Below are 56,263 nucleotides of genomic sequence, written 5' to 3' on the forward strand. Positions count from 1 at the left end.
CCACGCTGCCGGGCTCCATGGGCATGCCGGGCGCCGTCGCCGACGTCGACGGCCACGCCGTACGGCTGCAGCTCGTCCACCCCGAGCCGCCGCTGCCCCGTCAGGTGTCGCTGTGGCGGCGGGAACTGGGCCGGGTCCGGGACTTCGCCGCCGGGCAGCGCGGGCCGCTGGTCCTCGCCGGGGACTTCAACGCCTCCCAGGACCACGCCGCGTTCCGGCACATCCTGGACACCGGGCTGCGCGACGCCGCCCGCCTCGTCGGCAAGGACCGGGCGCCGAGCTGGCCGGCCCGCACCACGCCCGCCTTCGGCGCGCAGATCGACCACGTCCTCGTCTCCGCCGACTTCTCCGCCCGCACCGCCCGCTTCCTGACCCTGACCGGCACCGACCATCGCGCGCTGCTCGTCGACATCACCCTCCACCAGCGCGGATGAGCCGGCACGGCCCCGATAATGGGCGTATGTCCCGTGAGTTCGCCATCGGCCTGACCCCTCCCGACTGGCTGATGCGCAACCTGCGGCCCCAGCAGGCACCCGTCAACCGGCCCGCCGTCGCCCGCGCCGCCGTCGCGATGACGCTGCCCCTGGCCGTCGGCCTCGCCGTCGGCCGTCCCGCCTACGGCGCGCTCGCCTCGATGGGCGCCCTGTCCGGAGTCATCGGCGACACCGCCGACGCCTACCGGATGCGGCTGCTGAACATCGCGGTCCCGCAGTTCTTCGGCGCCGTCGGCATCACCGTCGGCTCCGCCGTCCACGGCCACGGCTGGTGGGCGGTGGCCGCGGTCACCGGAGTCGCCCTGGTCTCCGGGATGATGTCCACGATCGGCGCGGTGGCGTCCGTCTCCGGGCTGTTGCTCCTGCTCAACTCGGTCATCGGCGCCGGCCTGCCGTTGCCCGGCCCTTGGTGGCTGGCCCCGCTGCTGATGACCGGCGGCGGCGCGCTCGTCCTCGTACTCGCCCTGCTGGCATGGCCGCTGCGCGGCGGCGTCCCCGAACGGACGGCGGTCGCCGACACCTACCGCACGGTGGCCGAACTGCTCGCCGCCTGCGGCAGCGAGATCCCCGGCGAGTACGAGGACGCCCGCCGCGCCGTCACCCAGGCGCTGAACCAGTCGTACGACGTCGTCCTCGCCCGGCGCGCCCTGCACCACGGCCGCAGCCCCGACCTGACCCGGCTGCTCGCCCAGCTGAACGCGATCACCCCGGTCGTGGAGGCGGCTCCGGCCGCGCAGCTCGCCGGCGTCCGGCTGCCGCCGGAGGTCCCGCAGGCCGTGCGCCACCTCGCGCAGGCCGTGGAGACCGGCTACACCGGTCCGATAGGGCTCGCCCTGCCGGATCCGGCCGGTGAGACCGCCCGCGCCGTCGACCACGCCCTGCGCCACGCGGCGGACGTGGTCACCTCGCCCGACATCGACCTGCGGGGCGTCGACGACCGCCTCGGCCGCCCGGCCGCCCTGCCGGTGCGCGCCGCCCGCGCGGCCCGGGACGTCACCCTGTCCGCCGGTTCCTGGCGGTACGGGCTGCGGCTGGCGCTCTGCATCGGGCTGGCGCAGGTCCTGGTGTCGATCATCCCGGTCCCGCGCTCCTACTGGGTCGCCCTCACCGTCACCTTCGTCCTCAAGCCGGACTTCGGGTCGGTGTTCTCGCGGGCGCTGCTGCGGGCGCTGGGCACCGTGGCCGGACTGGTGGTGGCCGCCGCCGTGCTCGCGGAGGTGCCGCGCGGCTGGTGGGACGTACCGGTGATGCTGCTGCTGGCGCCCCTGATCCCGGTGCTGACCCCGCGCGGCTACGGCTACCAGACCGCCGCCATCACCCCGGTGATCCTGCTCCTCTCCGACTTCCTCAACCAGCAGGGCACGGCGCTGCTGCTGCCCCGCCTGGTCGACTCGCTGATCGGCTGCCTGATCGCGCTGGTCGTCGGCTACCTGCTGTGGCCGGAGAGCTGGCACACCCGGGTCGGCGCCCGTCTGGCCGACGCGGTGGCCGAGACGGCCCGCTACGTGGAAGCCGCCTTCGGCACGGGCACCGCAGCCGCCGGTGCCGGTGCCGGTGCCGGTCCGGGCACCGCCGTCGAGCCCGCCGCCCGCGCCCGCATGCGGCGCCGCCTCTACCGCGACCTGTCGGTCATCCGCACGGAGTTCCAGCGCGCCCTGACCGAACCGCCCCCCACCGGCCGTCGCGCGGCGGCCTGGTGGCCGCTGGTGGTCGCCGTGGAACGCATCGTCGACGCCACGACGGCGGCCCGGGTCCGCGTCCGGCACGGAGCCGAGCCGCCGTCCGCGGCCGAGGTCTCCCAAGTGGCGTTCCAGCTGCGGGAGCTGGCGGAGGGTCTGCGCGACACGGAGGTCCTGCACCCGGTCCGCACCGACCTCCCGGGCCCTGCGGGCAGCGTGCTGGAGCCGCTGCGCCAGGAGGTCGCGGCGGCCCGGGCGATCACGTCGCCGCGCTGAGAGCGCCGCCGGGGTCCCGGTCGCCGGCGAGTCCCCGGCCGTGCCCCGCCGTCAGGCCGAGTCGAAGCGGTGCCGGGCCGTCTCGATGGCGCCCAGATGGCGGTGGGTCCAGTCGCACATCGCGTCGACCGTCGACCGCAGGGCCCGGCCCGGCTCCGTGAGGGTGTACTCGACGCGCGGCGGCACGGTCGGGTGCACCATGCGTTCGACCAGGCCGTTGCGCTCCAGCATGCGCAGGTTCTGCGTGAGCATCTTGTGGCTGATGCCCTCGATCTCGCCCCGCAGCTCGGTGAAGCGCAGGGTGCGGTCGCCCACCGCCTCGATGATCAGCAGCGCCCATTTGTTGGCGATGTCCGTGAAGATCTCCCGGGCGAGGGAATCCGCCCGGGTCACATCTGCCTCGTCCGGCGCCGAGCCGTTGACCTGCTTGGTCACCATGAGGTTCCCCCGTCACCGAAAAGTGCGTTCTTCCACGTCAGCGCACACTCTCCTACGGTTTCCGAGTCACTGCAAGAGAGCACACGAGACAGCGCGAGGAGTCGGAGAGCCATGGCCGTCACACTGCTGAACCCCGAAGGACTGCCCGAGATCGACGTCTACCGGCAGGTGGCGGTCGCGTCCGGTACGAGGACGGTCTTCGTCGCCGGACAGGTCGCCTGGGGCGCCGACGGCGTCACGGTCGGCGAGGGCGACCTGGCCGCCCAGGTCGAGCGGTGCTACCTCAACGTCGGCACCGCCCTGGCCGGCGCGGGCGGTTCGTTCGACGACGCGGTCCGGCTGACCGTCTACGTCGTCGACTGGACGCCCGACAAGATGCCCCTGCTGCTGGACGGCATCTCCCGGGCGGCCGCGAAGCTCGGGGGCACCCCCATGCCACCGGCCACGCTGATCGGCGTGGCGGCGCTGGACGTGCCCGAGCATCTGGTCGAGATCGAGGCCACCGCGGTCCTCGACTGAACCGGCGCCACCGCGCCGGCGTCACGGCCTCCCGGGGGCGGGGGCCGTCAGCGCGTCCGCGGTCCAGGTGAGGTGCCGGGTCAGTAGGCGGACCGCGGTGTCGGCGTCACGGGCCAGCGCCGCCTCCTCCAGCCGACGGTGCTCGCCGGCGTGGTCCCGGCCGGGGTTGCGGTGCGCCGACCAGCGGCGGGCCAGCTCGCTCGCGGTCCACATCCGGTCGAAGGTCTCCAGCAGGACCGGGTTGCCGCAGCCCTCCAGCAGGGCGCGGTGGAAGCGGCGGTGCGCCTCGGACCAGGCGGCGCTGTAGTACTCGCCCTCCCGCGGCTCGTACGCCGGGGTGCGGGCCAGCCGGTGGTGGGCGGCTCGTACGCGGGCCTCCCAGTCGACGTCGCCGCGCTCGACGGACAGGCGCAGCACGACCGGTTCGATGGTCCGGCGGGCCTCCGCGGTCTCCTGCCAGCGGCGGTCGGAGAAGGACGGCACGGCGAAGCCGCGGTTGGGCAGCCGGTCGGCGAGGCCCTCGCCGACCACCCGGACCAGCGCCTCGCGCACGACGGCCAGGCTCACGCCCTGCTCCCTGGCGAGGTCCTGCGGCTTGAGGGCGTCACCGGGGGCGTAGTCACCGCGCATGATCGCGTCCCGCAGGAGCGCGTAGACCTGCTCGGAGAGCATCTGCTTTCCCGGGGCGGACGAGGAGCGGGCCGTCTGGGTCATGCCCTGCAGCATAGACGATCCCGAAGATAATCGATTATCGGTGCTACAGTCGATTGTGCGGTCGACGAGGTCGGCGGCGACACCTCCGCGTGCGCCGCCGTCCCTCCGTCGGCCGCGCCCCCACTCCCAGCACGGCGCGAAAGGAACGACACGATGAGCACCCACGACACGGTGAGCACCGAGGACCTGTTCGCCCGCCTCCCCGAGGCGGCCTCCTTCACCGTCACCAGCACCACCGTCGCCGACGGCGCCGCCTGGCCGGCCGAGCAGTTCTCCGGCCTCTTCGGCGTGCCCGGCGGCAAGGACGTCTCCCCGCAGCTGTCCTGGACCGGCGCCCCGGAAGGCACCAGGAGCTACGCCGTCACCGTCTACGACCCCGACGCCCCCACCGGCTCCGGGTTCTGGCACTGGGCGGTCGCCGACATCCCCGCCACCACCACCGGGCTGCCCGAGGGCGCCGGCGACGACACCGGTTCCGGCCTGCCCGAGGGCGCCTTCCAACTGCCCAACGACGCGCGCATGGCCCGCTTCGTCGGCGCCGCCCCGCCGGCCGGTCACGGCCCGCACCGCTACGTCGTCGTGGTGCACGCCCTCGACGTCGAGTCCACCGGCGTCGCGGCCGACGCCACCCCGGCCGTCCTCGGCTTCACCATGGCCGGGCACGTCCTCGGCCGCGCGGTCCTGACCGCCACCGCCGAAATCCCCGCCTGACGGGCAGCATGCCCCGCCTCTTCGACACCACGGAGATGTATCCGCGCACCGTCCTGGAGCTCGGCGAGGAAGGCGTGGTCCCGCTGCGCGCCCGCGTCGCCGAGCGGCTCGGCCGGAGCGGGCCGACGGTCAGCCGGACGGTGGCGCGCAGGGAACGGGACGGTCTGCCGCGCGTCGCCGGTGACCGCCGGCTGGAGCTGACGGAGACGGGCCGGCGGATCGCGAGAGCTTCCCGCGCGCAGCGCCGCGCACGTCTTCGTGACCACCGGCCCCTGAAACCACGGGGGTGTCCGGCCGCCGTGCGGCCGGACACCCGGGCGGTGTGCGGGTGGGGTCAGGCCCCGATGTGGCAGCCGTCGGTGCGCCAGACCGCCACCACCGACGGGCGGACGATCTTGCCCGGGCCGTCGGGCCAGGTGCTGGCCGGGTGGTCGACGTCGGCGCCGTCGACCTCGCCGGGGTGCTGGACGGCGACCAGGACCCGCCGGTCCTGCACGATCGGGCCGCAGGTCTCGGCACCGGTCGGCACGGTCAGGAACTGCTTGAGCTCACCCCGGCGCGAGCCGCGCGTGGCGACGGCGAAGAGGCCGTCGTGCGAGCCGAGCCGGTTGCCGTCGGTGGAGATCCACAGGTTGCCGTACGGGTCGAACGCCACGTTGTCCGGGCAGGAGATCGGGCTGACCCGGTCCTTCGGGAAACCGGCGAAGTAGGTCGCCGGGTCGTCGGGGTCACCGGCGACCAGGAACAGCGACCAGCAGAACCGGGTGCTGTCGGCGCGGTTCCAGCGCTCGGTCAGCTCCAGCACGTGGCCGTGCTTGTTGCCGATGCGCGGGTTGGCCTCGTCGGGGCCGGCGTAACCACTGGTACCGCGCCGGGAGTTGTTGGTGAGGGCCACGTACACCTTGCCGGTGACCGGGTTGGGCTCGATGTCCTCGGGCCGGTCCATCTTCGTCGCGCCGACCTTGTCACCGGCGAGGCGGGTGAAGACGAAGACCTCCTCGGCGGTCATGCCCTCGACGTGCGAGACGGCGCCGTCGGCGGTGGCGGTCGCCAGCGGGATCCACTGCCCGCTGCCGTCGAACTCGCCGTCACTCGGCAGCGTGCCGGTGCCGTCGATCTCCATGGCCGGGGAGTCGCCGGTCAGCTTGGCGACGTAGAGGGTGCCCTCGTCGAGGAGGGAGAGGTTGTGCTCGCGGACGGCGCGGGAGTGCCCGTGCCGCATCCGCTTGCTGCCGACGAACTTGTAGAAGTAGTCGAAGCGCTCGTCGTCGCCCGTGTACACGACCGGCCGGCCGTCGTGGGTGAGCCGCACGGTCGCCGCCTCGTGCTTGAAGCGGCCCAGCGCGGTGTGCTTGCGGGGCGTGGAGTGCGGGTCGTACGGGTCGAACTCCACCACGTACCCGAAGCGGTGCACCTCGTTGGGCTCCTGGGCGACGTCGAACCGCTTGTCGAACCGTTCCCACTTGCGCTCGGTGGCGCCGGTGCCGATGCCGTACCGCTTGTCGGTGGGCCGGGAGGAGTTGGCGAAGTACTGGTTGAAGTTCTCCTCGCCGTGCAGCGTGGTGCCCCACGGGGTGGTGCCACCGGAGCAGTTGTTGAGGGTGCCGAGCACCTTGGTGCCGGTCGGGTCGGCGGACGTCCGCAGCAGCTCGGAGCCGGCGGCCGGCCCGGTGAGGCGGAACTCGGTGGTGGCGGTGACCCGGCGGTTCAGGTGGTGCCGGGTCACGGGGGTGAGCTTGCCCGTCCGACGGTCCTCGGCCACGACGACGGCGCTCAGACCGTGCGCGGCCCAGGCGATCTCGACCTGCTCGCGGGTCGGGTTCTCGGGGTCGTAGCCCCGGAACATCAGGACCTCGTCGGTGTACTCGTGGTTGGCGACGAGGAGCTGGTGGCCGCGCTCACCGGGCAGCGGCAGCAGCGACAGGAAGTCGTTGTTGTAGCCGAACTGGCCGGCCTGCGCGGCGGCGCTCTGGTTCTCCGGGTCGAAGGCGGGGGCGCCGCGCAGGATGGGCTCACCCCAGCGGATGACGACGTTCTGGCCGTATCCCTCGGGGATCGTGACGGCGTCGGCGGTGTTGGGCGCGACCGGGCTGAACCGCAGGCCGCGCGCACCGTCGTGGGCCGGCCTGCCCCCGCCGTGCGTGTGCGCCTGCGGGGCGGCGGCGGCCGGTCGGGCGCCCGCGACTCCGGCAGCCGTGCCGGAGGCGGCCGCGACGGTCACCACGGCGGCGGCGCGCACCATGGAGCGGCGGCTGAGCGCACCGGCGATGACGTCACCGGCGTACTCGTTGTCGCTGGTGTTGGGCACCTCGTGGAAGCAGGCGTCACCACACCGGAAACGACAGGTCAGGGCGGACCGGCCGCCCGGGTGGGCCGCGGACGGCGTTCCGATGATCGGCAGCAGTTTGCGCACCTTGCTCTCCCCTTGTGTGCCCTTGGTGTCAGCGTGACGGTAGGGCGACGTCCGTGCGGATGCGCTGCGCCACGGTGAACGAGGGGTGAATCCGAGACAGCGGGGGGGGCGCGCGGCCGACCGGAGGCGCCCTTGACACAGCGGGGCTCCCGCCCCTCACCCCTCCCCAAGATCGCCCCGCGGGGCGGCTAACCTTACGTGTCCGTCCTGGCCAGGGATTGACGGGCATCAACTCACGCGAAGGGTTGCGCGCATGGGCATTCTCACTCTCCTGCGGAACGCGTTCGGCAGGTCTCGCAAGTCGCGGGCCGACTTGGCAGAGGGTGCGGACCAGATTCCTTCGCAGCAGACGGAGTCCTCCACACCCACCCCGACCTCCGACACCGCACCGGCCTCCACCACGGCCCCGGCCACCTCGTCGGACCCGACGGACTCCACGTCGGCGACCGACCCGGCACCGGCGGCAGCCGCCACGCCTACGGCAGCCTCCACGCCGACGGCAGACCTCGGCTCGACGAAGCCGGTCCCCAAGCCCCGCCACTCCACCGACCCGGCCCACGACCTGGTGGCAGCCGCCTTCGACAAGGTCACGAGCCCTGAGCCGAAGCCGACGGCTGAGGAGGAGCGGAGCGCTTCGGCCGATCGGGTGAATTCGGCCGAGCCGAAGCCCGAACCCGAGCCGAAGCCCGAACCCGAGCCGAAGGCCGAGCCCGCGCCGGAGGCCGAGCCCGCGCCGGAGGCCGAGTCGAAGCCGGGGGCCGAGTCAAAGCCCGAGCCGGAGGCCGAGCCCGAGCCGAAGCCCGCGCCGGAGGCCGAGTCGAAGCCGGAGGCCGAGTCAAAGCCCGAGCCCGAGCCCGAGCCGGAGGCCGAAACCGAGCCCGAGTCTGAGCCCGAGCCGGCGCCGGTGGCGGTGACCGAGCCTGAGGCCGACACCGAGCCGAAGCCCGAGCCGGTAGCGGAGACCGAACCGGACCCCGCTCCCGAACCCGAGCCTGCCGCGGAGCCCGAGCCGAAGCCCGAACCCGTGGCGGAGGACACCCCGGCAGCCGAAACCGAGCCCGAGCCCGAGGCGGAAGCCGCCGAGGAGGCACCGGAGCCCGCGCCCGCCCCGACCGCCCCGGCGGCCGCCGACGGCGAAGACGCCCCACTGGCGGCCCCCGCAGACGACGACGCATCCCGCACGGGTGGTGCGGGTGGGAACACGACGGACGAAGGCGAAGCCGAGTCCATCCCCGCACCGCCGGAGGCCCCCGTCGCGAACGCCCTCCTCAAGGCCGGCCTCACCGGCACCCACGCCCCCGTCTACCTGGTCCTCGACCGCTCCGCCTCCATGCGCCCGTACTACAAGGACGGCTCCGCACAGGCCCTCGCCGACCAGACCCTCGCCCTCGCCACCGAGCTCACTCCGCCGGGCACCGAGCCGAGCGTCCACGTCGTGTTCTTCTCCACGGAGGTGGACGGCACCGCCGACCTCACCCCCTCCGACCCCGACACCACCATCGACTCCCTGCACGCGGGCCTCGGCCGCATGGGCCGTACCAGCTACCACGCCGCCGTGGAAGCGGTCCTCGCCCACTACACGAAGCACCACAAGAAGCAGAGCAAGAAGTCGGCCCCTCCCGCCCTGGTGGTGTTCCAGACGGACGGCGCCCCGGACGCGAAGACCCCGGCGACGCAGTCCCTCACCGAGGCCGCGGAGAAGCACCCGTCGGTCTTCTTCTCCTTCGTCGCCTTCGGTGAGCACGACAACAAGGCCTTCGACTACCTCCGCAAGCTGAAGACCCCGAACACCGGCTTCTTCCACGCGGGCCCCACCCCGAAGGAGCTCACGGACGAGGAGCTCTACGCCGGCGTACTGGCCGACTGGCGCCCGTAACACCGCGTAACCCCCGTAACCGCACAACCCGCGTAATTCGCGGAACCGCAGCACCCGGCCCGGCCGCCCCTTCCCACCCCATAAAACGGGAAGCGGGCGGCCGCCCCCTGTCGGCTACGATTTCAAGACTCATCAAAACGACCGACTCGGGAGCAGCCACACCATGGCTCGACACCTCATCACCAGCGCCCTTCCCTACATCAACGGGATCAAGCACCTGGGCAACATGGTGGGGTCCATGCTCCCGGCGGACGTGTACGCCCGCTACCTCCGCCAGCGCGGCCACGACGTCCTCTACATCTGCGCGACGGACGAGCACGGCACCCCGGCCGAACTGGCCGCCAAGGAGCGCGGGCTCCCGGTCGACGAGTTCTGCGCCCAGGCGCACGACGCACAGAAGGCCGTCTACGACGGTTTCGCGCTGGCCTTCGACTACTTCGGCCGCAGCTCCAGCGCCCAGAACGTCGAGATCACCCAGCACTTCGCCCGCAAGCTCCACGAGAACGGCTTCATCGAAGAGCGCGCCATCCGCCAGGTCTACAGCCCGGCCGACGGCCGCTTCCTCCCGGACCGCTACGTCGAGGGCACCTGTCCGCACTGCGGCTACGACAAGGCGCGCGGCGACCAGTGCGAGAACTGCACGCGGGTCCTCGACCCCACCGACCTGATCGACCCGCGCTCGGCGATCTCCGGCTCCACCGACCTGGAGGTCCGCGAGACCAAGCACCTGTTCCTCCTCCAGTCGAAGCTGGAGAACCAGGTCCGCGAGTGGGTGGCCCGCCATGACGACGACTGGCCGCAGCTCGCCTCCTCCATCGCCCACAAGTGGCTGACGGAGGGCCTGCACGACCGCGCGATCACCCGCGACCTGGACTGGGGCGTCCCGGTCCCGGCGGACACCTGGCCGGAGCTGGCCGCCGAGGGCAAGGTGTTCTACGTCTGGTTCGACGCCCCGATCGAGTACATCGGCGCGACGAAGGAGTGGGCGGACGCCACCGGCGGCGACTGGCGCTCCTGGTGGTACGGCCCGGACGGCGCCGACGACGTCCGCTACACCGAGTTCATGGCGAAGGACAACGTCCCGTTCCACACGGTGATGTTCCCGGCCACCGAGCTGGGCGTGCGCGAGCCGTGGAAGATGGTCGACTACGTCAAGGCGTTCAACTGGCTGACGTACTACGGCGGCAAGTTCTCCACGTCCCAGAAGCGCGGCGTCTTCACCGACCAGGCGCTGGACATCCTCCCCGCCGACTACTGGCGCTACTTCCTGATCGCCAACGCCCCCGAGTCGGACGACGCGTCCTTCACCTGGGAGCACTTCACCGCCACGGTCAACAAGGACCTGGCCGACACCCTCGGCAACTTCGTCAACCGCGTCCTGTCCTTCTCCCGCAAGCGGTTCGGGGACGACGTGCCCGCGGGCGGCGAGCCCGGCGAGGCGGAGACGCGGCTCGGCGAGGAGATCGCGCGGCTGCTCACCGAGTACGAGCAGCACATGGAGTCCCTCCAGTTCCGCAAGGCCGCGGCCGCGCTGCGCGCGCTGTGGTCGGCAGGCAACTCCTACCTGGAGGAGAAGGCCCCGTGGCTCCAGATCAAGACGGACAAGGACGCCGCGGCCCTGACCCTGCGCACGGCCATGAACCTGATCCACCTGTACGCGGTCGTCTCCGAGCCGTTCATCCCGGCGTCCTCGAAGACCATGCGTGAGGCGTTCGCCCTGACCGACGACACCGCGACCTGGGTCACCGAGGCCGAGGCGAAGGCCCTGACCTCGGTACCGGCCGGCACCGCCTTCACGGTCCCGCCGGTCCTGTTCGCCAAGCTCACGGACGACGACCTGGCCACCTACAAGGAGCGCTTCGGCGGCCAGGAGGCATAGGCCCCGGACCGCGCATCAGCCCCCTGCCGCATACGCCACGAACTCGGCCCACGCCCGAGTCGGCAGCGCGAGCAGGGGGCTGTCGTCGCGGTACTTGGAGTCGCGGACGTGGATGGTGGCGGGGGTGGCGGCGACCTCGACGCAGGAGTCGCCCTCGGGGCCATCGCTGTAGCTGCTCTTGAACCACGCCAGTTCTGAGGCGTCCCCGGCGAAGGCCTTGCGGATCATGTTTCTCCCAGCAGTCGCTCGATGAAGGCCGATGACTCCCGTGGAGTAAGAGCCTGGGCCCGGATGGTGCTGTACCTCAGCTCAAGGATGCGGAGCTGTTTCGGGTCAGAGGTCGGGCGGCCGTTGTACGCGCCGTCGGAGCGCCCCATGGCCGTGCCGTCCTCGAACTTCAGCACCTCGATCTTGCCACTCAGCCCAGGGTGGGCCCCAGAGTCCGTCGGCATCACCTGAAGAGTGACGTTGCGCAACTGCGCGACTTCGAGCAGGTGCTCGAGCTGCTGACGCCACACCATTGTGCCTCCCACCTGTCGGCGCAGCGTCACCTCTTCTTGGACAAAGCTGAGAGCTGGGCGCGGAGACCGGTCGAAGATCGACTTACGCCCCATGCGCGCGGCCACCAGCCTTTCCAACTCCGCTTCCGTGTAAGCGGACTGGGACACCTCGAACAGAGCTCGCGCGTGCTCCGGCGTCTGCAACAGGCCATGGAGACTGAGCCCGACGTACACGCCCATCTCCACCGCCTTGGCCTCCATCTCCGCCAAGGCACGCACCTTCTTCGGGTATCGGACCTTGTTGACGTCCTCCTTCATCGCCGAGAGCAACCCACCCGCCCCCAACACCTCGTCCGCCCTGTCCAGGAACTCCGGCCGAGGAATCCGCTTCCCGCCCTCGATCTTGTAGACGAGGTCCTCGCCGTACCCCACCGCTTTGCCGAACTCGCCGGCCCGCATCCCCACCGCCTCCCGCCGCAGCTTCAACTGCCGCCCCACGGTGGCGACGACGGCCACACCCCACTCGTCGTCCGGGTCCACCTCCCACCCCGGCTCGTCAGCCTCGGTCCTGAGCTGCCGAACCTCGCCGTCCACCGACATGCGCGCCCCTCCGTCGTACCGCCTCGTGCCAGCCACGCCTTACCCGTGCGCACCGCCCTGACAAGCCCGGACACCACCGGACAAGCGACGGACAGTCACCGTACGCAACGATGGCGTCACTCCCCACGGTAGGCACATCCGGCCACGCTGAGTGACGTGAATCCGAAACTCCCCCAACCCGGCGGTCCCGTCCGTAACTTCAGCGTCCTGCTGTCCCCCACCCCCCGGGGCGCCCGGCTCGCCCGCCTGCTCGCCGTGGAACAACTCGGCACCTGGGGCATCCCGTTGGATCCGGCGCAGCTCCTGGTCGCCGAACTCGCGAACAACGCCGCAGCCCACGGCCGGGTCCCCGGCCGGAACTTCCAGCTCCTGCTCTACGTGGTCGGCCGGACCCTCCGTATCGAGGTGACGGACACGCGCGGTGACCGGCTCCCACAGCGCCACCCCGCCGACCCGGCCGCCGGTTCCGGCCGCGGCCTGACCCTCGTGGCCGCCCTGGCCGACCGCTGGGGAGTCACTCACGGCCTGCCACCCCGTAAGACGGTATGGGCCGAACTCATGCTCCCGTCAGGCGAGTCACCGGCACCCGACGGCCCACACCACGGTCCGCCCTGCGCTCCCTATGCACTACCCACCGGGGACAAAGAACCCCACCAAGCCCCACCCCTCCCTCCCGCCGGGCAAACTCACTCCCGCGAGTGAATATGCCCGACTGAGCTGGATTCGGGCCCGGTTGCCTGCCTTACGCTCAGCGGCAGCAGCACGCGAACAACCCCGAACCACCCCAGACATGCGACGGCCCTCGCCGGGACTGGCATCCCAGTGCGAGGGCCTGACCACCGAGGAAGTAGGGCTTCCCGATGGACACCGAAAACCCTAGCGCGCCCTCGCGCGCCCGGTCCCGTATCGCGGGCAAAAACCACCCCGACGGGCGCCGGACCGCCGGCGTCGTCCACGACCACGTCCGCCACACCGAGAACTTCACGGTGATCGGCAACGACCTGACGCAGCACCCGGAGCTGTCCCTGCTCGCCATCGGACTGGCCTGCCACATCCAGTCGGTCCGACCGGGCACCGCCGTGGACATCAAGACCCTCGCCGCCCGCTTCCCCGAGGGCCCCACCCGCATCGCCGCCGCCCTGCGGGAGCTGGAGAGCCACGGCTACCTGCGCCGCAGCCGCGAGCGCACCTCCACCGGCCGGATCATCACCCGCACGGTGTCCTGCAACCGGCCCGGCCACGGCGCCGCCCGCGAGACGGCCGCCCCCAGGTCCGCCACCCGGCGCACGACCCCCGACCGGCCCGCGCCGCGCAAGCGGCTCCCCGCCGTACCCCAGCCCGCGTTCCCCGCCCCCGCCCTCCTCCAGACCGCCTTGGACGTCCTCTCCGGCCTCCGCCGTCACGACCCCCGCCTCCTCCTCTCCGCCACCGACGCCGAACACCTCGCCCCGGGCGTCGCCGCCTGGCTGGAACGCGACCTGGCCCCCACCGCCGTACGCCACGCCCTGACCGACGGCCTGCCGGACGAACCCCTGATCCGCCCGGCCGCCTTCCTCGCCCACCGCCTGGCCGCCCAGCTACCGCCCCCGCCGCCGTTCCGGCCCCCGGCCCCACCGGCCCCCGAACCCCGCCACCCCCTCCAGAACTGCGACGGCTGCGACCACGCCTTCCGCGCGCCTCGACCGGGCAGGTGCCGGAACTGCCGGTCCGGCTCCTCGGGGGAGCGCCGCCTAGCATGAGAGCGACGATCCTTGCCCCTGGGCACGGCAGACGAGGAGCGAGCGCCATGACCATCGCACCGGACAGCGCGCGACAGGGTGCCTCTCACCGCTATCAGGCCATGCGGGACTTCGTTCAGTCCGCGGACGACACCCTTCCCGGCAAGTTCGAGATCACCAAGGAAGGGATCGTCCACGACATGATGTCGCCCGTCGGCCCGCACGAGCTGACCACTGTGCATCTGCGGAGGCGACTCGAGAAGGTGATGCCGGAGGAGATCGTGGCTCACACGGGCGAGCCGGACGTCGAGGACAAGGCCGAGGGGCTCCTGCGCCGCCCCGACGTCATGGTGATCACCATGGAGGACATGGACGTCCCGGACTCCTTCGATCCCCGCAGTCTCATCGCCGCCGTCGAGGTCGTCTCCCGCTCCAACCCGGACAACGACTGGGTCACGAAGATGCGCGATTACCCCCTGATGGGCATTCCCGTCTACGCCGTCTTCGACCCCCGCACCGGCACCGGCGCCATCCTCACCGACATCCACCCCACGCCCGACGGGCCGCGCTACGCCACCCGCAAGGACTTCGTCTACGGCGAGGACGTCACCATCGGCGACTGGACGATCTCGACGGAGAACCTGCCGCGCTACCGGAGCAAGGACGACGAACCGGACCGAAGCGCTACTTGAGGACGCCCGCTGCCGACCCGGCGGTTCTTCCGCCGGACCGGCGGCGTCGGCCCACCGGCCCGGTCAGCCGGTGCCGTCGTGGGTCTCGTCCGGGTCGACGCCCATGGTGATCAAGGCGACGACCCCCTTGGAGATCTTGTTCTTGTTGTACTTCAGCTTGAGCAGCCCGCCCGTGGTGCCGCTCTGGTCGTAGATGGTGTCCTCGGTGAGCTTGGTGCGTGTGGTGGTGCTGGTGGAGTAGGGGGCCACGTCCTCGGTGAGCAGCACGGCCTCCTCGGCGAAGAAGAACTGCCCGGTGTGGCAGGTGTGGCCGCCCTCGTACCCGGTGTCGGTCCACTCGCCGCCCACGTGGACCTTGGTGTGGATGTGGACGCAGCGGCCCTGGTACCAGCCCGGGAAGACGGTCGTGAAGGTGACCCGGCCCTGTTTGTCGGTCTTCCAGGTGCCGCGCAGGTAGCGGGTGTCGCTGGTGGGCTCCTCGTGCCCCCCGCCGCCCCCGCCCCCGCCCCCGGTCGGCGGCTCGCCGGTGGGAGGCGCGCCGGACGGCAGGTCGGTGGGGGTGCCGGTGGGGGCACCCGTGGGCGGGGTGCCACCGCCGCCGGCTCCTCCGCCGCCCTGCGAGAGGCTCTCGTAGCCCGAGTAGTCGCCCAGCGCGTCGCAGTGCCAGACGTCGACGGCCGCGTTCGCGACCGGTTCGCAGGTCTCCGCGTCGACGACCTTGAGCTGGAGGGTGAGGGGTATGCCCTCCTTGCCCTCCGTGATGTCCTGGCGGATCTTGTCCGCGTCGATGTAGTAGGGGCCCTCGGTGGTCTCCGAGGTGAGCCGGTAACAGGCCTCGGCACCCGTACCGGCCGCTGCCGCCGAGCCGGTGCCGGTCGACGACCCGGTGCCCGTCGCCGTGTCCGCCGTCTCGTCGGCCGACGCGCTCATCGCCAGCGCGCCGCCCACGCCCACCGCGGCCACGGCCGCGCCGCCCGCCACTACGACCTTGCGTCGCGTGACGCTCTTCTTGTGTGCAGGAGTTCCCGTCATGGACGAGGACGCTAGGCAGCCCCGCTGTCACGGCGATGGGCGCGAGCTGTGCTTTCCCGAGCACCGCGAAGGGGGCCGGAAACCGACGTCGGTTTCCGGCCCCCTTCGGCAGGTCCTGTTCAGTGCACCACCGCGGTGGACGTGGACTACTACTTCGGCTGCGGCTTGCGCACCGACAGGTGCAGCTCCTTCAGCCGCGCCTCGTCCAGCTCGGTCGGGGCGCCCATCATCAGGTCCTGGGCGTTGCCGTTGAGCGGGAAGGCGATGGTCTCGCGGATGTTGGGCTCGTCGGCCAGCAGCATGACGATGCGGTCGACACCGGGGGCGATGCCGCCGTGCGGCGGAGCGCCGAAGCGGAACGCGCGCAGCATGCCCGCGAACTTGTCCTCGACGGTCTCCCGGTCGTAGCCCGCGATCTCGAAGGCCTTCAGCATGATCTCGGGCTCGTGGTTCCGGATCGCTCCGGAGGACAGCTCGACGCCGTTGCAGACGATGTCGTACTGCCAGCCCAGGATGTCCAGCGGGTCCTGGGTCTCCAGGGCCTCCAGGCCGCCCTGCGGCATGGAGAAGGGGTTGTGCGAGAAGTCGATGGCGCCGGTGTCCTCGTCCTTCTCGTACATCGGGAAGTCGACGATCCAGCAGAAGCGGAAGACGTCCTCCTCGAAGTGGCCGGCCCGCTTGGCGGCCTCGACGCGGACCGCGCCCATGATCTTGGAGACCTCGTCGAACTCGCCCGCGCCGAAGAACACCGCGTGGCCGGCGGCCAGGGAGAGGCGCTTGGTCAGTTCGGCGACGTTCTCCTCGGTGAGGAACTTGGCGATCGGGCCGGTGAGCGAGCCGTCCTCGGCCACCCGCACCCAGGCCAGGCCCTTCGCGCCGAGCGAGATCGCGAACTCGCCGAGCTGGTCGAAGAACTTGCGCGGCTGGTCCTGGACGGCCGGTACGGGCAGCGCCCGGACGTGCTTGCCGGCGAACGCCTTGAACTCCGAGCCCTCGAAGACATCGGTGATGTCCACCAGCTCCAGCTGGGCGCGCAGGTCCGGCTTGTCGGAGCCGTACTTCAGCATCGCCTCGCGGAACGGGATCCGCGGGAAGGGGGACGTCACGTGACGGCCGCGCCCGAACTCCTCGAACAGCTCGGTCATCAGCTTCTCGACCGGCTGGAAGACGTCCTCCTGCTCGACGAAGGACATCTCGATGTCGAGCTGGTAGAACTCGCCCGGCGAGCGGTCCGCGCGGGCGTCCTCGTCGCGGAAGCAGGGGGCGATCTGGAAGTAACGGTCGAAGCCGGAGATCATCAGCAGCTGCTTGAACTGCTGCGGCGCCTGCGGGAGGGCGTAGAACTTGCCCGGGTTCAGACGGGACGGGACGACGAAGTCACGGGCGCCCTCGGGGGAGGTCGCGGACAGGATCGGCGTCGCCATTTCGTTGAAGCCGAGCGCGGTCATCTTGTGGCGGATGGCCGAGATGACGGCCGTACGCAGCATGATGTTCTTGTGCATGCGCTCGCGGCGCAGGTCCAGGAAGCGGTACTCCAGGCGCCGCTCCTCGTTGACCCCGTCCTCGGCGTTGATCGTGAACGGCAGCGGGGCGGCCGCGCCGAGCAGCTCGACCTCGCCCACCTCGACCTCGATCTCGCCGGTGGGCAGCTCGGGGTTGACGTTCTCGGCGCCTCGGGAGACGACCTTGCCGTCGACCCGGACGGTGGACTCCTTGGAGACCTTGTCCAGTGCCTCGTAGGCCGGCGTGCCGGGACGGGCGACGAGCTGCGTGATGCCGTAGTGGTCGCGCAGATCGATGAAGAGGATGCCGCCCAGGTCGCGCCGATTGTGCAGCCAGCCACTCAGCCGGACGTCGGTACCGACGTCAGAGGCGCGGAGCTCGCCGCAGGTGTGGGACCTGTACCGATGCATCGTCGTTCATCCAGCCTTCGCGGATCGGGGGCACGTTTCACGTGAAACAACCCCCAGCGTACCGGGCGGCCGGAGACCGCCTCCCCCCATTACCCGCCGACGATCGACGGCGGGTACGGCGGTGGCTTCGGTGGGTGCTTCGGTGGCGGCTCGGCGGTGGCTCCGGCGGTGGCCCCGGCGATGGCTTCGGTGGCGGCTTTCGAACGGGTCTTCTTAAAGTGGGGCAATGCGCACTGGTGAGCCCCTGCCCGCGGCGGGAAACCCCCTGCCCGCCGTGGGAGAGGTCCTCGCCTCCCTCGCGACCGGACTGTGGCACTGGTCCACGGCCACCGGCCTGGTCACCGTCGACGCCGAGGCGGCCCGCCTGCTCGGGCTGCCCGCCGAGGAGACCGTCCTGACCGAGGCACAGACCCGGGCCCGGCTGCACCCGGTCGACTGGAACGAGATCACCGGGGTGGTCCAGCTCGCCGTCGCCGAGGGCACGCTCGCCGAAGTGCGGATCCGGGTCATGGACGACCGAGGACGGGTGGTCCGGGTGGTCCGCAGCCGGTCCAAGCCGTCCTTCGACCCGGTGAAGAAGGCGTACGAGCTGATCGGGACCATCCAGGAGGTCACCGAACCCTCGCCGGGCACCCCGGCCGCCCGCAGCGCGGTCACCGGCGACTGGCGGCGCTCCCGGGAGGCGTTCCTGCTGGACGCGGGCCGGGCGCTGGCCGAGGCACGCTCCACCGAGGAGGTGCTGCGGGTCGCGGCCGGACTGTCGATGCCGGGGTTCTCGCCGGACGGGCTGGCGGTCTTCGGCGTGGAGGGCGACCGGCTGACGATCATCGGTCACCACGGGCAGCGGCCCGGCGACGACGGCCCGTTCTCCTACATGTCCCTGGACACGGACTATCCCGCGGCCGAGGTGGTGCGCTCGGGACGGGCGGTCTACCTGTCCTCCCCCGAGCAGTACCGCGAGCGCTACCCGCTGACCTGGCCGCTGGCCCAGCAGTTCGGCCGGCGCTCCTGGGCGTTCCTGCCGCTGACGGTGGCCGGGCGCACCATGGGCGCCTGGATGGCGGCCTTCACGTACCCGGTGGCGTTCACCCCGGACGAGCGCTCGGTGCTGACCACGGTCGCCCGGATGCTCGCACAGGCGCTGACCCGGGCGGGCGTGGCCGAGACCCAGCGCGAGCTGACGGACGGACTGCAGCGCTCGATGCTGCCGACGCTCGGCCCGGAGATACCGGGCATGACCCTGACCGCCCGCTACATACCCACCGGCGGCGGCTTGCAGGTGGGCGGCGACTGGTACGACATGATCCCGCTGCCCAGGGGGCGGTTCGCGCTGGTCATCGGGGACGTGCAGGGGCATGACGTGCGGGCGGCGGGTCTGATGGGGCAACTGCGGATCGCGCTGCGGGCGTACGCCTCGGAGGGCCACCGCCCCGACGCGGTCCTCTCCCGCGCCTCCCGCTTCTTCCACGACATCACCCATTCGGACGACGAACTGTCCGATCTGCGCTTCGCGACCTGTCTGTACATCGAGGTCGATCCGGCGACGGGGGTGCTGGAGGCCGCCCGGGCCGGGCACATGGACCCGACGATCCGCATGGTGGACGGCACGGTCATGGTGCGGGCCACCGCGGGCGGACTGCCCCTGGGGATCGACCCCGACTCCGACTACCCGACCACCCGGCTGCTGCTGGACACGGGCGAGGCCCTGATGCTGTGCACGGACGGGTTGCTGGAGACGGGCGGGCACGACCTGGACAGCGGCTGGCGGCGGATCCGGAAGATCATGGAGGAGCACCAGGGGGACCTGGAGGGTCTGGCCGACGCCCTCGTCCAGGGGGTGCACGGGCCCTCCTCGCACCACACGACCGGCAAGCTCACCGACCGCCGCGAGGACGACATCGCCGTCCTGCTGCTGTGCCGGCCGGGGCCGGGCGGCGGGCTGGACGCCGTGCCCGCGCGGCCGGCGACACGGCGGACGATGCTCACGATCGCGCAGGCGGAACCGGAGCGGATCGCCGAGGCCCGCCAGCATCTGCGCGAGCTGCTGCACGACTGGACGTCCGAGGACCAGCGCGACTCGGCGGTCCTGCTGGTCTCGGAGATGCTGACCAACGTCCTGGTGCACACGGACGCCGACGCGCTGCTGGTCGCCGAGGTGGGGAACGGGTCCGGCGGGCGCCGGCTGCGGGTGGAGGTCACCGACACCAGCGACGACCTGCCCCACAAACGGCGCCCCGGAGAGATGGCGTCGTCGGGCCGCGGCCTCGTCCTGATCGAACTGCTGGCGGACGCGTGGGGGGTCGCGCCGCGCGGCGAGGGCAAGAGCATCTGGTTCGAGATCCGCGAGGCCGTCCACGAGTCCGTCCGGGAGCCCGTGCGCGAACCCGTCCGCGAATCCGTCCGCGAATCCGGGTAGGCCGCTCACGAGGGCCCGCGCGCCGTCGGCGTCGGTCCATGAGACCGCCACGCAGGCCCCGCGGGTCCGGGTCAGCCGTCCTCACGGGTCCGAGCCAGCCTGCCGTCCCGTCCCCGCGGGTCCGCGCGTCTCAGCAGCGGTCGCCGCTGTTCACCGCGGGGTCGCGGGCCACGATCTGACCCTTCGGCGTGCGGGCTCCTGCGAGCCATGTGGTCAGGAAGCCGCCGGAAGACGGATGCGGAACCAGGCGCCACGGCCGTGCGGCTGCGGCTGGAGCGTCGCCGTGCCCCCGTGCGCGGCGGCGACGGCCCTGACGACACCGAGCCCCAGCCCGCTGCCGGCGACCGTGGTCCCCTCGCCCCGGACGAAGCGGTCGAAGATGCGCTCCCGTAGTTCCGCCGGCACGCCGGGGCCGTCGTCCACGACCTCGATGACCCGGTTTCCGTCCTCCGTGCCCAGCCCGAGCGTGGTGGTCGTACCGGGCGGGGTGTGCAGACGGGCGTTGGCCAGGAGATTCGCGACGGCCTGGCGCAGCCGCTCCGGATCGCCGTGGACGGTGTGCTCACCCGGGCCGATGAGCAGCCGAATCGGCTGCTCCGGGTGGCAGTCGCGCTCCGCGCCGCACACGTCCCGGCACAGCCGGGCCAGATCGATCCGCTGCCATTGCAGGGGCTGCCCCAGGTCGAGCCGGGACAGCAGGACCAGTTCGTCGATGAGGGAGGTCATCCGCCGGATCTCGGTCCCGGCCCGTCGCAGCGCACCGTCCCGCACCGGGAGCCGCCGCGTCCGTCCCCCCGCCCGGACCGGACCTCCGGCACCGTCGGCCTCGCCCACGGCCTCCGCTCCGGCACCGGCACCGGCCTGTGCTCCGGTTTCGGCCTGTGCTCCGGCCCCGGCCCGTGTTCCAGCCCCGCCCAGGGTCGCCGCTCCGGCCGCAGGTGCCCCGACTTCCACTCCGGCCCCACCTGCCCCCGCGCCCACTGCGGCCCCGGCTCCGGCTCCGGCCTGTGCGTCCTCTTCCGCTTCCTTCTCGCCCCCGGCTTCGGTGCCGCCCGCGGCGATCTGGGTGTATCCCGCGATGGTCGTGAGCTGGTTGCGCAGTTCGTGCCCGGCCGTGGCCAGGAACTCGCGCAGTTGCCGCTCGCGCTCCCGCCGGTCCCTCACCTCCCACCGGTGCACCCCCCAGGCCCCGGCCATGACCGCCGTGAGCAGGACGCCGCCGACCGCCAGCTGAAGGCGGACCAGCCGGTTCACGGTCCGCCGGGTGTCAGCCGTGGCGCGGGCGATGATGCGGTAGCCGCCCTGCCCGGGGTCGCGCACCACCAGCGCCCGGTACTCGCCCGACGACCCGACGGTCACCGGATGGACGCGGCCGGCGTAGGCGTCGAGCCGGTCGGCCGTGAGCCGGGGAAAGGGCGGCAGGTCCGGGGAGCCGGTGCGGCGCTGCACGACCCGGCCCCGCCGGTCGACGACCAGTGCCGTCCACGCCGGGTCCAGGGGCACGGCGCTCGCGTACGGCGCGGCGGTCAGCGGCACTCCGCGCAGCCGCTCGATCTCCCGGTCGGCCCGTGCGGCGACGGACCGGCCGAGCAGACCGGCGGATACCGTCAGGAGACCGCTCAGCCCGAGCAGCGTGGCGACCACGCAGTACACGACGACCCGGGAGGCACGCCGGTCCCGCCCGCCCGGCGTCCCGCCGGGTGCCCTGGCCTCCGTCAGTCCACGCACAGCAGGTAACCCACCCCCCGCACGGTACGGATCAGCGACTGGTCCTGGTCGCCCAGTTTGCGGCGCAGATAGTAGATGTACGTGTCGACGCTGCCCGAGCAGTCCGCCGCGTGGTTCCAGACCCGCTCCTGGATCTGCGCGCGCGTCACTACCCGCCCCGCGTTCTCCATCAGGTACCGCAGCAGTGTGAACTCGGTGCTGGTCAGATGCACCGGCGTCTCGGACGCCCACACCTGGTGGCTGTCGGCGTCCAGCCGGATGTCCCCGGCGACGAGCCGGCGCCCGGACGCGTTCCGTTCGCTGCCGTGGTAGCGCCGCAGGAACGCCCGGACGCGCGCCACGATCTCCTTCAGCTCGAACGGCTTGGTGATGAAGTCGTCGCCGCCCAGATCGAGTCCGCGCACCCGGTCGTCGAGCCCCGAGCGGGCGGTCAGGAACAGCACCGGCATGGTCATGCCCCGCTCCCGCAGCAGCCGGCAGACCTCGAACCCGTCCATGTCAGGGAGCCCGACGTCGAGGATCAGCAGGTCGGGGACGCGCCGGGAGACGGACTGCAGCGCCTGCCGCCCCGTGGCCGCGCTCTTCACCTCGAACTCCAGGAGGTCCAGCGCCATGGTCAGCATCGAGCGCACACCCACGTCGTCGTCCACGACGAGCAGGTACGGGGAGACAGGGGTGGTCAATGTCCTGTTCCTTACGAACACGTACGCTTCCTCACGGATCCGTACGAACGGTCTGCTGGTCCGGAACGGTCTGCGCCTCAGTCCGCCGCCTGTCCGGGCATCCTGGCATGTACCGGCGAGTACGTCCGGGTTACTGCAAACTTCAATCAATCAGCGCGGTCCGGAAGACCGAAAACGCCCGCTCCACCCAACCGAAAACCCCCGCTCCCAAGGGAGCGGGGGTTCACCGGAGCCGACGGCGCGGGGGCTCAGACCTCCGGACCCGCCTCGGTCATCCCGTGCACGGCCGGGATGGTCCCCAGACGCCCCTTCTGGAAGTCCTCGAACGCCTGCATGAGCTCGTCCTTGGTGTTCATGACGAACGGGCCGTAGTGGACCATGGGCTCCCGGATCGGCTGTCCGCCGAGGAGGACGACCTCCAGGTCCGGCGTGTGGGAGTCCTGCTTCTCGTCCGCGCGGACGGTCAGCGAGGACCCGGCGCCGAACACGGCGGTCTGGCCCAGGTGGATCGGACGGCGCTCGGCGCCGACACTTCCCCGGCCCGCGAGGACGTACGCGAGGGCGTTGAAGTCCTCCCGCCAGGGCAGGGTGATCTCCGCGCCCGGCGCCAGCGTCGCGTGGATCATGCTGATCGGGGTGTGCGTGATGCCGGGGCCGGCGTGCCCGTCCAGCTCACCCGCGATGACGCGCATCAGCGCGCCGCCGTCGGGGGAGGTGAGCAGCTGGACCTGACCGCCGCGGATGTCCTGGTACCGGGGGGCCATCATCTTGTCCCTGGCCGGGAGGTTCACCCACAGCTGCAGGCCGTGGAAGAGGCCGCCGGACATGACCAGGTGCTCCGGGGGCGCCTCGATGTGCAGCAGGCCCGAGCCCGCCGTCATCCACTGGGTGTCGCCGTTGGTGATGGTTCCGCCGCCACCGTTGGAGTCCTGGTGGTCGAAGATCCCGTCGATGATGTAGGTGACGGTCTCGAAGCCGCGGTGGGGGTGCCAGGGGGTGCCCTTCGGCTCGCCCGGCGCGTAGTCCACCTCTCCCATCTGGTCCATCATGATGAACGGGTCGAGGTGGCGGTAGTGGATCCCCGCGAACGCCCGGCGCACCGGGAAGCCCTCGCCCTCGAATCCGCTCGGCGCGGTGGTGACGCCGAGCACGGGACGGGCCGCCGCGTCGGCGGGAGCGGTCACACGGGGCAGCGTCAACGGGTTCTCGACGGTCACTGCAGGCATGTCGGTTCCTCCTTGTACGCCCACTTTAGTTGAGCGTTGAACTTCCTGTCACCCCCAACGACAGAAGCCCGGAGGGCATTCCCTCCGGGCTCCGCACCACCGAGCGGCCCGCCACGCCGAGCGGCCGGCCGCCTCGCCGTACATGCGGCCGGGCGCACATCCGATTACCAGGCGTACATCCGGCTAGCCGTACATGCGCCGCATCGCGAAGTCCACCATCTGCTCGACCGCCTTGGCGTCGAAGACCATCCGGTGCTCGCCCTCCATGTCGAGGACGAAGCCGTAGCCGGTGGGCAGGAGGTCGATCACCTCGGCACCGGTGATGACGAAGTACTTGGACTCCTTGCCCGCGTACCGTCGCAGTTCCTTCAGCGAGGTGAACATGGGGATCACCGGCTGCTGGGTGTTGTGCAGCGCCAGGAAGCCGGGGGTGTCACCGCGCGGGCAGTAGACCTTCGAGGTGGCGAAGATCTGCTGGAAGTCCTCGGCGGGCATCTGCCCGGTGGTGAACGCCCGCACCGCGTCGGCGAGCGACGGAGGCGACGGCTCGGGGTACAGCGGCGGCTGCTGCCCGTACCCGCCGCCCATCGGCTGCTGGGGCTGGGCGTACTGCTGCTGGGCCCCCACGTTCTGGTCATAGCCGTACATGAGGCCGAAGCCTACCGAGGCGAGGGCCGCCGCAGGGGCGTCGCCGATTTATGTAGCGGTCGATAGAGAAAGCGGGTAGTTTTTATCGAGCGATCGATACAGATATCTCGGGAGGTTGCGCATGTCCGACGCGAACGGCGGCCTGGTGCTGGCCCACGGCGCGGGAGGGTCCGTGGCGGCCAACTACGGGCCGGTGATGGACACGCTGACGGCCGACCGCACGGTCGTCGGCGCCGACTACCCGGGCACCGGCGGAACGCCGCGCAGCGACCGCCCGCTCGAACTGGACGCGCTGGCCGACGGACTCGTGGCCGCCGCCGACGCGGCGGGGCTGGACCGGTTCGCGGTGTCGGGGTACTCACTGGGCGCACCGGTGGCGGTCCGGCTGGCCACCCGCCACCCGGACCGGGTGACCGCCCTGGTACTGACCGCCCCCTTCGCCCACGCCGACGCGGAACTGCGGCTGAACGCGCGCGTGTGGCAGGCACTGTGCGGCACCGGCGACCCGGACACCCTCGGCCGGTTCCTGCTGGCGCGCTGCCTGAGCCCGGCCGCGCTGGACGCGATGACCCCGCACGAGCTGGAGGCCGCCGCGAAGGAGACGGGGGCGACGGCCCCGGAGGGCGCCGCCGACCACGTGGACCTGGTGATCCGCGCGGACGTACGGGCCGACCTGGACCGCATCGACGTACCGGCGCTGGTGGTCTCCCCGGTGGACGACGGCCTGGTACCGCCACGGCTGCACCGGGCGGTGGCGGCGGGCATCCCGGGCGCGCGGCTGGTGGAGGTGCCCGGCGGGCACCTGCCCTTCGTCGAGTGCCCCGCCGAATGGGGGGCACTGATCAGCGAGTTCTCGACGACGGCTCGGGTTGCTCGGCCCGGCGCCGAATAGACCCTCCTCACACTTGGCCGAGTAGGGGTTGCGACTTATTACCGACGGGTAGCATCATCGGAGCTACTTGTTGGTACGTGAACTAGCGCGAGGATCCAGTGCCTCGCCGATCTCTCTACGGAGCCGGGAGCCGTCGCCATGGGGCACTACAAGTCGAATCTCCGCGACATCGAGTTCAACCTCTTCGAAGTACTCGGCCGCGACAAGCTGTACGGCAGCGGCCCGTTCGAGGAGATGGACACGGAGACCGCCAAGAGCATCCTGGAGGAGCTGACCCGCCTCTCGGAGAACGAGCTGGCCGAGTCCTTCGTCGACGCCGACCGCAACCCGCCGGTCTTCGACCCCGAGACCAACACCGCGCCCGTCCCGGCGTCCTTCAAGAAGAGCTACCAGGCCTTCATGGACTCCGAGTACTGGCGCCTGGGCCTGCCCGAGGAGATCGGCGGCACCACCGCTCCCCCGTCGCTGATCTGGGCGTACGCGGAGCTGATCCTGGGCGCCAACCCGGCCGTGTGGATGTACTCCTCCGGCCCGGCCTTCGCCGGCATCCTCTTCGACGAGGGCAACGACGTCCAGAAGAAGATCGCCAAGATCGCCGTCGACAAGCAGTGGGGCTCCACCATGGTCCTCACCGAGCCGGACGCCGGCTCGGACGTCGGCGCCGGCCGCACCAAGGCGGTCCAGCAGGAGGACGGCTCCTGGCACATCGAGGGCGTGAAGCGGTTCATCACCTCCGGTGAGCACGACATGTCGGAGAACATCCTCCACTACGTGCTGGCCCGCCCCGAGGGCGCCGGCCCCGGCACCAAGGGCCTGTCCCTCTTCATGGTCCCGAAGTACCTCTTCGACTTCGAGACCGGCGAGCTGGGCGAGCGCAACGGCGTCTACGCCACCAACGTCGAGCACAAGATGGGGCTGAAGGCCTCCAACACCTGCGAGATGACCTTCGGCGACCAGAACCCCGCCAAGGGCTGGCTGATCGGCGACAGGCACGACGGCATCCGCCAGATGTTCCGCATCATCGAGTTCGCCCGCATGATGGTCGGCACGAAGGCGATCTCCACCCTCTCCACGGGCTACCTCAACGCCCTGGAGTACGCCAAGGAGCGCGTCCAGGGCCCCGACCTGGCGAACTTCATGGACAAGACCGCGCCCAAGGTCACCATCACCCACCACCCCGACGTGCGCCGCTCGCTGATGACGCAGAAGGCGTACGCGGAGGGCATGCGCGCCCTCGTCCTCTACACCGCCTCCGTCCAGGACGCGATCGCGCTCAAGGAGGCCGCCGGCGAGGACGCCAAGTCCGAGCACGCCCTGAACGACCTGCTCCTGCCGATCGTCAAGGGCTACGGCTCCGAGAAGGGCTACGAGCAGCTCGCCCAGTCGCTGCAGACCTTCGGCGGCTCCGGCTTCCTGCAGGAGTACCCGATCGAGCAGTACATCCGGGACTCCAAGATCGACACCCTCTACGAGGGCACCACCGCCATCCAGGGCCAGGACTTCTTCTTCCGGAAGATCGTCCGCAACCAGGGCGCGGCGCTGAACTCGCTGGCCGAGGACATCAAGAAGTTCCTCGCCCTCGGCACCGGCGGCGAGGAGCTGGCCGGCGCCCGCGAGCACCTCGCCAAGGCGGCCGTCGAGCTGGAGGCCATCGTCGGTCTGATGCTCACCGACCTCGCGGCCACCGAGCAGGACGTCAAGAACATCTACAAGGTGGGCCTGAACACCACCCGCCTGCTGATGGCCTCCGGTGACGTGATCGTCGGCTACCTGCTGCTCAAGGGTGCCGCCATCGCCGCCGAGAAGCTGGAGACGGCGTCCGGCAAGGACAAGGCCTTCTACACCGGCAAGATCGCCGCGGCCAAGTTCTTCGCGGGCAGCGTGCTGCCCGGCGTCACGCTGGCCCGCAAGGTCGCGCAGGGCGTCGAGCTGGACCTCATGGAGCTGGACGAGGCCGCGTTCTAGTCGGCCCGTGCCCGCTCGCCGAGGGCCCGCTCCTGATGAGGGGAGCGGGCCCTCGCCGCGCACGAGCCCCGGCCTGCCCCGGCCTGCCCCGGTGAGCGCCGGAGACAGGCGTCGGTGGCCTTCGGGCGTCGGCGCGGTGAACCCGCCCGTCGTTAAGGTGAACCCATGAGCGCACCCTCCCGATTCGACCGCGGCCACACAGACGACCTGATGTCCTTCCTGGCGGCCGGCCCGTCGCCGTACCACGCCGTGGCCACCGCGGCCGAACGGCTGGAGAAGGCCGGCTTCCGGCAGGTCGCCGAGACCGACGCCTGGGACGGGACGAGCGGCGGCCGGTACGTGCTCCGCGGGGGCGCGATCGTGGCCTGGTACGTCCCCGAAGGCGCCGCCCCCCACACGCCGTTCCGCATCGTCGGCGCCCACACCGACTCCCCGAACCTGCGCGTCAAGCCGCTGCCCGACACCGGAGCGCACGGCTGGCGCCAGATCGCCGTGGAGATCTACGGCGGGCCCCTGCTGAACTCCTGGCTCGACCGCGACCTGGGCCTGGCCGGCCGGCTGACCCTGCGCGACGGCTCGACCCGGCTGGTCAACGTCGACCGCCCCCTGCTGCGCGTCCCCCAACTCGCCATCCACCTGGACCGTTCGGTGTCCGCGGAGGGTCTCAAGCTCGACAAGCAGCGGCACCTGCAGCCGGTGTGGGGACTCGGCGACAGCGTGCGCGACGGAGACCTGATCGCCTTCCTGGAGCAGGAGGCCGGGCTGCCGGCCGGCGAGGTCGCCGGCTGGGACCTGATGACCCACTCCGTGGAACCGCCCGCCTACCTGGGCCGCGACCGGGAACTGCTGGCCGGGCCGCGCATGGACAACCTGCTGTCCGTGCACTCCGCCACCGCCGCCCTGGCCGCCGTGGCCGGCGCCGACGGCGACCTGCCGTTCATCCCGGTGCTCGCCGCCTTCGACCACGAGGAGAACGGATCCCAGTCGGACACCGGTGCCGACGGCCCGCTGCTCGGCACGGTCCTGGAGCGCTCGGTGTTCGCGCGCGGCGGCTCCTTCGAAGACCGGGCACGCGCCTTCGCGGGCACCGTCTGCCTGTCGTCGGACACCGGCCACGCCGTCCACCCCAACTACGCGGAACGGCACGACCCGACGCACCACCCGCGCGTCAACGGCGGGCCGATCCTCAAGGTCAACGTCAACAACCGCTACGCCACCGACGGTTCGGGCCGCGCGGTGTTCGCCGCCGCGTGCGAGAAGGCCGGGGTGCCCTTCCAGTCCTTCGTCTCCAACAACGCGATGCCCTGCGGCACCACCATCGGGCCCATCACCGCCGCCCGCCACGGCATCCGCACCGTCGACATCGGCGTCGCCATCCTCTCCATGCACAGCGCCCGCGAACTCTGCGGCGCGGACGACCCGTTCCTGCTGGCCAACGCGCTCATGGCCTTCCTGCAGGGGTAGTTCGCGCGGCCCGGGGTACCCGTCCGCGACCGGAACCACCGGACCGGACAGGGAGGCGAACACCCATGGGCCTCGGCGGATGCATCATCCTCATCGCCGGAGGAGCCATCCTCACCTTCGCGACCGACTGGCACGTGGAGGCGGTCAACCTCCAGCTGGTCGGCGTCATTCTGATGATCGTCGGCCTGATCGGCACCGCGACGTTCAGCAGCATCTACCGGCGCAGGCGGGTGGTGATGCCGCCGACGACCCCGGTCGTGACCGAGGAACCGCACCACCACCACGACGGATACCGCGACGGGTACGGGCTGTGACCGACCGTCGGCTACACCGTCCTGCGGACCTGCGGCGACCCGTGGGCCGTACCTGCGGCGGCGGACCTGTCGGCGGGGCTACAGCGGCGGGACCACGGCGGACCCGTCGGGGCGGCCGGGCCTGCGGTGGACCCCTTGGCCGGATTCCACAGCGGACCCGTCGGCGGGCCGGGTCGGCTCAGCCGTCCGTGCCCGCCGGCACCGGTGACAGCCGGTCCGCGCCGCCCTCGGTGACGCCGACCGGTACGCCCCGGCCCTGCTGCTGCACAGGGCAGGCGGGGTAGGCGGCGGCGGGGCCGTCGTCGCGGGACGCGGCCATCACCGACACGGGCGGGCCCCCCGGGCGCCACTGGGGCCGGCCGCGGCGTGCGGAAGCGCGGGAGAGCGCGGTGTCCGCGCCCTCGCCCGACAGAGGCAGCCCTCGCCCGCCGGGAGCCGCTCGGGCCGGCAGCAACCGCCCGGGCCCGACGCGAGCAGCTTGAGGTGCCGTCCGGCGCCGCCAGTCAGGTCAGCGCATGGCCCGTCGTCGCGTCCACGTGCGCCGGGACCTCTTCGTGGCGGTCGCCGACCGTGGAGGTGCCGGTGGGTTCGAGGAGCAGGATCTCGGTCGGCACGGGCGCGTACGGCTTGTGCTCGGTGCCTCGGGGGACGGTGAAGACGGAACCCTTCGGGAGGACGACCGTGCGCTCTCCCGCGGCCTCCCGCAGGGCGATGTGCAGCTCGCCGTCGAGGACGAGGAAGAACTCGTCGGTGTCGTCGTGGACGTGCCACAGGTGCTCGCCCTCGGCCTTGGCGACGCGCACGTCGTAGTCGTTGACGGTGGTGACGATGCGAGGGCTCCAGCGCTGGGCGAAGGAGGCCAGGGCGGCGGGCAGGGAGACGGGTTCGTGGCTCATGCCGGTCATCCTGCGGGTTGGCGGACCGCCCGGCGAGTGCTAGGAATCGCATATGCCGCAAGGATCCTCTCAGCACCGCCCGCACAGGGTCGCCGTGATCGTCGACGAGGGCATCAACCCGTTCGAGGTCGGCGTCGCCACCGAACTGTTCGGCCTGCCCCGGCCCGAGCTGGGGACCCCGGGGCCGCTGTACGAAGTGGCGCTGTGCACGCCCACGCGCGCGGTGCGCATGAACCACGGCTTCTTCACGATGACCGGCACCGCCGGACTGGACGCCGTGGACACCGCCGACACCCTCGTGGTGCCGGGCCGGCCGGACAACGTCGTACCGCGCGGCACCGACGTCCTGGACGCCATCCGCCGCACCCACGCGCGCGGGGCACGCCTGCTGAGCTTCTGCACGGGCACCTTCGCCCTCGCCGAGGCCGGGCTGCTGGACGGGCGCCGGGCCACCACGCACTGGATGTGGGCCGACGCCTTCCGCGCACTGCACCCCGAGGTGCGGCTCGAACCGGACGTGCTGTTCGTCGACGCGGGCGACGGCATCCTCACCGCGGCGGGCAGCGCCGCCGCGCTCGACCTCGGGCTGCACGTCATCCGGCAGGACCACGGCGCCGAGGTCGCCAACGCCGTGTCCCGCCGCCTCGTCTTCGCCGCGCACCGCGACGGCGGACAGCGCCAGTTCGTGGAACGGCCGGTGCCCGAGATCCGCGACGAGTCGCTCGCGCCCCTGCTCGCCTGGGCGCAGGAGCGGCTGGGCGAGCCGCTCACGGTGGCCGGCCTGGCGGCCCGCGCGGCGGTCTCACCGGCCACCCTCCACCGGCGGTTCCGCTCCCAGCTGGGAACCACGCCGCTCGCCTGGCTGACCGGCGAACGGGTGGCGCTCGCCTGCCGGCTGATCGAGCGCGGGGAGGAACGGCTGGACGTGGTGGCCGCCAGGAGCGGCCTGGGCACGGCCGCCAACCTGCGCACACTCGTGCGGCGCGAGACCGGGCTCAGCCCGTCGGCCTACCGGCGGCGTTTCGGAGGCGGCGACGGGGAACCGGTCACCGCATGAGATTCCTCGTACGCGACCGGATCCTGGGCTTCGGCGACGACTACTGGATCGAGGACGACCGCGGCGACAAGGTCTTCCTCGTCGACGGCAAGGCGATGCGGCTGCGGGACACCTTCGAGCTGAAGGACGCCCGTGGGCGGGTCCTGATCGAGATCCGCCAGAAGATGTTCGCCCTGCGCGACACGATGCTCATCGAGCGCGAGGAGGAGCCCCTCGCCCGCATCCGCCGCAAACGCCTCTCCCTGCTGCGCAACCACTACCGGGTGACCCTGGTCGACGGCACCGAACTCGACGTCAGCGGCAAGATCGCCGACCGCGAGTTCGCCGTCGAGTACGACGGGGAACTGCTCGCCGTGATCTCCCGCCGCTGGCTCCACATCCGCGACACCTACGGCGTCGACGTGGTCCGCGACGACACGGATCCCGCCCTGCTGATCGCGGTGGCGGTATGCGTGATCCACCTCGCGGAGAAGGAACGCGAGGACGACTGAGGCGGGGCGCCGGACGGGGGTCCCTCGGTGGGCCGCCCCAGCCGCCGTACGAGCCACCGCCCGAACCGCCGTGCCGGCCGCCCCCGAACCACCGCCCCGAACCGCCGTGCGGGACCGGAACGTCAGTGGCGTGGTGGCTGCAGGCCCAGGACCCGGTCCTTCAGGGCCGGGAACTGCTCCCGGGTGGCCCGGACCTTCGCCGGGTCGAAGTCCACGGTGAGGACCTCTTCGTCCGGCCCCGCCTGCGCCAGCACCTCGCCCCACGGATCCACCACGATCGAGTGACCGGCCTGTGGAACTCCCGCGTGTGTGCCGGCCGTTCCACAGGCGAGCACGAACGCCTGGTTCTCCACCGCCCGCGCCTGAGCCAGCAGCGTCCAGTGCGCCCGGCGGCGCTCCGGCCAGCCCGCCGGAATCACCAGGGTCTCGGCGCCGGCGTCGACGAGACCGCGGAAGAGTTCGGGGAAGCGGAGGTCGTAGCACGTGGCCACACCAAGGGTCGTCCAGGGCAGACGGGCCGTCACCAGATCACGCCCGGCTCCCATCAACACCGCCTCACCCTGATCGAAACCGAAGCGGTGGATCTTGCGGTAGGCGGCGGCCAGATCACCCGAGGGGGAGAGGACCAGAGACGTGTTGTAGAGGGAACCCCCGGGGTCGCGCTCGGGGATCGACCCGGCGTGCAGCCACACGCCCGCGTCGCTCGCCGCCTTGGCCATCAGTTCGTACGTCGGGCCGTCGAGCGGCTCGGCCTCGCGCTCGAAACCCTCGTAGGCGAAGGCCCCCGTGGTCCACAGCTCCGGCAGCACCACGAGGTCGGCGACGCCCGCCTGCGCGCGGACCAGTGAGGCGACGCGAAGGCGCCGCGAAGCGACCGATTCGCCCTCGTCTACAGCGATCTGGATCAGCGAGGCGCGCACACTACCACCGTCCTGGCATGGGAATCGTCCGTACCGGCCTACGATCGTCACACGAAAGCACTGCCGGGGTGCCTCACAGCAGCGTAACTTTGGGGCTCCCCCGTGTTCGAGCGCAGCCGAGAACCCGGGGGGTCCGAGACACCCGCCGAGTGCAGCCACCTCCCGCTGGCAACGCCGCCATCACCCGCCCGTGTACCGACCGCCGAGGGGTCCCGTTCCGTGAGTCTGCATCCCACCCTCCAGCCCTACGCCGACGCCTGGACCCACTCCATCGAAGCGATATCCGAGCTGGTGCAGCCCCTGGCGGAGGCGGACTGGAACCGCCGGACGCCGTGCCCCGGCTGGTCGGTGCGCGACATCGTGTCTCATGTCATCGGGCTGGACTGCGAGATGTACGGCGACCCGCGCCCCATCCACTCCCTGCCGCGCGACCTGTACCACGTCACCAACGACCTCCAGCGCTACATGGAGATACAGGTCGACGTCCGCCGTCACCACACCGCACCGGAGATGACGGCCGAGCTGGAGTACACGATCATCCGCCGCAACCGGCAGCTGCGGAACGAGACGCGCGCACCCGGCGCGACGGTACGGGGGCCGCTCGGCACCGAGCTGACCCTGGAGGAGTCCATGCGCGCGCACGCCTTCAACATCTGGGTGCACGAGCAGGATCTGCGCGCCGCTCTCGGCGTCCCCGGCAACCTGGACTCACCCGGCGCGCACATCGCCCGCGACGTGCTCCTCGACGAACTGCCCACCGTCGTCGCGGAGAAGTCCGACGCGCCGCGCAGCTCGGCGATCGTCTTCGACGTGAACGGACCGATCGAGTTCCTGCGCACCGTGCGCGTGGACATCCAGGGCCGGGGCACGGTGGAGACCGCCCCCGCCCTCGGGCCGGCCGCCTCCTTCGCCCTCGACTGGGAGACGTACGTACGGCTGGCCTGCGGCCGCGTGAGCCCGGAGTCCGCCGCCGACCGCATCAAGGCGGAGGGCGACCCGGAGCTGACGGCGGCGATCCTGCACAACTTCACGGTGACCAAGTAGCGGGACGGGTGAGGCGGGACGCCTCACCCCACCTCACTCCACCGGAGCCGGTGTGCACCCCGCGCGGACCGGTATGCGCCCGCGCGAGCCTCCGCGGACGTGCGAGCCTCCGCGGACGTGCGGACCGAGCCGGTAAGCGTCGGCACCGAACCGGTGGGCGTCCCCGCGGCCCCGCTCGCCACGGGGCCGTGCCCGCCCGGGTGAGCGCGGCGCCCAGCGGAGCCGGGCGCGCCGCCCGCCCCGACCGCGCGCGCCCGCTGCGCACCGCGATCAGCCGGCCCGCGCGCTCCGTCACGCGTCCCTGCCCAGGCCGCCGGGGCGCGGCCCCGACCAAGCCGGTGCCCGGCCGGTCCGGGTGGGCCGCTCGCGGCGGGCCGACTCCGGTGCGCGCAGTCGGGTCGCGCCCGGCGTCACGCGCCCGGCTCCCGGCTCCCGGCTCTCGGTTCACGCGCCCGGCCCCCGGCTCACGCCGGCACGTGCACGGTTTCCACCCGGCTGGCGACCAGCCGTTCCCGCTCGCGGCGGGCCGCCCGCCCGCGCAGGCGCAGGATCTGGCCGATTCCCAGCGCCTGCAGCACGAACACCGCCGAGAAGGCGGCCGAGTAGTTGTCGCCGGTCGCGTCCAGCAGCACGCCGACCGCGAGCAGCGTCGTCATCGACGCCACGAATCCACCCATGTTGGTGATCCCGGAGGCGGTGCCCTGACGCTCCGGCGGGTTCGCCGGGCGGGCGAAGTCGAAGCCGATCATCGATGCCGGGCCGCACGCGCCGAGCACCGCGCACAGCGTGATCAGCAGCCACATCGGCGCGTGCTGCCCCGGGTAGGCCAGCGTGGCCGCCCACAGCAGGGCCGTCGCGCCGACCGTGCCCAGGGCCAGCGGGAGCCGCGCGCCGTGGTGCCGGGCGACGATCTGGCCGTAGACCAGGCCGATCACCATGTTGGACAGCACGACGAGGGTGAGCAGCTCACCGGCCGTGGCCCGGGTCAGCCCCTGGGCCTCCACGAGGAACGGCAGACCCCACAGCAGCAGGAACACCATGGCCGGGAACTGCGTGGTGAAGTGCACCCACAGGCCGAGCCGGGTCCCCGGCTCCCGCCAGGAAGCGGCGATCTGCCGGCGCACGTAGGCGGCGCCCCGGTGCGCGGAGGGCTCCGGTTCGAAGCCCTCCGGGTGGTCCTTCAGGAACAGCAGGAGCAGCACGAGGACCACCACACCGGCGCCCGCGCTGCCCGCGAAGGCCTGCGTCCAGCCCACGCCGTGCAGCAGCCGGGCCAGGACGAGGGTGGAGACCAGGTTGCCCGCCATGCCCGCCAGGCCGGCCAGCTGCGCCACCAGCGGCCCGCGCCGGGCCGGGAACCAGCGGGTGCCCAGCCGCAGCACGCTGATGAACGTCATCGCGTCGCCGCAGCCCAGCAGCGCGCGCGAGGCGAGCGCCGTGCCGTAGGACGGGGACAGCGCGAAGCCGAGCTGCCCGGCCGTGAACAGCACGACGCCGATGGTCAGCACCCGCTTGGTGCCGAGCCGGTCCACCAGGAGGCCGACGGGTATCTGCATGCCCGCGTAGACCAGCAGCTGCAGGATCGAGAACGTCGACAGGGCGGAGGCGTTCACGTGGAAGCGGTCGGCGGCGTCGAGACCGGCCACGCCCAGCGACGTGCGGAAGATGACCGCGACGAAGTACACCGAGACGCCGATGCACCACACGGCGACGGCGCGTCGGCCGCCCGGAGGGTCACCCGGAAGGGTGGTACCGCGAGCGGGGCTCACCGGACCTCACCGCGTGCCAGGTGGGAGAACCAGCCGATGTGCCGGTGGACGAGGTCGACGGCGCCCTGCGCGTCCCCCTCGCGCAGGGCTTCGAGGATCTCCTCGTGCTCGCCCAGCGTCTTGGCGACGCGGTCGGGGTGGGAGTGCATGACCGCGACACCCATGCGCAGCTGGCGGTCGCGCAGCTGGTCGTAGAGGCGGGAGAGGATCTCGTTGCCGCCGCTGCGGACGATCTCGGCGTGGAAACAGCGGTCGGTGACGGCGGCCGCGGCCAGGTCGCCCGCGGCGGCCTCCCGCTTCTGCCGGGCCAGCAGCTCCTCCAGGCGGTCGATCAGGCCGGGCGGGGCGGGCACCGCCTTGCGGGCCGCGTGCTCCTCCACCAGCAGCCGGGTCTCGACGACATCCGCGATCTCCTGCGCGGAGACCGGCAGGACCAGGGCGCCCTTCTTCGGGTAGAGCCTGATCAGCCCCTCGGCCTCCAGGCGCAGCAGCGCCTCGCGCACGGGCGTCCGCGACACCCCGACGGCCTCGGCCAGCTCGCCCTCGGTGAGGAGGGTGCCGCCCTCGTAGCGGCGGCCGAGGACGCCCTGCTTGACGTGGGTGTAGACGCGGTCGGCTGCGGGAGGTTGCTTCACGGCCATGGTCATGGCGACAGGATAGATACAACACGCACGCAGGAGAGATGCGCGTCCACCATCCGGACCTGGCCCGGGACCTGGACCGGGCCCCGGCCCGGGGCCCGGTCTCGGCACGGACCCGGCCCCCGCCCCAACCTCCGCCTCAACCCCCTGCGCGGCCGACGCTTTTCCGAAGTGCCCCGGCGGCCGCACAACCATCTGTGCTAGTTACGTGTCTCACACGTGCGGCACGACCAGCTTCCCCAACTCCGCCGCGCATCAGGGGACTACGACGCAATCGGGGTAACTCTGTTGATAACTGCCATTCAGGGCGTCCGGGTTCGCCGAGCCGCCGCCGTCGCCGTCACCACCGGCGCGGTGCTCACGGCCGGCGCCGTCACCGCGGCACCCGCCCAGGCCGTCGCCGCGCCGACGATCGCCGCCCAGGCGGGCTATGTGATGAACGGCTCCAACAGCTCCCAGCTGTACGCCAAGGGAGCCGACACCAAACTGCCGACCGGCTCGACGACGAAGATCATGACCGCCAAGGTCGTGCTCTCCCAGTCGAATCTGAACCTCGACGCCAAGGTCACCATCCAGAAGGCCTACAGCGACTACATCGTGTCGCGCGGCGCCTCGTCCGCCCATCTGATCGTGGGCGACAAGGTCACCGTCCGCCAGCTGCTGTACGGCCTGATGCTGCCCTCCGGCTGCGACGCCGCCTACGCGCTCGCCGACAAGTTCGGCACCGGCACGACCCGGGACGCGCGCGTGAAGAGCTTCATCTCCAAGATGAACACCACGGCCCGGTCGCTGGGCATGACCAACACCCACTTCGACTCCTTCGACGGCATCAGCAACGGCGCCAACTACTCCACGGCGAAGGACCTGACGAAGCTGGCGGCCAACGCGCTCAAGAACTCGACGTTCCGCACGATCGTCAAGACCAAGTCGTACACGGCGAGGACCACCACCAGCACCGGCTCCACCCGCACCATGGCGACCTGGTACAACACCAACGGGCTGCTGAGCAGCTACAGCGGCACCATCGGTGTGAAGACCGGCTCGGGCACCGAGGCCAAGTACTGCCTGGTGTTCGCTGCCACCCGCAACGGCAGGACCATCATCGGCACGGTCCTGGCCTCGACCAACGTCACCACCCGCACCTCCGACGCGACCAAGCTCCTCGACTACGGCTTCGCCAGGAGCAGCCAGCCCCAGGGCACCATGCGGTTCGTCCGCCCCACCCACCGGTAATCGGAAATCCGTTTGTACGGCTCCCCCTCGCCCTCTAGCGTCACTCCCATCGACGTGTAGCTCAGCAGCAGAGCGCCGGGCTCGAGACCCGGAGGGCGCGGGGGCGGCACCCGCCACGTCGGCTATGAACGACCACGCTGACCAGCAGCACCCCGCCCACGTGAACCCCGGATACGCGGCCGGCCGGCTGGCCGCGGCGCTCCGGACGGCGGCCGGCCACGACGATGCCGGCACCCGGCGCCGCGCCGAGCAGCGCGGCCATGCCTGGCGGGCCGTCCTCGCGGGCATCGCGAACGGCACGCTGACCGTCGGCTCGCGCACCCCGGTCGCCGGACTGCCCGCCTGGGTGACCCCCGAGGTGCTGCGCGGCGGCTTCGCCACCGGCGAGCCCTGCGCGGGCGGACCGCTGCTCGCCCACGAGACCGCCGCCGCCCGGAGCGCCGGCGTGCCCGAGGACCGGCAGGCGCTGTTCGAGTACTTCCTCACCGAGGACGGGCTCACGCGGCTGTACCGCCTGCTCGACAGCGAGCGGTACGAGATCGCCGTACCGGAGGAGGCCGCGCTGCTCACCGTCGCGTGGCTGGTCCGGGCGGGGGAGAGGGACGCCGCGCTGGACCTGGTGGCCGAGCTGGCGCCGTTCGCGGCGCGGCTGCGGTTCACACCCCGGCCGACGGCCCGGCCCGCGCCGGACGCCGCCTGCGTCCACCGCCGCACCGTCGCCGACGCCCGCGACACCCTGGCCGCGCGGCGGCCCGGCCGGGCCGTGGAGACCCAGCGGGAGGCGCTCAGCGTGTGGCAGCCCTTCGGCGACGAACTCCTCGCCCACTGGCTGGAGGTCACGGCCGACAACGGCTGGATCGACCTGCCCGAGCACACCCCGGGCGACCCCTGGCACGCGCGCGGCGCCGAACTGCTGGCCCGCTACCGCGAACTGGCCCGGCGTCACACCCTGTGCACCAAGCACCGCAGGCCGAAGGAGAACCTCGCGGTGCTGCGCGGCACCCTGGAGGACGTCGTCGCCGGGCGACGGCCCGCCGCGCGTCGGCTGGGGCTGCTGTCGGCCGCCGTCACCGCCATGGTGCGCCGGCGCGGCCGGCCCGGCTCCGAGCGGCACACGGCCCTGCGCCGGCAGCAGGCCGCCCAGGCCGCGCTGCCCTCCCACCACGCTCTCGCCCAGCTGGTGCTGACCCGGCTCGACGACCTGCCGGCGGACGGCGGGGTGCCGGACGTGGAGCCGTTGACCGCCGACGTCACCGAATGGGAGGCGGCCGGTACCGGGCTGCCGCTGGGCGCCGCCGTGCCTCCCGCCGTGCGTCGGCCCGTCGAGGCCGCGCTCAGCGCGCCCCTCGGCACCCTCGTGGCACGCGGGGTGATCCCGTCGGCCGAGGTGCTGGCCGAGCTCGTGCCGCAGCTCGTGGCCGCCACCACCGCCCAGGCACACCCCGACCCGGCGCTGCGCACCCTGGCCGCCGCCAACTACCGCGCGTTCCGGGGCCGCCGCTCCCTGCTGCTGCTCAACCTGGAGCGGCAGGTGCGGGTGGCGGAGCTGCCCTGGGTGCGTGCCGTCGCCGCCCACCGGGCCGACGCCGGCGCCGATGCGGTCGCCGCCGCCGCGCTGCGGCAGCTGGGCGAGCTGGCCGTCGGGGCGTTCCCGGGCACGATCCTGCCCAACCCGCTGGTCCGCGAGCTGTCCGAGCTCGCCGGGCAGGCCGACCTCGGCGCGCCCTTCGTGGAAGAACTCGCCGCGGACATCTTCATGGGCGCCTTCACGCCCAAGTTCCTGACGGCGGCCCGGGTGGCCGCCGAACTGCTGGGCGGCGGTTCCCTGTACGAGCGGTACTACGCCGTCGACTACCGGGCCGTGCGCAACCTCGCCGTGGTGGAGGCCGGGCAGGCGGCCCGGCGGTCCTACGGCGCCCGCACCTCCCCCGGGTTCGCCGAGCTGTGCGCTCGACGGGCCGCGGACCTCGCTCCCGGCTCCGGCCAGGGCTCCGAGGTCGCCCGGAACGGCACGGTGATCGAGCAGGCGCAGATCCTGACCACCCACAACCTGGCCACGCTGGTCCACCGGGCCGGGGTCGCCCCCGAGACGGGGTGGGACGACCTGGCCCGCCGGTCCTTCACCACGGTGTGCCGGCTGACCGCGCGCCTGCAGCACCACCCGCGCCCGCTGGGCACGATCAAGGACGTCGCGTACGCCTGGCGGCAGATGGTGTTCCACCTGTCGCTGTGCACGCCGGGCGCACGGGTCCGCACCCTGGCCCGGCTGCCGGAGGAGGCCGCCCGCCATCCCTGGCACGTCGCCGCCCGGCTCGCCCCCGCGCTCACCGGACTGTGTCAGGTCGCGGAGGGCGGCTCGGCGCGGGAGGGCGCGGGACGGATGCTGCTGGGCTGGAGCACCGGCGGCCACTGGCTGCGGCCCGACCCGGTGTCCTCCGACCCGGCAGCGTCCCCTCGGGGGCCGCTCACGCCCAGGTGATCAGGCGCTTCGGCTCCTCCAGGACGGCCGCGACGTCCGCCAGCACCTTCGAGCCGAGTTCGCCGTCGACCAGACGGTGGTCGAAGCTGAGCGCCAGCGTGGTGACCTGACGCGGCTTCACCTTGCCCTTGTGGACCCACGGCTGGAGCTTGATCGCGCCGACCGCGAGGATCGCCGACTCGCCGGGGTTGAGGATCGGCGTGCCGGTGTCGACGCCGAAGACGCCGACGTTGGTGATGGTGACCGTGCCGCCCTGCATCGCCGCGGGGGAGGTCCGGCCCTCCTTGGCCGTGGCGACCAGCTCGGCGAGCGCCTCGGCGAGCTGGGGCAGGGTCTTGTCGTGCGCGTCCTTGATGTTCGGCACGATCAGACCGCGCGGGGTGGCCGCCGCGATGCCGAGGTTGACGTAGTGCTTCAGGACGATCTCCTGGGCCGCCTCGTCCCAGGACGCGTTGACCCCCGGGTTGCGCTTGATGGCGACCAGGAGGGCCTTGGCGATCAGCAGCAGCGGGTTGATCCGCAGCCCCTGCAGGCCGTACTTCCCGGCGTCCTGCTTGAGTTCCTCGACCAGCTTCATCGTGCGCGTGACGTCGACCGTCACGAACTCGGTGACGTGCGGGGCGGTGAACGCCGAGCCGACCATCGCCGCCGCCGTCGCCTTCCGCACACCCTTGATCGGGACCCGGGTCTCCCGGGCCGTGTCGTACGACACGGCCGCGGGTGCCGGTGCGGCGGCCGGGGCGTGCGCGTGGGCGGCCTCGGCCGGTGCCTGGGCCGCCGACGGGGCCGCGACCGCCTCGGACGCCCGGGCGGCGGCCGCGTGGACGTCCTCGCGCGTGACGATGCCGTCCGGGCCGGTCGGGGTGACCGTCGCCAGGTCGACGCCGAGGTCCTTGGCCAGCTTGCGCACCGGCGGCTTGGCCAGCGGCCGGGACCGGTCGGCACCGGCCGGGGCCGGGGCCGGGGCCTCGGAGACCTGGACGCCGCCGCCGTGGCCGTTCAGTTCGGCCTGGACCGCCTGCGCCGCCGGTTCCACCGGTCCGCCCGGGGCCTTGCGGGGGCGGCGCTTGGTGGAGGACGCGGCGACGCCGTAGCCCACCAGGACGGGCTGGCGGCCCTCCGGCTGGGCCTCCTCCGGCTGCGGGGCGGGCGCCTCGGCAGCGGGCGCGGGGGCGGCCGACTCGGCGGCGGGCGCCGGGGCTCCCCCGTTCACGTCCACCGCGATGATCGAGGTGCCCACGTCGACCGTGGTGCCCTCCTCGAAGTGCAGGGCGCGGACCACGCCGTCGTAGGGGATGGGCAGCTCGACGGCCGCCTTGGCGGTCTCGACCTCGCACACCACCTGCCCGTCGGTGACGGTGTCACCGGGCTGGACGTACCACTTGAGGATCTCGGCCTCGGTGAGTCCCTCGCCCACGTCGGGCATCTTGAACTCGCGCACGGACGCGTCAGTCATCGTCGTCACGACCCTCTCCTCAGTACGCCAGGGCACGGTCGACGGCGTCGAGCACCCGGTCCAGGCCCGGCAGGTACTCCTCCTCCAGACGCGCCGGCGGGTACGGGGCGTGGTAGCCGCCGACCCGGAGCACCGGGGCCTCCAGGTGGTAGAAGCAGCGCTCGGTGATGCGCGCGGCGATCTCCGCGCCCGAGCCGAAGAACACCGGGGCCTCGTGGACCACGACCAGGCGGCGGGTCTTCTCGACCGACGCCTGGACGGAGTCGAAGTCGAGCGGGGACACCGAGCGCAGGTCCAGGACCTCCAGGTTCCGGCCCTCCTCGGCGGCCGCGGCGGCGACCTCCAGGCACGTCTTCACCATCGGGCCGTACGCGGCCAGGGTCAGGTCGGTGCCCTCGCGCACCACCCGCGCCTTGTGCAGCGGGCCGGGGATCGCCTCGGTGTTGACCTCGGCCTTGTCCCAGTAGCGCCGCTTCGGCTCGAAGAAGATCACCGGGTCGTCGCTCTGGATGGCCTGCTGCATCATCCAGTACGCGTCCGACGCGTTGGACGGGGACACGATCTTCAGGCCGGCCACGTGCGCGAAGAGCGCCTCCGGCGACTCGGAGTGGTGCTCGACCGCGCCGATACCGCCGCCGTAGGGGATGCGTACGACGACCGGCAGCTTGACCTTGCCGAGCGAGCGGGCGTGCATCTTCGCCAGCTGGGTGACGATCTGGTCGTACGCCGGGAAGACGAAGCCGTCGAACTGGATCTCCACCACCGGGCGGTAGCCGCGCAGCGCGAGGCCGATCGCGGTGCCGACGATGCCGGACTCCGCGAGCGGGGTGTCGATGACGCGGCTCTCGCCGAAGTCCTTCTGCAGGCCGTCCGTCACCCGGAAGACGCCGCCGAGCTTGCCGACGTCCTCACCCATGATCAGGACCTTGGGGTCCGCCTCCAGGGCGTGCCGCAGCGACTCGTTGATCGCCTTGGCCAGAGCCATCTTCTCCGCCATGTCAGACCCCCTCCACGTCCGCGAACGACGCCTGGTAGGCGGCGAACTGGGCGCGCTCCTCGTCGACGAGCGCGTGCCCGTCCGCGTACACGTTCTCGAAGATGGCGAACCGGTCCGGGTCCGGCATCGCACGGACCGCTTCGCGCACTCGCCTGCCCAACGCCTCGGACTCGGCCTCCAGTTCCGCGAAGAATCCCTCGTCCGCGTGGTTTGCGGACTCCAGGTAGCGGCGGAGGCGCAGGATCGGGTCCTTCGCCTCCCAGGCCAGCCGCTCCTCGTCACCCCGGTAGCGGGTGGGGTCGTCGGAGGTGGTGTGGGCGCCCATGCGGTAGGTGAACGCCTCGACCAGCGTCGGGCCCTCGCCACGGCGCGCCCGCTCCAGGGCGGACCTGGTGACCGCGAGGCAGGCCAGGACGTCGTTGCCGTCGACGCGGACACCGGGGAAGCCGTAGCCCTGCGCGCGCTGGTAGAGCGGGACGCGGGTCTGCTTCTCGGTGGGCTCGGAGATCGCCCACTGGTTGTTCTGGCAGAAGAACACCACGGGGGCGTTGTAGACGGCGGAGAAGGTGAACGATTCCGCCACGTCGCCCTGGCTCGACGCGCCGTCGCCGAAGTAGGCGATGACCGCGCCGTCCGTGCCGTCCTTGGCGACGCCCATGGCGTAGCCGGTGGCGTGCAGCGTCTGGGAACCGATGACGATCGTGTACAGGTGGAAGTTGTTGCCGTTGGGGTCCCAGCCGCCGTTGTTCACGCCGCGGAACATGCCCAGCAGGTTGGTCGGGTCGACACCGCGGCACCAGGCGACGCCGTGTTCCCGGTAGGTCGGGAAGACGTAGTCGTCGTCGCGCAGCGCCCGGCCGGAGCCGATCTGCGCGGCCTCCTGGCCGAGCAGCGACGCCCACAGGCCCAGTTCGCCCTGGCGCTGCAGGGAGGTGGCCTCGGCGTCGAAGCGGCGGGTGAGCACCATGTCGCGGTACAGGCCGCGCAGCTCGTCCGCGGTGATACCGGCGACGTACTGGTCGTACTCGGCGTCGGCGACCCGCTCGCCCTCGGGGGTGAGCAGCTGCACGAGTTCCGGCTCGGCGCCCTTGGCGGCGCGCTGGGCGGCCGTCTTGGCAGGGGCCTTCGTGGCGGCCGTCTTCGCGGCGGCCTTCTTGGCAGTGGCGCGCTTGGTGCCGGTGGTGCCGGCCGCCTTCGCGCCGGTGGTGGTTCCGGCCTTGCTTCCGGCGCTGCGTCGCGGCTGGCGCGCGGCAGTGCTCTCCACGGTCACGTGTGCTCCTCCGTCGGTCCGGCCCCCGGGGTTGCCGGTCGGCCAGTGCGGCTCACCTGATTTCCGACATCCGGGCACGGGGTGGGTGCCACTCGGCCGGGAACAGGCGTGACAGGTGCCCCGGCGAGCGCCCTGCAACCTTCACGTTACCCAGTGCGCCACATTTCTGTGAAACCCCACCTGACCTGCGTTTTTGCTTGGATTTCCAAGTAAATCCGCAGAGCCGGGAAGGACCCAGGTCACAGCCTTGCAGGAGGCCGGAGCAACGGCACGTTATCCCGCGCACCCAGGCCACGGGAAGACTTCCATGTGAGACTGCCCTCGCGCCCGAAGACGGATAAGTCAGGGTATTTCCGGGCGACAGCCGAGAAGCGGTACGCCGCGGCGTCCCTGAAATGTCCGCCTCCAGGACCGACGATGCCGTCGTCGGCCCGGCCGGCACCGCAGCCGGGGCTCCGGCACGCATTTCAGCCACTCGACCGGCGGCCCGGGAGCCGGCTCACCCGCCCGACCGATCAGGAAAAGCGCATTCTCGATCCGGTCGGCCAAGAACTCGCCCGCCCACGAATCGGCGAACTCCCACCGCGCCGCAAAAACGATCAAGAATTGTGCGCCCGGACCGGCCTGCGGCCGAACCCGGAATTCGAGACCCGCGAGGCCCTGCCCGTCATGTCGTCGCCTGCGGCACGTACGCCGTCACCCCGACGGCACGTATGCGTCACCCCGGGCGCGCACGCCGTCACCCCGGGCGCGGACGACCCGGCCGGGCAGGCCCGTGCGCCGGGTCGCGGTCGCTCCGGGGCGCCGACGACACTTCCCGCACACCCTGCGACCGGAACCGACTGTCTGTGACAACGCGCAGCTCAAGGGCCTCGCGGGGTGCCCTAGCATCTGCCGCGTGCCGCGATCCTGTGTACCACCCCTCGTGCCCCACGCGCCCCCGCTGAGCGCACTGCTCCACCGGTATTCCGCAGGCACGGCGCTCGCCTGCGACCCCGTCGAACAGGGCCTCCTCAACCGCGGCTACCGACTGCGCACGACCCGCGGTCACTACTTCCTCAAGCACCACTTCGACCCCGACACCGCCGACCCCGCGGACATCGCCCGCCAGCACCTGGCCACCCGCCGCCTCGCCGATCTCGGCGTGCCCGTCGCGCCCCCGCTCCCCGGCCGCGACGGCCGCACGGTCGCCGTCGTCGGGGGTCACGCCTACGCCCTCCACCCCTGGGTCGACGGCCGCCACCGCCACGGCACCCAGCTCAGTCCGTCGCAGTGCGCCCGCCTCGGCGCCCTTCTGGGAGCGGTACACGCGGGCTTGGAGCGCGTGATGGCGCCGGAGGGCGCTGGGGAGGGGGACGGGGAGCCACACACCGGGGGGCGCGAACGGCGCACTCAGGGGCGCACGTCAGGGGGCGCACGGCGCACGGAGGAGCGCCTGACGCGGAGAGAGCGCCCCGTCGAGCAGCGCCTCGCGCAGGGCGCGGGCCGGCCTGCGCGGCGCGCGGATCAGGGCGCGCGCCTCCCCGAGGGGCCTGCGACCCAGGGCGCACGCTTCTCACCACTCCGGCCGCCCCAGGGCGCGAGCCACGCCGAACAGCGCCCGGCCGAGAGCACGAGCCTTCCGGCGCGGCACGGAGACAGGGGCTTGCGCCGCTCGGAGGAGCGCGCGAACGGAGAAGCGCAACGGGGCGAGGAGCGCGCGCCCCGGGGCGCGCACCCCGTGGAGAGCGCCGACCCCGCCGACACCTTCGAGGTGATCGACGACCTCCTCGCCCGCGTACGCCGGCGCCGCCCGGCCGACGCGTTCGACGAACTGGCCCGGCACCGGCTCGTGGAGCGCCGCACGCTGCTGGCGCGTCACGCGGACCGCCGGCCACCGCCCGGCGGCTCGATCGGCTGGGTGCACGGCGACTTCCACCCGTTCAACCTGCTCTACCGGGGGGACGCGCCCGCCGCGATCGTCGACTGGGACCGGCTCTGTGTGCAGCCACGCGCCGAGGAGGCCGTACGCGCCGCCGTGATCTTCTTCGTCCGTCCCGACGGCACCCTGGACCTGGCCCGGACCCGGGCGTACGCGCGCGCGTACCGGCGCGCGGCCGGGGCCACCGCCGCACAGCTCGCGGCGGCCGTGCACCGCGTGTGGTGGGAGCGCCTGAACGACTTCTGGATGCTGCGCTGGCACTACGAGCGCGGCGACACCCGCGCCGACGCGCAGTTCCCCGCGTCGTCCGCGCTCGTCGTGTGGTGGACCCGCGAGTACGAGACGGTACGCGCCGCCTTCAGCCGGTGACGCACACCGGCGGCACGACGCACACCGGCGGCACGACGCACACCGGCGGCACAGCGCCCCGCCGCCCGGCTCAGGCGTGCCGGGACAGCCGAACGCGCCCGCTCGGCGCAGGAACGCGCCCGCTCAGCCGCCCAGGACACCCGTGGGCCCGCCGCCCGTGTCCGCGGAACCGGACGGCCCGGGGTCCGTCGGCTCGTTGTCGCTCGGGTCGGTCTGCGTGTCGGTCGGCTGGTCCGACGGCTGGGTGTCGGTGGGCTCCCCGGACGGCGACTCGGTCGGCTCGGTCGAGGTGCTCTCGGTCGGCGTGTAGGAGGGCGTGTCGGGCGGCGTCCAGTCCGACCCGGAGTCGGAGCCGGTGCCGGTGTCGGAGGTGTCCTCGGTGGGCTCCTCGCCGGCCGTGTCGCTCGGCGACGGGCTCGACGAGTCCTGGGTGGAGCTCGGCGAGGAGGTCGGCGACTGCTTCGTGGTGCCCGTTCCGCCGTCCTTGTTGGCGTTGTTGAGCGCGAGGGCGACACCGGCGGCGATCGCGATGACCGCGAGAACGGCGAGCACCCACAGCTTGCCGCGCCCGCTGCCCTTGTTGCCGTGCCCCTCGAAGCCGCTGTCGTCACCGCCGCCGTAGCCGGTGGGCAGGATCGGCTGCGGGATCTGGGAGGTACCGGGGCCGCCACCGGCCTGCGGCATCACCGCGGTACCGGCGAACGCCGGGGACGGCGCGTGCCCGCCCGCGGGCGCGTCGACCGGGCCGGTGTTCCAGGTGCCGGTGTGGGCGCCCTGGTCGTAGAGCATCTGAAGCCCGTACTGGACGAGTCCGCGCATCTCCTCGGCCGTCTGGAACCGGTCGTCGGGGTCCTTGGCGAGGGAGCGCATGACGAGCCCGTCGAGTTCCGGCGGGCAGCCGCCGTCGGACTGCCGCGACGGCGGGACCGGGATGTCCTGGACGTGCTGGTAGACCACCGACAGCGGCGTCTCACCGGTGAACGGGGGCCGCAGGGCGAGCAGTTCGTACAGCAGACAGCCGGTGGCGTACAGGTCGGAGCGGTGGTCGACGGCCTTGCCGAGGGCCTGCTCGGGCGACAGGTACTGGGGGGTGCCCATCACCATGCCGGTCTGCGTCATCGTCGTGGACGCGCCGTGCAGGGCGCGGGCGATGCCGAAGTCCATCACCTTCACGGCGCCGTTGTGGGTGATGATGACGTTCGCCGGCTTGATGTCGCGGTGGACGATGCCGTGCTGGTGCGAGTAGGCGAGCGCCTCCAGCACCCCGGAGACGATGATCAGGGCCTGTTCGGGGCCGGGCGCCTCCGCGTTCAGCAGCAGATCCCGGATGGTGCGGCCCTCGACGAGCTCCATCACGATGTAGGGCACGGACTGGCCGCCCGCCGTGTCCTCGCCGGAGTCGTACACGGCGACGATGGCGTGGTGGTTGAGACCGGCCACCGACTGGGCCTCACGCGTGAACCGGGCCTTGGACACCGGGTCCTCGGCGAGGTCGGCGCGCAGCAGCTTGACCGCGACGGTGCGGCCGAGCCGTACGTCCTCGGCCGCGAACACCTCGGCCATGCCGCCCCGGCCGAGCCTGCGGGTCAGCCGGTACCGGCCGTCGCCGACGAGCCCGCCGTTGCCCCAGTTCTCCGGCGCGTCTGACATTCCGCCGCCAGTCGCCTCGGGGTCGGACGGGCCCTGAGAGCGCTGCTGCTGTGCCATCAGTCCTCGCCGTCGTTTCTGCCCGCGGTGCGCGCGGTGTTGTTACGGTCTCCGTCGGCCACGCTACAGCCTCCACGGGGGCCTCCGGACCGGGACGACCCCGGTGACCGGGCGGAGACCGGCCGGTCGTCACACTCGTACCACGGCCTCCGGTGCACATTCTGTGCGTCGGCCGTACGCCTGCTGTAACGCTTCCGCGACGCTTCTTTCGCGTACGGTCACGGAACGGGCACCGCGCTTGACGTGTCAGTGCCCTGGGGCAGACTTGGCCGAGAATGAGACATTCGATCATCGACAGCCGAGCCGGCGCCAGTGGGCCGATGGGGGACGGGGAGACATGAGCCAGGACGGCGCACACGGCCGGTACGCGGGGCGTTCGCTCGCCGGCGGCCGCTACCAGCTGCGCGACTTGCTCGGCGAGGGCGGCATGGCCTCGGTGCACCTGGCGTACGACGCCGTGCTCGACCGTCAGGTCGCGATCAAGACGCTGCACACCGAACTCGGCCGTGAGCAGGCGTTCCGCGAGCGCTTCCGCCGTGAGGCACAGGCGGTGGCCAAGCTCAGCCACACCAACATCGTCTCCGTCTTCGACACCGGCGAGGACGCTGTGCTCGAAGGCGGCTCCGCCGCGGGCGACGGCGCGCCCACGCCGTACATCGTCATGGAGTACGTCGAGGGCAAGCCGCTCGGCTCGGTCCTCGACGCGGACGTGCGGCAGTTCGGCGCGATGCCCGCCGACAAGGCGCTGAAGGTCACCGCCGACGTGCTGGCGGCCCTGGAGATCAGCCATGAGATGGGCCTGGTCCACCGGGACATCAAGCCGGGCAACGTGATGGTGACCAAGCGCGGTGTCGTCAAGGTGATGGACTTCGGCATCGCGCGCGCCATGCAGTCGGGTGTCACGTCGATGACGCAGACCGGCATGGTCGTCGGCACCCCGCAGTACCTGTCGCCCGAGCAGGCGCTGGGCCGGGGCGTCGACGCCCGCTCCGACCTGTACTCGGTCGGCATCATGCTGTTCCAACTGGTCACCGGGCGGCTGCCGTTCGACGCGGACTCGCCGCTGGCGATCGCGTACGCGCATGTGCAGGAGGAGCCGGTCGCCGCCTCCTCGATCAACCGCGCGCTGCCGCCGGCCGTGGACGCGCTGATCGCCCGCGCGCTGAAGAAGAACCCGAACGAGCGCTTCCCCACCGCCGTCGCCATGCGCGACGAGTGCCTGCGGGTCGCCGCGTCCTTCCAGGCGGCCCCGCCGAGCATCGTGCCGGGCTCGTCGGCCCAGAGCGGCGCGGGCGTCGGCTCCGCGGTGTTCCCGCCGGTCGGCCAGACCCCGCAGACGCCGCCGGGCAGCGTGCAGACGCCGTACCAGCCGCCGACCCCCGGCCCGTACGGCACGCCGGCGACACCCGTGCCGGCCCCGTCGTACGGCTATCCGCAGCAGGGCGGCGGCTATCAGACGCCCGCGCCGTACGGCGCGGCGCAGCCGACGTACAACCTCACGCCGCAACCGGCTCCGGCGCCCCCCTCGGGCGGTGGCAGGAGCAACCGGTCGGTGGTCCTCGGCTCGGTCGTCGTCTCCGTGATCGCGGTGGGTGTGCTCGTCGGCGCCCTGGTGATGAACAGCGGCGGCGGCGAGGACCCGCAGGCCGACGAGTCGCCGAGCCCCTCCGTGTCGGAGTCGGTGTCGAAGGCGGCCGGCTACCGCGGGCCCGACACGTCCAAGACGATCGACGCCACCGAGTGCAGCGAGCCGGAAGAGGCCTACAACGACCCGGACAAGATCCGGCTGCCGTCGTTCAAGTTCAAGAACATCACGTCGGTCAAGGAGTGCTTCCAGGCCGCCGGCTGGACGATGAACGTCGTCAAGGTCAACGAGAACACGTACGGCGACGGCACCGTGATGGAGCAGTTCCCGTCCGCCGGCACGGATGTCGACCCCGACGACGTGCCTCAGATCGAGCTGAAGGTGTCCACGGGCAACCCGCCCTACTGACCCGGCGAGCGGCACGCACACAACAGCAGAACAGGGCCCGGCGTTCGTACGCCGGGCCCTGCGTGTGTGGCGGGTCCGTGAGTCGGGCCGGAGGTACCGGCGGTGCTAGAGGTGCCGGCGGTGCTAGAGGTAGGGGCCGCCCGTGCGGCCGCCCGGGTGCTGGTGGTCCTCGGAGCCGTCGTGTCCGACGCCCGGCGGCAGGGCGCGGCGCATCTGCTCCAACTGGGCGCGCGCGGCCATCTGCTGGGCGAACAGGGTGGTCTGGATGCCGTGGAACAGGCCCTCCAGCCAGCCGACCAGCTGGGCCTGGGCGATCCGCAGTTCCGCGTCGGACGGCGTCGCCTCCTCGTTGAACGGCAGGGAGAGCCGCTCCAGCTCCTCGACGAGCTCCGGGGCCAGACCGTCCTCCAGTTCCTTCACCGAGCTGGAATGGATCTCCTTCAGCCGGGCCCGGCTGGCCTCGTCCAGCGGAGCCGCGCGCACCTCCTCCAGGAGCTGCTTGATCATGCTGCCGATCCGCATGACCTTCGCCGGCTGCTCGACCTGTTCCGTCAGCGGGGTCTCACGGGAGTCGTCGTCCGCGTCGATGCCGCCGAGTGCCATGCCGTCCTGGCCTACGACCAGGATCTTCTGGGCGTTCTCCGGCGACCTTTCGTTCCTCGGCATCTCCATGCGGCCATTCTCTCCCACGCGGACATCTCCCCGGAGTGGTGCCCCCGGTGAACGCTGATCCACCGTCGGACCAGGCACGCGTGCACGCTCGGACGCGCGTGACGTGCCGGGCGTCCCACCCGATGTGACGCTGACCGTATGAAGGATCGATGGTTTGTGCGGTGGGCGGTGGGGACCGCGGGGGCGGCCCTGCTGGTCTGCGGCGCGCTGCCCGCGTCCGGCGTCCGGCCCGCCCTGGCGGCACAGTCCCCGGCCGCGTCGGCCTCGGCGTCCCCGCGTCCCTCGGCCCCGGACCGCGCGGGCAGCCGCGCGGGCGAGGGGCGGGTGCGGCCCGGCCGCAGCCCCGCCCGGGAGACGGAGGCGGGGGAGAACCGCGACACGCACGCGGGCGACACCGCCCGCCAGGAGCAGGATGAGTACGAGGAGGAGGAAGGCGCGGCGCAGGAGGAGGGCGCGGCGCAGGCATGGGGCATGCCGGAGGCGGAGCGGAGCGGCGGGGCAGGAAACGCGGACGGCGAACGCCGGACGGGGGAGGGCACCGACGGCGAACGCCGGACGGGCGACGGCAGCGACGGCGTCGCCGATCCGCCGGTCCCGACGGCCGACTCCCCCGCCGCTTCCGACACACCGGGAATCCCGCGGCCCGCCCCGCAGGCGGCCGAGCCCGCCGACCGGATCCTGCGCATCGTGCCGCTGGGCAGCGGGCTCATCCTGATCGGGCTCGGTCTCGGCCTGGCCTTCGTGGCGCTGCGGCTGCGGCGCGTCTGACCACGGCCGGGACCTCGGGGCTACGGGGCGACCAGCAGCACCTTGCCCACGTGACCGCTCTCCTCGACGAGCCGGTGGGCGGCGGACGCCTCGGGCATCGGCAGCTCGCGGTCGACGACGGGGCGGACCCGGCCGGAGTCGAGCAGCGGCCAGACGTGTTCGCGGACGGCCGCGACGATGGCCGCCTTCTCGCCGAGCGGCCGGGCACGCAGTGAGGTCGCGCTGATCGCGGCCCGCTTGTTGAGCAGGGTCGCGATGTTCAGTTCGGCCTTGACACCGCCCTGCATGCCGATGATGGCGAGCCGCCCGTTGACCGCGAGGGCCCGGACGTTGCGGTCGAGGTACTTGGCGCCCATGTTGTCGAGGATCACGTCGGCGCCCGCACCGTCGGTGGCCTTGGCGATCTCCTCGACGAAGTCCTGCTCGCGGTAGTTGACGAGGATGTCGGCGCCCAGCTCGGCGCACCGGTCCAGCTTCTGCCGGGTCCCGGCGGTGACGGCGACCCTCGCGCCGACGGCCTTGGCCAACTGGATGGCCATGGTGCCGATGCCGCTGGAGCCGCCGTGCACGAGCAGGGTCTCGCCCGGGCGCAGGTGGGCGACCATGAACACGTTGGACCAGACGGTGCAGACCACCTCGGGAAGCGCGGCGGCCTCCCTGACGCCGACGCCTTTGGGGACCGGAAGGAGCTGGCCGGCCGGGACGGCCACCTTCTCGGCGTATCCGCCGCCCGACAGCAACGCGCACACCTCGTCGCCGACAGACCAGCCGGAGACACCGGGGCCGAGCGCGGCCACGCGGCCGGAGCACTCCAGACCGGGATACGGGGAGGCGCCGGGCGGCGGGTTGTAGAAGCCCTGCCGCTGCAGGATGTCGGCGCGGTTCACGGCACCGGCCACCACCTCGACCAGGACCTCGCCCTCGCCGGGCACCGGGTCGGGCACCTCGGCCCACACCAGTGCCTCGGGGCCGCCGGATTCGGGAATCGTGATCGCATACATGCGGGGGACGCTACTCCCCGACCGCCGGAAAAAAAGTGTGCGATCACCGATGAGTCGGGGTGATGGTGAGGGTCTGCCCTCGCGTGACCCCAGTACGTGGAAGGACCCCATCATGAGCCAGCACACCTCCGGCCTGGCCATCGAGACCGCAGGGCTGGTGAAGACGTTCGGCGCGACCAGGGCGGTCGACGGTGTCGACCTCGCGGTGCCCGCCGGCACGGTCTACGGCGTCCTCGGCCCCAACGGCGCCGGCAAGACCACCACGGTGAAGATGCTCGCCACGCTGCTGCGCCCCGACGGCGGCGAGGCGCACGTCTTCGGCCATGACATCGTGCGGGAGGCCGACGAGGTGCGGGCCCGGGTGAGTCTCACCGGCCAGTACGCGTCCGTGGACGAGGATCTGACCGGCACGGAGAACCTGGTGCTGCTGGGCCGGCTGCTCGGCCACGGCAGGCGGGCGGCCCGGGAGCGGTCGGTGCGGCTGCTGGAGGCGTTCGGGCTGGCGGAGGCGGCCGGGAAGCAGGTCAAGCACTACTCGGGCGGCATGCGGCGGCGGATCGACATCGCCGCGTCCATCCTCAGCCGGCCCGACCTGCTGTTCCTCGACGAGCCGACGACCGGCCTCGATCCGCGCAGCCGCAACCATGTCTGGGAGATCGTGCGCGCGGTCGTCGCACAGGGCACCACCGTGCTGCTGACCACGCAGTACCTGGACGAGGCCGACCAGTTGGCGTCCCGGATCGCCGTGATCGACCGGGGCAGGGTGATCGCCGAGGGCACCAAGGGCGAGCTGAAGGCGTCCGTGGGAGCCGGCTCGGTCCATCTGCGGCTGCGCGACGCGGCCCAGCGCCCGGCGGCCGAGCGGGTACTGCGGCTGGTGCTGGACGCTCGGGTGCAGCACGATGCCGACCCGGTGGCGCTGACGGCCCGGCTGAACGCCGGGGCCGCGAACGGCCTGGGCGCCGCCGAGCAGGCCGCCCGGGCGCTTGCGGAGCTGGCCGGCTCCGGCATCACGGTGGACAACTTCTCGCTGGGTCAGCCCAGCCTGGACGAGGTGTTCCTCGCGCTGACCGGCCATGACACAGGGCACGGCTCCGGCCATGACACAGGGCAGGGCGCCGGACGGGGCTCCGGCCATGACACCGGACAGGGCGCCGGACTGGAGAGCGACAGCGACGAGCAGAGTGAGGCAGCCGTATGAGTACCGCGACCCGGACCGAGAGCCAGGAACTCACCCCCGTCAGCGCCGAGTCGCTCGCCGCCCTGCTGGTCGCCGGTGAGCGGCCGCCCCGGCCCAGCGCCTGGTCCGCCTGCCTCACCTACGGCTGGCGAGCGGTGCTGAAGATCAAACACGTCCCGGAGCAGCTCTTCGACGTCACCGCGTTCCCGATCATGATGGTGCTGATGTACACGTACCTGTTCGGGGGCGCCCTGGCCGGCTCCCCGGATCAGTACATCCAGTTCCTGCTGCCGGGCATCCTGGTGATGTCGGTCGTCATGATCACGATGTACACGGGTGTCTCGGTGAACACCGACATCGAGAAGGGTGTCTTCGACCGGTTCCGCTCGCTGCCCGTGTGGCGTCCGGCGACCATGGTGGGCTACCTGCTGGGCGACGCCCTGCGGTACGCGATCGCGTCCGTGGTGATGCTGACCGTCGGCCTCGTGCTCGGCTACCGCCCGGACGGCGGGCCCGGCGGGGTGATCGCCGGGATCGCCCTGCTGATCGTCTTCTCGTTCGCGTTCTCGTGGATCTGGACGATGTTCGGACTGCTGCTGCGTACCGAGAAGTCGGTCATGGGCGTCAGCATGATGGTGATCTTCCCGCTGACCTTCCTGTCGAACGTCTTCGTCGACCCGAGCACCATGCCGGGCTGGCTCCAGGCTTTCGTCAACAACAGCCCGATCACCCACCTGGCGTCGGCGGTGCGCGGTCTGATGGCGGGCGACTGGCCGGCCGCCGAGATCGCCTGGTCGCTCGGCTGGGCGGGCCTGTTCGTCCTGGTCTTCGGTCCGGTCACGATGCGCCTGTACAACCGCAAGTAGCGCTCAGTCGCCCGGAGCCCGCCCGGCCCGGGTCCGTACGACGGTGACGACCCGGTCCGTCGGCTCCAGCACGCCGATGTCCGGATGGTCGTAGGCGAGGACCCGGTGGCCGCGGACGACGCTCACCACCAGGTCGGCCGTCTCCCGCGGGGAGCGGCCGGCCTCGGCCTTGGTGACCGGCCGTTCGACGATGTCCAGGCCGGCACCCGGGTGCATCAGGTCCTCGATGACCAGGCCGGCCGCCGGGCTCAGCGCCGCCAGTCCCAGCAGCCGTCCGGCCGCGCCCGCGCTGGTGATGACCTCGTCCGCGCCGGACTGGCGCAGCAGCGGCGCGTTCTCCTCCTCCCGCACGGCGGCCACGATCGTCGCCCCCCGGTTGAGCTGGCGTGCCGTCAGCGTGACCAGGACGGCGGTGTCGTCGCGCTGCGGGGCCACGATGATCTTCCCGGCCCGCTGCACCTCCGCCTGGAGCAGCGTCGCGGACCGGGTGGCGTCCCCGACGACACCCTCGTAGCCCTCGGCGGTGGCCGCCTCGACCGCCTTGGCGCTGGGGTCGATCACCACCACCTGGTTCTTGCGCACCCCGTTCACGCACACAGTCCGGATCGCGGACCGTCCCTTCGTACCGAATCCGACGACGACAATGTGGTCACGCAAGGAAAACCTCCAGGGGCGAGGACCCAAAACATGCGGGCGGCCACGCGTCGCGTGCCGACGTCGGCGGTCCGGCCCGGGACCATGGTGCCCAGTGGACGGATCACCACCCATGGGGGGCACGCGATGAAGGACCGGGGAACACAGACCGGCGGGACCGGGAGACTCTCTCTCCTGAAGTCCCTTTGGCACCGCTCGCGGGGCGAGGCCCGGGACGACGTGGAGGCGGGCCGCTCCGTCACCATGCCCCTGCGCGCCATGGCACCGCTCCAGCAGGTGCTGCGCCGACTCGCGCTCGCCCTGCTGGTGCTCGCCACCACCACTCTGATCGTCTACCTCGACCGCGCCGGGTACAAGGACGCCGACGGCAGCGTCGACCTCCTCGACGCCGCCTACTACGCCACGGTCACCCTCTCCACCACCGGCTACGGCGACATCACCCCGGTCAGTGACGCGGCGCGGCTGGTCAACATCTTCGTCATCACACCGCTGCGCGTGCTGTTCCTGATCATCCTGGTCGGCACCACCCTGGAGGTGCTCACCGAGCGGACTCGCCACCAGGTACGGGTGCACCGCTGGCGCAGCCGCCTGCACGACCACGTGATCGTCGTCGGCTACGGCACCAAGGGCCGGCACGCCGTGGAGACGCTCATCGGACAGGGGGTCCCCAAGGAACGGATCGTCGTGGTCGACGCACAGCGCAAGACGGCCGCGCTGGCGGGGGACGACGGCCTGGTGGCGGTGGCCGGGGACGCCACCCGCTCGGAGACCCTGCTGAAGGCGGAGGTCGGCGGCGCCGCCCGGGTGATCGTCGCCCCCCAGCGCGACGACACGGCCGCCCTGGTCACCCTGACCGCCCGCCAGCTGAACCGGCGCGCCACGATCGTCGTCGCGGCCCGCGAGGACGAGAACATGCCGCTGCTCAAGCAGTCCGGCGCCGACACCGTCGTGACCAGTTCCAGCGCGGCCGGACGACTGCTCGGAGTCTCCATGGTCAGTCCGGTGGTGGCGGGAACGCTGGAGGACCTCATGACCCTGGGAAGCGGACTGGACCTGGCGGAGCGTCCGGTCACCGAGGCGGAGACGGGCCTCGCCCCTCGCGCCTGCGCCGATCTGGTGCTGGCGGTTCTGCGTGGCAGGGAACTGATGGACTACACCGACCCCCGCCTGACGGAACTGCGGTCCGGGGACCGAGTGATCACCATCCGCCGGGCCGTGCCCGCCCCCGACTCGCTGTGACCGATCACACCGAGCCCACCGATCCCGTTGTTTCACGTGAAACACCGCCAACGGACTGTTGCGGTGCTTACGCCCCATACCGGCCCTACCGGTGTTTCACGTGAAACATGCCCCGATGCCGCCCACCGCCCACGGCAGGTCCAGCAGCTCGACCTCCTGACCCACCCGCGCACCACCCGGCGGGACGACGGCCAGGGCATCGGCGGCCGCGATGCCCCGCAGCATCGCCGGCCCGTTGTAGTGCAGCGGCAGCGCGCGGTCGCCGCGTAGCACCACCGGTACGAGCCGGGTGTCGTGCGGGTGTCCGTGCGCTGCGTCACCCAGGGGCAGGGCGTACCGCTCCGGGGCGGGGCGGCCGGCCAGGGTGCGCAGCAGGGGCTCGGCGAGCGTGAGCAGGCCGGAGACGGCCGCCAGGGGGTTGCCGGGCAGGCCGACCAGGTGCTGCTCCTCGCTCAGCCGGGCCAGCAGCATCGGATGGCCCGGGCGCACCTGGACGCCGTCGACCAGAAGCTCGGCGTCGACGCGCCGCAGGACGGGGTGGACGTGGTCGACGGGGCCGGAGGCGGTACCGCCGGTGGTGACGATCAGGTCGGCAGTGGAGGAGGTGATGGCCCGGTGCAGGGCCTCCGCGTCGTCACCGAGCCGCCGGACGGCCACGACGTCGGTGCCCAGCGCCCGCAGCCACGGCGACAGCATCGGGCCGAGGGCGTCCCGGATGAGGCCGTCGTGCGGGCGGCCCTCGGTGAGCAGTTCGTCACCCAGCACCAGGACCTCGGCGCGGGGGCGGGGCACTGCGGCCAGGGTGTCGTATCCGGCGGCAGCGGCCAGGCCCAGCACGGCGGGGGTGACG

Annotated in this window: 48 protein-coding genes, 1 tRNA gene and 2 pseudogenes (2 of these 51 only partly in view); 27 read left to right on the top strand and 24 right to left on the bottom strand. The window is 72.2% G+C overall.

What is annotated here, in order from left to right; genetic code table 11:
- Together ACSLTV_RS00280 and ACSLTV_RS00285 are read left to right on the top strand one after the other, a co-directional pair.
- Positions 1–434, top strand: partial view of an endonuclease/exonuclease/phosphatase family protein gene (locus tag ACSLTV_RS00280; protein ID WP_435611406.1) — the 3' portion only. 475 nt of this gene lie to the left of the window's left edge; only the last 434 of its 909 coding nucleotides appear in the window; its start codon lies off the left edge, out of view; its stop codon occupies positions 432–434.
- A gap of 26 nt (positions 435–460) precedes the next feature.
- The gene (locus ACSLTV_RS00285) at positions 461–2,449 is read left to right on the top strand and encodes an FUSC family protein (RefSeq protein WP_435611407.1); all 1,989 of its coding nucleotides are present in this window, start codon (positions 461–463) and stop codon (positions 2,447–2,449) included.
- Positions 2,450–2,500: 51 nt separating this feature from the next.
- On the opposite strand, the gene ACSLTV_RS00290 is transcribed toward ACSLTV_RS00285, so the two are convergent.
- Positions 2,501–2,887, bottom strand: a complete 387-nt coding sequence (locus tag ACSLTV_RS00290; protein WP_435611408.1) for a winged helix-turn-helix transcriptional regulator — start codon at positions 2,885–2,887, stop codon at positions 2,501–2,503.
- A 111-nt stretch (positions 2,888–2,998) separates the two neighbouring features.
- On the opposite strand from ACSLTV_RS00290, the gene ACSLTV_RS00295 reads away from it, so the two are divergent.
- Positions 2,999–3,406, top strand: coding sequence for a RidA family protein (locus ACSLTV_RS00295; RefSeq protein WP_432133630.1), 408 nt, complete (start codon positions 2,999–3,001; stop codon positions 3,404–3,406).
- 21 nt (positions 3,407–3,427) lie between these two features.
- Here ACSLTV_RS00295 and ACSLTV_RS00300 read toward each other — a convergent pair whose 3' ends face one another.
- Positions 3,428–4,120 (bottom strand): GntR family transcriptional regulator, encoded by a 693-nt coding sequence (locus ACSLTV_RS00300; protein WP_432133629.1) that lies wholly within the window; start codon positions 4,118–4,120, stop codon positions 3,428–3,430.
- Positions 4,121–4,273: 153 nt separating this feature from the next.
- Here ACSLTV_RS00300 and ACSLTV_RS00305 point away from each other — a divergent pair, with 153 nt between their 5' ends.
- Positions 4,274–4,831, top strand: a complete 558-nt coding sequence (locus ACSLTV_RS00305; protein ID WP_435611409.1) for a YbhB/YbcL family Raf kinase inhibitor-like protein — start codon at positions 4,274–4,276, stop codon at positions 4,829–4,831.
- Between the two features lie 8 nt (positions 4,832–4,839).
- Positions 4,840–5,094, top strand: a pseudogene (locus ACSLTV_RS00310) (dihydrofolate reductase); the annotation flags it as partial.
- 71 nt (positions 5,095–5,165) lie between these two features.
- Here ACSLTV_RS00310 and ACSLTV_RS00315 read toward each other — a convergent pair.
- Complete coding sequence (locus tag ACSLTV_RS00315; RefSeq protein WP_435611410.1) at positions 5,166–7,244, bottom strand: PhoX family protein; 2,079 nt, start codon at positions 7,242–7,244, stop codon at positions 5,166–5,168.
- Positions 7,245–7,497: 253 nt separating this feature from the next.
- Between ACSLTV_RS00315 and ACSLTV_RS00320 the strand changes: the two genes are divergently transcribed.
- Positions 7,498–9,120, top strand: a complete 1,623-nt coding sequence (locus tag ACSLTV_RS00320) for a VWA domain-containing protein (protein ID WP_435611411.1) — start codon at positions 7,498–7,500, stop codon at positions 9,118–9,120.
- 163 nt (positions 9,121–9,283) lie between these two features.
- Positions 9,284–10,999 (top strand): methionine--tRNA ligase, encoded by a 1,716-nt coding sequence (gene metG, locus ACSLTV_RS00325; protein ID WP_435611412.1) that lies wholly within the window; start codon positions 9,284–9,286, stop codon positions 10,997–10,999.
- A 15-nt stretch (positions 11,000–11,014) separates the two neighbouring features.
- On the opposite strand, the gene ACSLTV_RS00330 is transcribed toward metG, so the two are convergent.
- Complete coding sequence (locus ACSLTV_RS00330) at positions 11,015–11,227, bottom strand: DUF397 domain-containing protein (protein ID WP_432133730.1); 213 nt, start codon at positions 11,225–11,227, stop codon at positions 11,015–11,017.
- Positions 11,224–12,099 (bottom strand): helix-turn-helix domain-containing protein, encoded by an 876-nt coding sequence (locus tag ACSLTV_RS00335; protein ID WP_432157185.1) that lies wholly within the window; start codon positions 12,097–12,099, stop codon positions 11,224–11,226. The genes ACSLTV_RS00330 and ACSLTV_RS00335 overlap by 4 nt, the downstream gene beginning before the upstream one ends.
- Before the next feature lie 156 nt (positions 12,100–12,255).
- On the opposite strand from ACSLTV_RS00335, the gene ACSLTV_RS00340 reads away from it, so the two are divergent.
- The 3 genes from ACSLTV_RS00340 (at position 12,256) to ACSLTV_RS00350 (ending at position 14,509) form a co-directional block, all read left to right on the top strand.
- Positions 12,256–12,801, top strand: a complete 546-nt coding sequence (locus ACSLTV_RS00340) for an ATP-binding protein (protein ID WP_432157186.1) — start codon at positions 12,256–12,258, stop codon at positions 12,799–12,801.
- A 158-nt stretch (positions 12,802–12,959) separates the two neighbouring features.
- Positions 12,960–13,838, top strand: coding sequence for a helix-turn-helix domain-containing protein (locus tag ACSLTV_RS00345; RefSeq protein ID WP_435611413.1), 879 nt, complete (start codon positions 12,960–12,962; stop codon positions 13,836–13,838).
- Between the two features lie 47 nt (positions 13,839–13,885).
- Complete coding sequence (locus tag ACSLTV_RS00350; RefSeq protein WP_435611414.1) at positions 13,886–14,509, top strand: Uma2 family endonuclease; 624 nt, start codon at positions 13,886–13,888, stop codon at positions 14,507–14,509.
- Positions 14,510–14,572: 63 nt separating this feature from the next.
- On the opposite strand, the gene ACSLTV_RS00355 is transcribed toward ACSLTV_RS00350, so the two are convergent.
- Both ACSLTV_RS00355 and aspS read right to left on the bottom strand, forming a co-directional pair.
- Positions 14,573–15,541: an intradiol ring-cleavage dioxygenase gene (locus ACSLTV_RS00355; RefSeq protein ID WP_435611415.1), complete on the bottom strand. Its 969-nt coding sequence runs from the start codon at positions 15,539–15,541 to the stop codon at positions 14,573–14,575.
- Positions 15,542–15,690: 149 nt separating this feature from the next.
- Complete coding sequence (gene aspS / locus ACSLTV_RS00360; protein ID WP_432133620.1) at positions 15,691–17,454, bottom strand: aspartate--tRNA ligase; 1,764 nt, start codon at positions 17,452–17,454, stop codon at positions 15,691–15,693.
- 226 nt (positions 17,455–17,680) lie between these two features.
- Between aspS and ACSLTV_RS00365 the strand changes: the two genes are divergently transcribed.
- Positions 17,681–19,870: an ATP-binding SpoIIE family protein phosphatase gene (locus ACSLTV_RS00365; RefSeq protein WP_432133619.1), complete on the top strand. Its 2,190-nt coding sequence runs from the start codon at positions 17,681–17,683 to the stop codon at positions 19,868–19,870.
- Positions 19,871–20,083: 213 nt separating this feature from the next.
- Here the strand turns inward: ACSLTV_RS00365 and ACSLTV_RS00370 are convergent, their stop codons facing one another.
- From ACSLTV_RS00370 to ACSLTV_RS00385, 4 genes are all read right to left on the bottom strand, one after another.
- Positions 20,084–21,598 (bottom strand): sensor histidine kinase, encoded by a 1,515-nt coding sequence (locus tag ACSLTV_RS00370; protein ID WP_435611416.1) that lies wholly within the window; start codon positions 21,596–21,598, stop codon positions 20,084–20,086.
- Positions 21,586–22,281 carry a response regulator transcription factor gene (locus ACSLTV_RS00375; protein ID WP_432133617.1) on the bottom strand — a complete coding sequence of 232 codons (696 nt, stop codon included), beginning with the start codon at positions 22,279–22,281 and terminating at the stop codon, positions 21,586–21,588. The genes ACSLTV_RS00370 and ACSLTV_RS00375 overlap by 13 nt, the downstream gene beginning before the upstream one ends.
- A 248-nt stretch (positions 22,282–22,529) precedes the next feature.
- Positions 22,530–23,507, bottom strand: coding sequence for a pirin family protein (locus ACSLTV_RS00380; RefSeq protein ID WP_435611417.1), 978 nt, complete (start codon positions 23,505–23,507; stop codon positions 22,530–22,532).
- Between the two features lie 183 nt (positions 23,508–23,690).
- Positions 23,691–24,155 carry an SseB family protein gene (locus ACSLTV_RS00385; protein ID WP_432133615.1) on the bottom strand — a complete coding sequence of 155 codons (465 nt, stop codon included), beginning with the start codon at positions 24,153–24,155 and terminating at the stop codon, positions 23,691–23,693.
- 121 nt (positions 24,156–24,276) lie between these two features.
- Here ACSLTV_RS00385 and ACSLTV_RS00390 point away from each other — a divergent pair, with 121 nt between their 5' ends.
- The 4 genes from ACSLTV_RS00390 (at position 24,277) to ACSLTV_RS00405 (ending at position 28,790) form a co-directional block, all read left to right on the top strand.
- Positions 24,277–25,047, top strand: a complete 771-nt coding sequence (locus ACSLTV_RS00390) for an alpha/beta fold hydrolase (protein WP_435611418.1) — start codon at positions 24,277–24,279, stop codon at positions 25,045–25,047.
- Positions 25,048–25,185: 138 nt separating this feature from the next.
- On the top strand, positions 25,186–27,012 hold the full coding sequence (locus ACSLTV_RS00395) for an acyl-CoA dehydrogenase (RefSeq protein WP_432133613.1): 1,827 nt from the start codon (positions 25,186–25,188) through the stop codon (positions 27,010–27,012).
- Between the two features lie 165 nt (positions 27,013–27,177).
- Complete coding sequence (locus ACSLTV_RS00400) at positions 27,178–28,476, top strand: M18 family aminopeptidase (RefSeq protein WP_432133612.1); 1,299 nt, start codon at positions 27,178–27,180, stop codon at positions 28,474–28,476.
- Between the two features lie 65 nt (positions 28,477–28,541).
- Positions 28,542–28,790, top strand: a complete 249-nt coding sequence (locus tag ACSLTV_RS00405) for a DUF6458 family protein (RefSeq protein ID WP_432133611.1) — start codon at positions 28,542–28,544, stop codon at positions 28,788–28,790.
- Between the two features lie 178 nt (positions 28,791–28,968).
- Here ACSLTV_RS00405 and ACSLTV_RS00410 read toward each other — a convergent pair whose 3' ends face one another.
- Both ACSLTV_RS00410 and ACSLTV_RS00415 read right to left on the bottom strand, forming a co-directional pair.
- Positions 28,969–29,109 carry a hypothetical protein gene (locus ACSLTV_RS00410; RefSeq protein WP_432133610.1) on the bottom strand — a complete coding sequence of 47 codons (141 nt, stop codon included), beginning with the start codon at positions 29,107–29,109 and terminating at the stop codon, positions 28,969–28,971.
- Between the two features lie 184 nt (positions 29,110–29,293).
- Positions 29,294–29,686 carry a cupin domain-containing protein gene (locus ACSLTV_RS00415; RefSeq protein WP_435611419.1) on the bottom strand — a complete coding sequence of 131 codons (393 nt, stop codon included), beginning with the start codon at positions 29,684–29,686 and terminating at the stop codon, positions 29,294–29,296.
- A 52-nt stretch (positions 29,687–29,738) separates the two neighbouring features.
- On the opposite strand from ACSLTV_RS00415, the gene ACSLTV_RS00420 reads away from it, so the two are divergent.
- Both ACSLTV_RS00420 and ACSLTV_RS00425 read left to right on the top strand, forming a co-directional pair.
- Positions 29,739–30,743, top strand: a complete 1,005-nt coding sequence (locus ACSLTV_RS00420; RefSeq protein ID WP_435611420.1) for a helix-turn-helix domain-containing protein — start codon at positions 29,739–29,741, stop codon at positions 30,741–30,743.
- Positions 30,740–31,234 (top strand): LURP-one-related/scramblase family protein, encoded by a 495-nt coding sequence (locus tag ACSLTV_RS00425; RefSeq protein ID WP_432133607.1) that lies wholly within the window; start codon positions 30,740–30,742, stop codon positions 31,232–31,234. The genes ACSLTV_RS00420 and ACSLTV_RS00425 overlap by 4 nt, the downstream gene beginning before the upstream one ends.
- A 122-nt stretch (positions 31,235–31,356) precedes the next feature.
- Here the strand turns inward: ACSLTV_RS00425 and ACSLTV_RS00430 are convergent, their stop codons facing one another.
- Positions 31,357–32,154: a carbon-nitrogen family hydrolase gene (locus tag ACSLTV_RS00430; RefSeq protein ID WP_432133606.1), complete on the bottom strand. Its 798-nt coding sequence runs from the start codon at positions 32,152–32,154 to the stop codon at positions 31,357–31,359.
- 219 nt (positions 32,155–32,373) lie between these two features.
- On the opposite strand from ACSLTV_RS00430, the gene ACSLTV_RS00435 reads away from it, so the two are divergent.
- A complete protein-coding gene (locus tag ACSLTV_RS00435) occupies positions 32,374–33,198 on the top strand; it encodes a maleylpyruvate isomerase family mycothiol-dependent enzyme (RefSeq protein ID WP_432133605.1) in 825 nt (274 codons plus the stop codon).
- A gap of 464 nt (positions 33,199–33,662) precedes the next feature.
- Here ACSLTV_RS00435 and ACSLTV_RS00440 read toward each other — a convergent pair whose 3' ends face one another.
- Together ACSLTV_RS00440 and ACSLTV_RS00445 are read right to left on the bottom strand one after the other, a co-directional pair.
- Entirely contained in the window at positions 33,663–34,967 is a 1,305-nt protein-coding gene (locus ACSLTV_RS00440) for an MFS transporter (protein ID WP_432133604.1), read from the bottom strand.
- Positions 34,964–35,614 (bottom strand): GntR family transcriptional regulator, encoded by a 651-nt coding sequence (locus ACSLTV_RS00445; protein WP_432133603.1) that lies wholly within the window; start codon positions 35,612–35,614, stop codon positions 34,964–34,966. The genes ACSLTV_RS00440 and ACSLTV_RS00445 overlap by 4 nt, the downstream gene beginning before the upstream one ends.
- Before the next feature lie 282 nt (positions 35,615–35,896).
- Between ACSLTV_RS00445 and ACSLTV_RS00450 the strand changes: the two genes are divergently transcribed.
- The 3 genes from ACSLTV_RS00450 to ACSLTV_RS00460 all read left to right on the top strand — a co-directional run bounded on the left by ACSLTV_RS00450 (position 35,897) and on the right by ACSLTV_RS00460 (position 39,320).
- Positions 35,897–36,841 carry a D-alanyl-D-alanine carboxypeptidase family protein gene (locus ACSLTV_RS00450; protein WP_435611421.1) on the top strand — a complete coding sequence of 315 codons (945 nt, stop codon included), beginning with the start codon at positions 35,897–35,899 and terminating at the stop codon, positions 36,839–36,841.
- Positions 36,842–36,891: 50 nt separating this feature from the next.
- Positions 36,892–36,963, top strand: a tRNA-Ser gene (locus ACSLTV_RS00455).
- 2 nt (positions 36,964–36,965) lie between these two features.
- Positions 36,966–39,320: a hypothetical protein gene (locus tag ACSLTV_RS00460; RefSeq protein WP_432133601.1), complete on the top strand. Its 2,355-nt coding sequence runs from the start codon at positions 36,966–36,968 to the stop codon at positions 39,318–39,320.
- Here the strand turns inward: ACSLTV_RS00460 and ACSLTV_RS00465 are convergent.
- Genes ACSLTV_RS00465 through pdhA form a run of 3 tightly spaced genes read right to left on the bottom strand, consistent with a single transcriptional unit; the run spans position 39,307 to position 43,043 of the window.
- A complete protein-coding gene (locus ACSLTV_RS00465; RefSeq protein ID WP_432133600.1) occupies positions 39,307–40,785 on the bottom strand; it encodes a dihydrolipoamide acetyltransferase family protein in 1,479 nt (492 codons plus the stop codon). The genes ACSLTV_RS00460 and ACSLTV_RS00465 overlap by 14 nt on opposite strands.
- Before the next feature lie 10 nt (positions 40,786–40,795).
- On the bottom strand, positions 40,796–41,773 hold the full coding sequence (locus ACSLTV_RS00470; protein WP_432133599.1) for an alpha-ketoacid dehydrogenase subunit beta: 978 nt from the start codon (positions 41,771–41,773) through the stop codon (positions 40,796–40,798).
- A 1-nt stretch (position 41,774) separates the two neighbouring features.
- Positions 41,775–43,043, bottom strand: a complete 1,269-nt coding sequence (gene pdhA, locus ACSLTV_RS00475) for a pyruvate dehydrogenase (acetyl-transferring) E1 component subunit alpha (RefSeq protein ID WP_432133598.1) — start codon at positions 43,041–43,043, stop codon at positions 41,775–41,777.
- Between the two features lie 898 nt (positions 43,044–43,941).
- Between pdhA and ACSLTV_RS00480 the strand changes: the two genes are divergently transcribed.
- Positions 43,942–45,333 carry a phosphotransferase gene (locus ACSLTV_RS00480; RefSeq protein WP_435611422.1) on the top strand — a complete coding sequence of 464 codons (1,392 nt, stop codon included), beginning with the start codon at positions 43,942–43,944 and terminating at the stop codon, positions 45,331–45,333.
- 123 nt (positions 45,334–45,456) lie between these two features.
- Here ACSLTV_RS00480 and ACSLTV_RS00485 read toward each other — a convergent pair whose 3' ends face one another.
- Positions 45,457–47,040 carry a protein kinase domain-containing protein gene (locus tag ACSLTV_RS00485; RefSeq protein WP_432133596.1) on the bottom strand — a complete coding sequence of 528 codons (1,584 nt, stop codon included), beginning with the start codon at positions 47,038–47,040 and terminating at the stop codon, positions 45,457–45,459.
- 337 nt (positions 47,041–47,377) lie between these two features.
- On the opposite strand from ACSLTV_RS00485, the gene ACSLTV_RS00490 reads away from it, so the two are divergent.
- A complete protein-coding gene (locus ACSLTV_RS00490; protein ID WP_435611423.1) occupies positions 47,378–49,033 on the top strand; it encodes a protein kinase domain-containing protein in 1,656 nt (551 codons plus the stop codon).
- A gap of 123 nt (positions 49,034–49,156) precedes the next feature.
- Here ACSLTV_RS00490 and ACSLTV_RS00495 read toward each other — a convergent pair whose 3' ends face one another.
- Positions 49,157–49,705 carry a bacterial proteasome activator family protein gene (locus ACSLTV_RS00495; protein ID WP_432133594.1) on the bottom strand — a complete coding sequence of 183 codons (549 nt, stop codon included), beginning with the start codon at positions 49,703–49,705 and terminating at the stop codon, positions 49,157–49,159.
- Positions 49,706–49,843: 138 nt separating this feature from the next.
- On the opposite strand from ACSLTV_RS00495, the gene ACSLTV_RS00500 reads away from it, so the two are divergent.
- Positions 49,844–50,473 (top strand): hypothetical protein, encoded by a 630-nt coding sequence (locus tag ACSLTV_RS00500; protein WP_432133593.1) that lies wholly within the window; start codon positions 49,844–49,846, stop codon positions 50,471–50,473.
- Positions 50,474–50,493: 20 nt separating this feature from the next.
- Here the strand turns inward: ACSLTV_RS00500 and ACSLTV_RS00505 are convergent, their stop codons facing one another.
- Positions 50,494–51,474: an NAD(P)H-quinone oxidoreductase gene (locus ACSLTV_RS00505; RefSeq protein ID WP_432157202.1), complete on the bottom strand. Its 981-nt coding sequence runs from the start codon at positions 51,472–51,474 to the stop codon at positions 50,494–50,496.
- Positions 51,475–51,586: 112 nt separating this feature from the next.
- On the opposite strand from ACSLTV_RS00505, the gene ACSLTV_RS00510 reads away from it, so the two are divergent.
- Positions 51,587–52,675 carry an ATP-binding cassette domain-containing protein gene (locus ACSLTV_RS00510; RefSeq protein ID WP_432133591.1) on the top strand — a complete coding sequence of 363 codons (1,089 nt, stop codon included), beginning with the start codon at positions 51,587–51,589 and terminating at the stop codon, positions 52,673–52,675.
- Positions 52,672–53,520 (top strand): ABC transporter permease, encoded by an 849-nt coding sequence (locus tag ACSLTV_RS00515; protein WP_432133590.1) that lies wholly within the window; start codon positions 52,672–52,674, stop codon positions 53,518–53,520. The genes ACSLTV_RS00510 and ACSLTV_RS00515 overlap by 4 nt, the downstream gene beginning before the upstream one ends.
- A gap of 3 nt (positions 53,521–53,523) precedes the next feature.
- On the opposite strand, the pseudogene ACSLTV_RS00520 reads toward ACSLTV_RS00515, so the two are convergent.
- Positions 53,524–54,189 (bottom strand): annotated as a pseudogene (locus tag ACSLTV_RS00520) (potassium channel family protein); the annotation flags it as partial.
- 111 nt (positions 54,190–54,300) lie between these two features.
- Between ACSLTV_RS00520 and ACSLTV_RS00525 the strand changes: the two are divergent.
- Positions 54,301–55,413: a potassium channel family protein gene (locus ACSLTV_RS00525; protein WP_432133589.1), complete on the top strand. Its 1,113-nt coding sequence runs from the start codon at positions 54,301–54,303 to the stop codon at positions 55,411–55,413.
- 96 nt (positions 55,414–55,509) lie between these two features.
- Here ACSLTV_RS00525 and ACSLTV_RS00530 read toward each other — a convergent pair whose 3' ends face one another.
- Positions 55,510–56,263, bottom strand: the 3' portion of a protein-coding gene (locus ACSLTV_RS00530; RefSeq protein WP_435611424.1) for a molybdopterin molybdotransferase MoeA. It continues 626 nt past the right edge of the window; the window shows 754 of its 1,380 coding nt (coding positions 627–1,380); its start codon lies off the right edge, out of view; it ends in the stop codon at positions 55,510–55,512.

Source organism: Streptomyces sp. bgisy159, assembly GCF_965341775.1.
Taxonomy (GTDB): Bacteria; Actinomycetota; Actinomycetes; order Streptomycetales; family Streptomycetaceae; genus Streptomyces.

What these genes read in the sequence shown, in the direction of transcription:
- ACSLTV_RS00515 (WP_432133590.1), top strand. Translation starts at nt 52,672, where the DNA reads ATGAGTACCGCGACCCGGACCGAGAGCCAGGAACTCACCCCCGTCAGC.
- ACSLTV_RS00320 (WP_435611411.1), top strand. Translation starts at nt 7,498, where the DNA reads ATGGGCATTCTCACTCTCCTGCGGAACGCGTTCGGCAGGTCTCGCAAG.
- ACSLTV_RS00460 (WP_432133601.1), top strand. Translation starts at nt 36,966, where the DNA reads ATGAACGACCACGCTGACCAGCAGCACCCCGCCCACGTGAACCCCGGA.
- ACSLTV_RS00470 (WP_432133599.1), bottom strand. Translation starts at nt 41,773, where the DNA reads ATGGCGGAGAAGATGGCTCTGGCCAAGGCGATCAACGAGTCGCTGCGG.
- ACSLTV_RS00510 (WP_432133591.1), top strand. Translation starts at nt 51,587, where the DNA reads ATGAGCCAGCACACCTCCGGCCTGGCCATCGAGACCGCAGGGCTGGTG.
- ACSLTV_RS00485 (WP_432133596.1), bottom strand. Translation starts at nt 47,040, where the DNA reads ATGGCACAGCAGCAGCGCTCTCAGGGCCCGTCCGACCCCGAGGCGACT.
- ACSLTV_RS00490 (WP_435611423.1), top strand. Translation starts at nt 47,378, where the DNA reads ATGAGCCAGGACGGCGCACACGGCCGGTACGCGGGGCGTTCGCTCGCC.
- ACSLTV_RS00395 (WP_432133613.1), top strand. Translation starts at nt 25,186, where the DNA reads ATGGGGCACTACAAGTCGAATCTCCGCGACATCGAGTTCAACCTCTTC.
- ACSLTV_RS00385 (WP_432133615.1), bottom strand. Translation starts at nt 24,155, where the DNA reads ATGTACGGCTATGACCAGAACGTGGGGGCCCAGCAGCAGTACGCCCAG.
- ACSLTV_RS00305 (WP_435611409.1), top strand. Translation starts at nt 4,274, where the DNA reads ATGAGCACCCACGACACGGTGAGCACCGAGGACCTGTTCGCCCGCCTC.
- ACSLTV_RS00505 (WP_432157202.1), bottom strand. Translation starts at nt 51,474, where the DNA reads ATGTATGCGATCACGATTCCCGAATCCGGCGGCCCCGAGGCACTGGTG.
- aspS (WP_432133620.1), bottom strand. Translation starts at nt 17,454, where the DNA reads ATGCATCGGTACAGGTCCCACACCTGCGGCGAGCTCCGCGCCTCTGAC.
- ACSLTV_RS00445 (WP_432133603.1), bottom strand. Translation starts at nt 35,614, where the DNA reads ATGACCATGGCCGTGAAGCAACCTCCCGCAGCCGACCGCGTCTACACC.
- ACSLTV_RS00365 (WP_432133619.1), top strand. Translation starts at nt 17,681, where the DNA reads ATGCGCACTGGTGAGCCCCTGCCCGCGGCGGGAAACCCCCTGCCCGCC.
- ACSLTV_RS00350 (WP_435611414.1), top strand. Translation starts at nt 13,886, where the DNA reads ATGACCATCGCACCGGACAGCGCGCGACAGGGTGCCTCTCACCGCTAT.
- ACSLTV_RS00380 (WP_435611417.1), bottom strand. Translation starts at nt 23,507, where the DNA reads ATGCCTGCAGTGACCGTCGAGAACCCGTTGACGCTGCCCCGTGTGACC.
- ACSLTV_RS00410 (WP_432133610.1), bottom strand. Translation starts at nt 29,109, where the DNA reads ATGGCCGCGTCCCGCGACGACGGCCCCGCCGCCGCCTACCCCGCCTGC.
- ACSLTV_RS00335 (WP_432157185.1), bottom strand. Translation starts at nt 12,099, where the DNA reads ATGTCGGTGGACGGCGAGGTTCGGCAGCTCAGGACCGAGGCTGACGAG.
- ACSLTV_RS00290 (WP_435611408.1), bottom strand. Translation starts at nt 2,887, where the DNA reads ATGGTGACCAAGCAGGTCAACGGCTCGGCGCCGGACGAGGCAGATGTG.
- ACSLTV_RS00405 (WP_432133611.1), top strand. Translation starts at nt 28,542, where the DNA reads ATGGGCCTCGGCGGATGCATCATCCTCATCGCCGGAGGAGCCATCCTC.
- ACSLTV_RS00355 (WP_435611415.1), bottom strand. Translation starts at nt 15,541, where the DNA reads ATGACGGGAACTCCTGCACACAAGAAGAGCGTCACGCGACGCAAGGTC.
- ACSLTV_RS00300 (WP_432133629.1), bottom strand. Translation starts at nt 4,120, where the DNA reads ATGACCCAGACGGCCCGCTCCTCGTCCGCCCCGGGAAAGCAGATGCTC.
- ACSLTV_RS00415 (WP_435611419.1), bottom strand. Translation starts at nt 29,686, where the DNA reads ATGAGCCACGAACCCGTCTCCCTGCCCGCCGCCCTGGCCTCCTTCGCC.
- ACSLTV_RS00390 (WP_435611418.1), top strand. Translation starts at nt 24,277, where the DNA reads ATGTCCGACGCGAACGGCGGCCTGGTGCTGGCCCACGGCGCGGGAGGG.
- ACSLTV_RS00400 (WP_432133612.1), top strand. Translation starts at nt 27,178, where the DNA reads ATGAGCGCACCCTCCCGATTCGACCGCGGCCACACAGACGACCTGATG.
- ACSLTV_RS00285 (WP_435611407.1), top strand. Translation starts at nt 461, where the DNA reads ATGTCCCGTGAGTTCGCCATCGGCCTGACCCCTCCCGACTGGCTGATG.
- ACSLTV_RS00495 (WP_432133594.1), bottom strand. Translation starts at nt 49,705, where the DNA reads ATGGAGATGCCGAGGAACGAAAGGTCGCCGGAGAACGCCCAGAAGATC.
- ACSLTV_RS00345 (WP_435611413.1), top strand. Translation starts at nt 12,960, where the DNA reads ATGGACACCGAAAACCCTAGCGCGCCCTCGCGCGCCCGGTCCCGTATC.
- ACSLTV_RS00500 (WP_432133593.1), top strand. Translation starts at nt 49,844, where the DNA reads ATGAAGGATCGATGGTTTGTGCGGTGGGCGGTGGGGACCGCGGGGGCG.
- ACSLTV_RS00330 (WP_432133730.1), bottom strand. Translation starts at nt 11,227, where the DNA reads ATGATCCGCAAGGCCTTCGCCGGGGACGCCTCAGAACTGGCGTGGTTC.
- ACSLTV_RS00525 (WP_432133589.1), top strand. Translation starts at nt 54,301, where the DNA reads ATGAAGGACCGGGGAACACAGACCGGCGGGACCGGGAGACTCTCTCTC.
- ACSLTV_RS00420 (WP_435611420.1), top strand. Translation starts at nt 29,739, where the DNA reads ATGCCGCAAGGATCCTCTCAGCACCGCCCGCACAGGGTCGCCGTGATC.
- metG (WP_435611412.1), top strand. Translation starts at nt 9,284, where the DNA reads ATGGCTCGACACCTCATCACCAGCGCCCTTCCCTACATCAACGGGATC.
- ACSLTV_RS00295 (WP_432133630.1), top strand. Translation starts at nt 2,999, where the DNA reads ATGGCCGTCACACTGCTGAACCCCGAAGGACTGCCCGAGATCGACGTC.
- ACSLTV_RS00425 (WP_432133607.1), top strand. Translation starts at nt 30,740, where the DNA reads ATGAGATTCCTCGTACGCGACCGGATCCTGGGCTTCGGCGACGACTAC.